Raw genomic sequence first — 55,509 nt, 5'->3', positions numbered from 1 at the left:
AGTTACGAAGGACTGTGACATTATTCTAGTTCATGATGGAGCCAGGCCGTTTATCAGGCATGAAGTTATTCATCAATTAGCAGAGGTTGCCCATGTAAAGGGAGCGGCGATTGCGGCAGTTCCAGTCAAGGATACCATTAAAAAAGTTCAGGATTTCCAAGTAGTGGAGACGATTGAGCGTACAAGCTTGTGGCAGGTTCAGACTCCACAAGCTTTTCGCTTTTCTCTTTTGTGGGAGGCCCATCATCAAGCAATGCAGGAAAATTTTCTTGGTACGGATGAAGCTTCGCTAGTAGAAAGGCTTCAGCACCCAGTACAAATTGTTACAGGAGATTATGATAATATTAAATTAACAACACCAGAAGATTTATATATTGCAGAGGCAATTTTAAAACAAAGAGCAAGTAATAATTAAAAGCGGAAGTCCTTGCTCATCGGCTAGCTGATGGCTGCTTGCGCTAGACCAAGACTAACTATTGAAATTACTTGTGTGATAAAAACCTTTACTTTCTGGTTATTAAAAAAGGCAAAAAGGAGCAAAATTATGTTTCGAATTGGACAAGGTTATGACGTTCATCAATTGACTGAGGATCGCCCCTTGATCATTGGCGGGATCCATATTCCCTATGAAAAAGGATTATTAGGACATTCTGATGCGGATGTGTTATTACATACGGTTGCAGATGCTTGTTTAGGAGCGATTGGAGAAGGAGATATTGGCAAGCATTTTCCAGATACAGATCCAGCTTTTAAAGATGCAGATTCAGCTAAGTTATTATCACATGTTTGGAATTTAGTTAAAGAAAAGGGTTATTGTTTGGGAAATATTGATTGTACTATCATTGCCCAAAAGCCTAAAATGGCTCCTTATATTGAACAAATACGTGGAAGGATTGCCGAGTTGTTAGAAGCTGATATTTCACAAGTAAATGTCAAAGCAACAACTACGGAAAAGCTTGGTTTTACTGGTCGAGGTGAAGGAATTGCCTCGCAAGCAGCAGTCCTTTTACAAGAAGTAAAGTAAGCACGCTTTTTTTCAAAGAATGACAGTGGTAAAATAGTACAGGACTTATAGATAAACCGAGGAGGACGTTTCAAAATGTCAAAGGATATAAGGGTACGGTATGCACCGAGTCCAACAGGACATTTACATATAGGAAATGCAAGAACCGCACTTTTCAATTATTTATTTGCTCGCAATAAAGGGGGTTCCTTTATTATTCGTATTGAAGATACGGATACAAAGCGAAATATTGAAGGCGGCGAACAAAGTCAGTTGAAGTATTTAAAATGGCTTGGTATCGATTGGGATGAAAGTGTTGATAAGGAAGGCGAGTATGGTCCATATCGCCAGTCGGAGAGAAATCACATCTACCAACAATACTATAATCAACTGCTTGAGAATGGACAGGCTTATAAATGTTATTGTACGGAAGGGGAGCTTGAGGCAGAGCGAGAGGAACAACTTGCTCGTGGTGAAACCCCACAATATTCAGGGAAATGCCGCCATCTTACAAAGGAAGATCAAGAACGTCTTGAAATGGAAGGCAGAAAGCCAAGCATTCGTTTCTTAGTACCAAAAGGTAAAGTATATACTTTTCATGATATGGTAAAAGAAGAAGTATCCTTCGAATCAGATGGAATTGGTGATTTTGTAATTGTAAAAAAAGATGGAATTCCAACTTATAATTTTGCAGTTACAGTGGATGATTACTTAATGAAAATTTCCCATGTATTACGAGGGGATGATCATATATCCAACACTCCAAAGCAATTAATGATTTACGAGGCATTCGGATGGGAACCACCGATATTCGGACATATGACTCTTATTGTCAATGAAAGTCGTAAGAAGCTAAGTAAACGAGATGAAAGTATTATACAATTTATTGAGCAATACGAAGAACTGGGATATTTGCCTGAAGCATTATTTAACTTTATAGCTTTATTAGGTTGGTCACCTAAAGGGGAAGAAGAAGTGTATTCGAAAGAGGCGTTTATCGAGAACTTCGACGCTGATCGTTTATCAAAATCACCAGCTTTATTTGATAAGCAAAAATTAGCTTGGATGAACAATCAATATATGAAAAAGGTGGACATTGATAAAGCGGTAGAACTATCATTACCACATCTCATCAAAGCAGGTTGTGTACCAAGTGAATTGTCAGAAGAGGAAAACAGCTGGGTTCGTAACCTAGTATCCTTATATCAAGAACAAATGAGTTATGGAGCGGAAATTGTAGAACTTTCTGAGCTATTCTTTAAAGATGAGATCGCTTATGACGAAGATGCAAAGGCTGTCTTAGCAGAAGAACAAGTACCAGAGGTTTTACGTGCTTTTTTAGCGGAAATTAATGCTCTTGAAGTATTTGAGGCAGAATATATTAATAAAGCAATCAAGTCAGTTCAAAAAGCAACAGGACATAAAGGGAAAAAACTGTTTATGCCGATTCGAGCTGCAGTCAGCGGACAAGTTCATGGACCAGACTTACCGAAAGCGATTCAATTGCTTGGTAAAGAAAAAATAATTAATCGAATTCAAAGTATTTTAGATTAACATTTTGTTCAAAATATTATATAGTAAGAATAAATATTAAATCATTATCCACCCGATATGCAGGGATAATATATCTTAAAGTGTTGATGAGGAGAAGTAAAAAAGCGATTGCTTACAAAAGCATTGTTCATCGTTCATGAACGAAGCTTTTAAGAGAGAACCATCACCGGCTGAAAGTGGTTTAGGCCTCTCGTTTTTTGAAATGCACCTCTGAGTCTTATTCCGAACGTTCGCAAGTAGGAGTAAGCGGAAACCCTACCGTTAAAAGGGAAAGTTGGGACATAGTGAATTTTCTATGTTCAAACAGAGTGGAACCGCGTGTGAAGCGTCTCTGTCTATTCAGAGGCGTTTTTTTGTTGTTTTGGAATAATAACCGAGGATAACTTGTTTGATTATCCTCATCTAGCAACAGCGCCTATCGACTAGCGGATTTGTTCATTCCATAAAGCCATGCTCTCCGAATTAAATTATGAAGGAGTGAAAACCATGTTTAAAAGAATAAAGGAAGATATCGAGGTAGTCTTTGAACAAGACCCTGCAGCTCGAAGTTATATAGAAGTGATATTAACCTACTCGGGGTTACATGCCGTCTGGGCACATCGGTTTGCCCACTGGATGTTTAAGCGGAAATTTTTCTTTATTGCACGTGTCATTTCACAAGTTAGCCGTTTTTTTACCGGTATTGAAATTCATCCCGGTGCTAAGATAGGTAGGCGTTTTTTTATCGATCATGGAATGGGAGTTGTGATTGGAGAGACTTGTGAGATCGGTGATAACGTCACGGTATTTCAAGGTGTAACATTAGGAGGAACGGGAAAAGAAAAAGGAAAAAGACATCCAACAATTGAAGATAACGCTCTAATTGCTACAGGAGCGAAAGTACTTGGTTCCATAACTGTGGGGGAAAATGCCAAAATAGGCGCTGGATCTGTTGTATTAAAGAATGTTCCTCCCAATTCAACGGTTGTTGGTATTCCGGGACGAGTAGTTATTCGGGACGGAGTCAGAATAAATAAAGACTTAAATCATTGTGATTTACCTGATCCGGTAGCTGACCGATGTATGGCTATTGAAAAAGAATTGAGACATTTACAGGAAGAATTAGAGGTATTACAAACGAAAGGGGTTAAGAAAGAACATGCCGATTCAAATTTATAATACGCTATCAAGAAAAAAAGAAGAGTTTATCCCATTGGAAGAAGGAAAGGTCAAAATGTATGTGTGCGGTCCCACCGTATACAACTATATTCATATAGGAAATGCTCGCCCTGCCATCGTTTTTGATACGGTACGCCGATATTTAGAATTTCGTGGATTTGATGTGAATTTTGTTTCAAACTTCACGGATGTCGATGATAAATTAATCAAGGCAGCGAATCAACTTGGTGAGGATGTTCCAACTATTGCAGACCGTTTTATTAAAGCATATTTTGACGATGTATCAGCTTTAGGATGCAACAGAGCTGACGTTCATCCAAGAGTAACCGAAAATATGGATATCATCATTCAATTTATTGAATCACTAATTGAAAAAGGATATGCATATGAATCCGCAGGTGATGTGTACTATAGAACGCGAAGCTTTTCTGAGTATGGAAAGCTCTCCCACCAATCCATTGATGATTTAAAATCAGGTGCACGTATTGAAGTAGGGGAGAAAAAAGAGGATGCCTTGGATTTTGCCCTTTGGAAAGCTGCAAAAGAAGGGGAGATTTACTGGGAGAGCCCATGGGGAAATGGTAGACCTGGCTGGCATATTGAATGCTCGGCAATGGTCCGCAAGTATTTAGGAGATACCATTGATATTCATGCCGGCGGTCAAGATTTAACGTTTCCTCACCATGAAAATGAAATCGCCCAGTCGGAAGCTTTCACAGGAAAGACCTTTTCTAGATACTGGATGCACAACGGCTATATTAATATCGATAATGAAAAAATGTCAAAATCATTGGGGAATTTTGTCCTTGTTCACGATATTATCCAACATCATGATCCGCAAGTATTAAGATTTTTCATGTTATCTGTTCACTATCGTAACCCAATAAACTATAGTGAGGAATTATTAGAGAATGCAGGTGCAGGTTTAGATAGAATTAAAACAACTTATCAAAACCTGAAGCATCGTAAGACAGTAAGTGCAAACCTTACTCATGATGATCGTGAATGGTTGCAAAAAATAGAAGGGTTTCATCAAGCATTTGTTCATGAAATGGATGATGACTTTAATACGGCAAACGGAATTGCTGTTCTTTTTGATCTTTCTAAGCAGGCAAATTATTATTTGCGGGAAAAGAATACATCTAATGATGTAATAGAAGCATTTATGAAACAGTTTGAAAATCTCTTCTCTGTATTGGGATTAAAATTGGAAAACGAAGATCTACTGGACGAAGAAATTGAGGAATTAATTGAAAAACGTAATGCTGCCAGAAAAGAGCGGAATTTTGCTTTAGCAGATGAAATTCGTGATCGCTTAAAAGAGATGAATATTATCCTAGAAGATACTCCACAAGGTATCAGATGGAGAAGAGGCTAAGATATGTCCGAAATAAATACTTCTTCTTTTGATGTTAGAGGACTAAATAGTCTTGCACTTGCATACATGGGTGATGCCATATACGAAGTACATGTGCGTCACCATCTACTCCTTTTAGGAAAAACAAAACCGAATCAGCTTCATCGTGAGGCAACTAAATTTGTTTCCGCTAAAGCACAAGCTGCTATTTTAAAAGAACTTTTTCAAAAGGAGCTTATAACAGAGGAAGAACAAATGATTGTAAGAAGAGGTAGAAACGCCAAGTCCGGAACAGTTCCTAAAAATACAGATGTACAAACATATCGACATAGTACTGCTTTCGAAGCTTTAATCGGATATTTATATTTAACAGATAATAAAGTGCGGCTAGAGAAGATCATAAATTTGGCAATTGATATTGCAGAAAATGATATATAGGAGGAGGTAAATACAATGGATCAGGATTATATTGGTGGGAAAAACCCTGTTATAGAAGCGTTAAAGTCGAAAAGAGAAATCAATAAAATTTGGATTGCTGAAGGATCCCAAAGAGGGCAGATGCAGCAAATTATCCAATTAGCGAAAGATGCGAGAGTTTTAGTTCAGTTTGTTCCAAAACAAAAAATAGACCAGATGGTGAGCGAAAATCACCAAGGTGTCGTCGCGCAAGTTGCTGCTTATAAATATGCTGAAATAGATGATTTATTTGCTAGAGCGGAAAAAAGACAGGAAACACCTTTCTTTTTAATATTGGATGAATTAGAGGATCCGCATAATCTAGGATCCATTTTAAGAACAGCGGATGCTGCAGGTGTTCACGGAATAATTATTCCAAAACGTAGAGCGGTGGGCTTAACTGGAGCTGTAGCAAAGGCATCTACTGGCGCGATTGAGCATGTTCCCGTTGTAAGGGTGACAAACTTAGCAAGAACGATTGCGGAATTGAAAGAACGTGGTATATGGGTTTTTGGTACCGATGCAAAAGGAAGTCAGGACTATCGCACAATGGATGGATCTCTTCCGCTAGCAATAGTTATAGGCAGTGAGGGTAAAGGTATTAGCCGAATAATTAGAGAAAACTGTGATTTTCTTGTTCATTTACCAATGGTTGGACATGTAACATCCTTAAATGCTTCTGTAGCAGCCAGTTTATTAATCTATGAGGTTTACCGATATCGCTCTCCCATTGGTGAATAATAATGGATATACTGCTTGTGGATGGATATAACATCATTGGTGCTTGGCCAGAGCTTAGAATACTGAAAAAGACAAATCTTAGTGCTGCAAGAGATCGCTTGATTGAAAAAATGGCAGAGTATCAAGGGTATACTGGTTATAAAGTTATCATTGTTTTTGATGCCCATTTTGTGAAAGGAATCCAGAAAAAATATCGCCATTACAATATTGAAGTTATTTACACAAAAGAGAATGAATCTGCAGATGAAAGAATAGAAAAAATGGCGATCGAGCTTAACAATAAAAAAACTCAAATACATGTTGCAACTTCGGATTATACTGAGCAATGGGCGATTTTTGGCCAAGGTGCTTTGCGTATTTCTGCAAGAGAGTTGTTGACAGAAGTAGAAATGAATAATCAAAATATCACGAAAAACGTAAAAGAAATCCAAGAGGAAAAGCCTGTATCGAGGATACCATTAAGTAAGGAGGTAGCTGAAATTTTCGAAAAACTTCGGAGAGGTAAGCAATGAGTGTTGACGCTTGAATTTTCAGTAATGTATAATATTTCTATCTATTGCTTTCGCGTTCGGGGGGATTTGTGTGAACCTAAATATGGAGGTAGCGCATAACGATAAGTTTGAAATCATGGAAGACGAGCAATTGATCGAATCTGTTCATAATGGAGACAGTGAAGCGTTAGATTATCTTATCCATAAGTATCGAAATTTTGTCAGAGCTAAAGCGCGATCATATTTTTTAATAGGTGCGGATAAAGAAGACATAATTCAAGAAGGTATGATAGGCCTATATAAGGCGATTCGCGACTATAAAGAGGACAAGCTTACCTCCTTTAAAGCATTTGCTGAGCTCTGTATTACCCGCCAAATTATCACTGCTATTAAAACCGCCACCCGGCAGAAGCATATTCCGCTTAACTCATATGTTTCTCTTGATAAACCTATTTATGACGAAGAGTCGGATCGTACCTTAATGGATGTGATTACCGGCGCTAAAATTATGAATCCGGAAGAGCTCATTATTAACCGGGAAAAATACGATAATATTGAAGGGAAAATCACGGAACTTCTTAGTGATTTAGAAAGAAAAGTACTAGCATTGTATCTTGATGGACAATCATATCAGGAAATATCAGAGGAATTAAATCGACATGTTAAATCTATTGACAATGCACTCCAGCGAGTAAAGAGAAAACTAGAACGTTATTTGGAAGTACGTGAATTTAGTTTGTGAATACAGCCTTATATTGACAAGTATAGATTTGACATGTTAATTTCTTAAAAAGAATGGTATATTTAAAATGTACTTTTCGTAATTCTTTTAATTTTGGTAGAAATTATTTATTAGTACTCATTAATAGATTGCAGGTGTTATGATGCAAGGTAAAGTTGCATTGGCATGTGAGAAATGCGGTTCACGTAATTATACCGCTGATAATAAACAATCCCATACAGATAGACTAGAACTCAAGAAATTTTGTAAACATTGTAATGCACACACGATTCATCGCGAAACGAAGTAATCATTTATCCTATTTTATTATGTTTTTTGTTGGAGGTACAAAGGATGTCAATAGCGAAATTTTTTAGTAATGTTTCTTCTGAGATGAGAAAGGTTAGCTGGCCGAAGCGAAAAGAGTTGATCAGCTACACTACGACTGTTATTTGGACAGTAGTTTTTCTAACAGTGTTTTTTGTTGTAGTGGATTACGGTGTTTCTAAACTTGTAGAATGGATTCTAAGCTTAAATCAATAGAAATAAAAACTTTAGCTTGAATAACTTATCATCTTACATGGTATAATGGAAAATAATCATCTCTTACACTTAGCCCGTTTAACGGGTTTTTTCGTTTGTTTAAAAGAAAAGCGGAGCAGCCTGTTTATCGACGTACTTCCTTTTGGGCTTCGACTAAGATAAAGGAAACACAGTGAGGTAGTTCACGAGCTATTGAAATTAGGATTACAAATTTCACCTGATGTTGACTTATCGTAGGGAGGAGACCTGAAGTTTGCTAGTCGAAAGGCTGCGTAGCTAGACATGGAAAACGACACTTGGTTATAGAGCTATTTGGATAATTATAAGTTAGGGAGGGACGGACACAGGTCCTAAAAAATGGAAAAAAATTGGTATGTCGTTCATACGTATTCAGGTTATGAAAATAAAGTAAAAGCAAATTTAGAAAAACGTGTTGAGTCAATGGGAATGCAAGATAAAATATTCCGAGTAGTAGTACCGGAAGAAGAAGAAACAGATATCAAAAATGGCAAAAAGAAAGTAGTAAAGAGAAAAGTCTTTCCTGGCTATGTATTAGTTGAAATTATTATGACAGATGATTCCTGGTATGTTGTGAGAAATACACCGGGAGTAACAGGGTTTGTAGGTTCAGCTGGTTCTGGTTCAAAACCAACTCCACTTTTACCTGAAGAAGTAATTGTTATTTTAAAACATATGGGCATGGAAGAAAAACGAGTGGATGTTAATTTTGAAATTGGCGAAACCGTTACAGTAAAAGAAGGACCATTTGCTAACTTTACTGGTAAAATTGAGGAAATCGACATTGATAAAGGTCGCGCTAAAGTAAGTGTTAATATGTTTGGTCGTGAAACACCAGTCGATCTTGTTTTTGCACAAATTGATAAAATATAAACCTAAACAACTTGAAATATTTCTTGATAAATGGTAATATTCTTTAGGTCAGTATAAATTCTCGGAGAGAAAACTGAACAATTAAGAATATCTTTAATAAAATAAAGATTTTATATGATGAGTGGGAGGGGAAACCCCTATTACCACATCACGGACTTAAGGAGGTGTGTCTCGTGGCTAAAAAAGTTATCAAAATTGTAAAATTACAAATCCCTGCTGGAAAAGCGAATCCTGCTCCACCAGTCGGTCCTGCACTAGGTCAAGCCGGTGTTAATATCATGGGATTCTGTAAGGAGTTTAATGCTCGTACAGCAGATCAAGCTGGTTTAATTATCCCTGTTGAGATTACGGTATTTGAAGACCGTTCATTTACATTCATTACAAAAACCCCACCTGCTGCGGTTTTACTTAAAAAAGCAGCTGGTATCGAGTCAGGTTCAGGTGAACCTAACCGTAAAAAGGTAGCAACTGTTAAGCGTGACAAGGTGCGTGAAATCGCTGAAACAAAAATGCCTGACTTAAACGCAGCTAGCGTTGAAGCGGCTATGCGTATGGTTGAAGGTACTGCACGCAGCATGGGTATCACAATCGAAGATTAATCCATGCAAACAATTGGTTTCTGTCCGACGGGGTTGCGATGATGAGTATTCACTCGCAACCTTTATTCGTGGGAGGTTATTCCGTTAAAACCACATTCGAGGAGGAAAAATAGAATGGCTAAAAAAGGTAAAAAGTATGTAGAAGCTTTTAATTTAGTTGATCGTTCAAAGTTTTATTCAGCTAATGAAGCGATTGAACTTGTGAAGAAGACAAGTTATGCAAAATTTGACGCAACAGTAGAAGTTGCTTTCCGTCTTGGGGTAGATCCTAAGAAAGCAGACCAACAAATTCGTGGTGCTGTTGTACTTCCAAATGGTACAGGTAAAACTCAACGCGTATTAGTATTCGCAAAAAGCGAAAAAGCTAAGGAAGCAGAAGCTGCTGGCGCTGATTATGTTGGAGATGCTGACTATATCAATAAAATCAACCAAGGTTGGTTTGAATTCGATGTAATCGTAGCTACTCCAGATATGATGGGTGAAGTTGGTAAATTAGGACGTGTGCTTGGACCTAAAGGTTTAATGCCGAACCCTAAAACTGGTACTGTTACATTCGATGTAACGAAAGCAATCAACGAAATTAAAGCAGGTAAAGTTGAATACCGTTTGGATAGAGCTGGTATCATCCATGTTCCAGTAGGAAAGGTTTCTTTCGATACTGACAAATTGGCTGAAAACTTTACAACTATATTCGAAACTTTAGCAAAAGCTAAACCAGCTGCAGCAAAAGGTACTTATATGAAGAGCGTTTCTGTTACTTCAACTATGGGACCTGGCGTGAAAGTTGATCCATCATCATTTAACGTAAAATAATATTGACTTTCATAGTATTGTCTGATATCATTTTAAACGTTGTTAAATAGAATAACATTTGTACCATAGACAGCAGGTGCTCGTTTGTAGCTTAATTTCCTGCCGAGGTAATGCGATATATATGTATAGTCCTTTCGTGACTATATGCATAAAACCTCCATGTCTATTTTGAGATGGAGGTTTTGTTTTGCGGTATGAATGTGTTCATCTAGAAAATCTATAGGAGGTGTAAAGATGAGCAACGCAATTGAACAAAAGAAAGTTGTCGTACAAGAAATTGCTGAAAAATTCAAGGCAAGCGTATCTACAGTAGTTGTTGATTACCGTGGTTTGAATGTTGCTGAAGTAACAGAACTTCGTAAACAACTTCGTGAAGCAGGCATTGAATTTAAAGTTTACAAAAACTCATTATCTCGTCGTGCTGCAGAAGCTGCAGAAATCGCAGGTCTTAATGAGGCATTAGTAGGTCCGAATGCGATCGCATTCAGCTCTGAAGATGTTGTAGCACCAGCTAAAATTTTGAATGACTTCGCTAAAAAACACGAAGCTCTTGAAATTAAAGCAGGTGTGATTGAAGGAAATACTGCATCAGTTGAAGAAATTAAAGCTCTTGCTGAACTTCCATCTCGCGAAGGTTTACTTTCTATGTTGCTTAGCGTACTTCAAGCTCCAATCCGCAACCTTGCTCTTGCTACTAAGGCAGTTGCAGATCAAAAAGAAGAACAAGGCGCTTAATAAAGTAAAAGCTATTTACAATCAATTAACTAAAAAACTACAATTAAACTTTTAGGAGGATATTATAATGACTAAAGAACAAATCATTGAAGCTGTCAAAGGTATGACAGTTCTTGAATTAAATGATCTTGTAAAAGCAATCGAAGAAGAATTTGGTGTAACAGCTGCTGCTCCTGTTGCAGTTGTAGGTGGAGCTGTTGCTGGCGCTGCTGAAGAAAAAACAGAATTTGATGTAGTACTTGCTAGTGCTGGAGATCAAAAAATCAAAGTTATCAAAGTTGTTCGTGAACTTACAGGTCTTGGACTTAAAGAAGCGAAAGAAGTTGTTGATAACGCTCCGAAAGCTCTTAAAGAAGGCGTATCTAAAGAAGAAGCTGAAGAAATCAAAGCGAAACTTGAAGAAGTTGGAGCTGGCGTTGAAGTTAAGTAATCATCAAGACCTGAAAAAGCTCGCTGTTTAAAGCGGGCTTTTTTTGTCTATTCTTAAAGAAAAGCGAAACCGCCTGTGCATCGACGAACTAACTGTTGAAATTGAAGTGCAAATTTCACTCCGAGGGACGAGTCGATGTTGACTTATCGTAGGGAAGAGACCGGAAGTTTGCTGGTCGATAGGTGGTGTAGCTGGATAAAGATAGGGGTGAGGCAATGACAGAACATTACTATTCTAGAAACCCGGATGTGGAAAGCAAGCCGGTATTTTGGAACTATACTCTCCGTGGGAATTCCTTTAAGTTCAAGACGGATCAAGGGGTGTTTTCAAAGAACGAAGTAGATTTCGGCTCAAGGCTTTTGATTGAAAATTTCGTAATGCCCGAAATGAAAGGCGCTGTCCTAGATGTCGGATGTGGATATGGACCAATAGGGTTATCAATTGCAAAATCGGAGCCTGATTGTGCGGTACATATGGTTGATGTGAATCAAAGGGCAATTGAGCTCGCGAAGGAAAATGCATCCTCCAATCAAATTGCAAATGTGAAAATATACGAAAGCGATCGTTTTGAGAATGTATCGGATAATCATTTTTCTGCCATTGTTACGAACCCACCTATACGTGCTGGAAAAAAGGTAGTACACGATATTTTAAGTATAAGCTATGAGCATTTGGTGTCGAACGGTGAGCTTTGGGTAGTTATCCAAAAAAAGCAAGGTGCACCTTCCGCAAAGGATAAAATGAAAGAAATATTTGATGAAGTTGAGGTTGTCTATAAGGATAAAGGATATTATATTTTAAAAGCAAAAAAATATTGACTCATCAATATGGCTATGATAATATTATAAAATGCCAATATCATATTTTCTGTAAACTAACTTAAATTCAAAATGTCAAGTATAATTTTTGGTAGTTGTGGAAAATACTTATAAAATAATAGTTAGTCATGTGAAAATTGCGGTTTTTAATGGAAAACCCTTTTTCTTTTTGTCTTATGATGGGGTGGTTGACCTATGATAAGACTTTAATAGATGCCAACCAAAACGCATGATTTGAGGGGTGAATCAGTTGACAGGTCAACTTGTTCAGTATGGACGTCACCGAAAGCGTAGAAGTTTCGCGCGCATTAGTGAAGTTCTAGAATTACCAAATCTTATCGAAATTCAAACCGCATCATATCAATGGTTTCTTGATGAAGGTTTGAGAGAAATGTTTCAAGACATTTCACCAATTGAAGATTTCGCCGGGAATCTTTCTTTGGAATTTATTGATTACAGTCTCGGTGATCCAAAGTACTCTGTTGATGAATCAAAAGAGCGTGATGTTACATATTCCGCTTCTCTTCGAGTCAAAGTACGCCTTGTAAACAAGGAAACAGGTGAAGTAAAAGATCAAGACGTGTTTATGGGAGACTTCCCGCTAATGACAGAAACTGGGACGTTTATTATAAACGGAGCAGAACGTGTCATTGTATCACAGCTAGTCCGTTCACCAAGTGTGTATTTTAGTGGGAAAATGGATAAGAACGGTAAGCAAGGTTTTACTGCTACTGTCATTCCAAACCGTGGAGCTTGGCTTGAGTATGAAACAGATGCGAAGGATGTAGTATATGTTCGTATTGATCGTACAAGAAAATTGCCTGTAACAGTTCTGTTACGTTCACTTGGATTTGGTTCTGATCAGGAAATTATTGATTTATTAGGTGATAATGAGTATCTTCGAAATACACTGGAGAAGGACAATACTGAAAGTACAGAGAAAGCACTTTTAGAAATTTACGAGCGCCTTCGTCCTGGAGAACCACCAACGGTAGAAAATGCTAAGAGTCTCCTTGTATCTCGTTTCTTTGATCCAAAACGCTATGATTTGGCGAATGTGGGTCGCTATAAAATTAATAAAAAGCTTCATTTGAAAAACCGTTTATTTGGTCAACGATTAGCGCAAACTCTTGCTGATCCTGAAACGGGAGAGATTATTGCAGAGGAAGGAACGCTTTTAGATCGTAGAACTTTAGATAAAATTCTACCTAATCTAGAAAGTGGCGCCGGTTTTAAAGTATATTCTCAATTCGGTGGAGTAGTAGAAGAAGATGTTGTTCTTCAATCTATTAAGATCTATGCTCCAATTGATGATGGGGAAAAAGTAATTAATGTACTTGGTAATGCTTATGTCGAAGAGGCAGTAAAGAATATTACTCCTGCAGATATCATTGCTTCTATCAGCTATTTCTTTAACCTTCTTCATGGGGTTGGAGATACGGATGATATCGATCATTTAGGTAACAGACGATTACGTTCAGTTGGAGAGTTATTGCAAAACCAATTCCGAATTGGTTTATCTCGTATGGAGCGTGTTGTTCGTGAAAGAATGTCCATTCAAGATATCAACACTATCACTCCGCAACAATTGATTAATATTCGTCCAGTTATTGCAGCGATTAAAGAGTTTTTCGGAAGTTCCCAGTTGTCTCAGTTTATGGATCAAACGAATCCGCTTGCGGAATTGACTCATAAGCGAAGACTTTCAGCATTAGGACCGGGTGGTTTAACTCGTGAACGTGCTGGAATGGAAGTTCGTGACGTTCACTATTCGCACTATGGTCGTATGTGTCCGATTGAAACACCTGAGGGTCCAAACATTGGTTTGATTAACTCTTTGTCTTCTTTTGCGAAAGTAAACCGATTTGGATTTATTGAAACTCCTTATCGTCGAGTTGATCCTGAAACAGGTAAATTAACCCAGCATATTGATTATTTAACAGCAGATGAAGAAGATAACTATGTTGTTGCACAGGCAAATTCAAGATTATCTGACGATGGATCATTTATCGATGAAGAAGTTATCGCCCGTTTTAGAGGGGAAAACACAGCTGTTAAACGTGATCGTATTGACTATATGGATGTTTCTCCAAAACAAGTAGTTTCCGCTGCGACAGCTTGTATTCCATTCTTGGAAAACGATGACTCTAACCGGGCTCTAATGGGAGCGAACATGCAGCGTCAAGCTGTTCCTCTTATGCAGCCTGAAGCGCCAATCGTTGGAACAGGTATGGAGTATGTATCAGCGAAAGACTCTGGTGCCGCTGTTATATGTAAACATGATGGTATCGTGGAACATGTTGAAGCGCGTTCTATTTGGGTTCGACGTGTAAAAGAAATTGATGGTCAAGAAGTAAAAGGTGACCTAGATAAATATAAGTTACAAAAATTTATTCGTTCAAACCAAGGTACTTGCTATAATCAACGACCAATTGTAAGTGTTGGAGATCGTGTAACAAAAGGTGAAGTACTTGGTGACGGACCTTCTATGGAAAAGGCAGAATTAGCATTAGGACGTAATGTTCTTGTTGCTTTCATGACTTGGGATGGTTATAACTACGAAGATGCGATCATTATGAGCGAAAGACTTGTAAAAGACGATGTATATACTTCTATTCATATAGAAGAGTATGAGTCAGAAGCTCGTGACACTAAACTTGGACCTGAAGAAATGACACGTGATATTCCGAATGTTGGGGAAGACGCCCTTCGTAATTTGGATGAGCGTGGAATTATTCGAATAGGTGCCGAAGTTAAAGATGGTGACTTGCTTGTTGGTAAAGTCACTCCTAAAGGTGTAACAGAGCTTACTGCAGAAGAACGTTTATTACATGCAATCTTCGGAGAAAAGGCTCGTGAAGTGCGCGATACATCTCTTCGCGTACCACATGGCGGTGGAGGAATTGTCCTTGATGTTAAAGTCTTCAATCGTGAAGATGGAGACGAGCTGCCTCCAGGTGTAAATCAATTAGTTCGTGTGTACATTGTACAAAAACGTAAAATTCACCAAGGGGATAAAATGGCAGGACGCCACGGTAATAAAGGGGTTATCTCTAGAATTCTTCCAGAAGAAGATATGCCTTTCTTACCAGATGGAACACCTGTTGATATCATGTTAAATCCACTTGGAGTTCCTTCCCGTATGAATATCGGGCAAGTCCTTGAGCTTCACCTTGGTATGGCTGCTAGAACATTAGGTATTCATGTTGCCACACCAGTATTTGATGGGGCGACTGAGGAAGATGTTTGGGGTACGATTGAAGAAGCTGGTATGGCAAAAGATGCAAAAACAGTTCTTTATGACGGTCGAACAGGAGAACCATTTGATAACCGAGTATCTGTTGGTATTATGTATATGATCAAATTGGCCCACATGGTTGATGATAAGCTTCATGCTCGTTCAACCGGACCGTACTCATTAGTAACGCAACAACCACTTGGTGGTAAAGCTCAATTCGGTGGACAACGTTTCGGTGAGATGGAGGTATGGGCACTCGAAGCATACGGTGCTGCTTACACACTTCAAGAAATCTTAACGGTTAAATCGGATGATGTTGTGGGACGTGTTAAGACTTACGAAGCAATCGTTAAAGGTGAAAACGTACCAGAACCAGGTGTTCCAGAATCCTTTAAAGTACTCATCAAAGAACTACAAAGTTTGGGCTTAGATGTGAAAATCCTATCAAGCGATGATGAGGAAATTGAAATGCGTGATTTGGAAGATGAAGATGATGCTAATCAAGCAGACACTTTGAACATCGCTCCAGAATCAAAAGAAGAAGTTGAAGTTGAAATCGTTGCATCAAAGGAATAGGCAATGTTGAGTTAAGCTAGAAACCAGAAATCAGTATCGAAAAGATGCGGGATTTCTGATTTCTGGCGTTTATTTAAGGGTAGAACCTATAGACTGAAAGGGAGGTAGACCCCTTGATAGATGTTAACAATTTTGAATATATGAAGATTGGTCTTGCTTCACCCGACAAAATCCGTTCATGGTCTTTCGGGGAAGTAAAAAAACCAGAAACAATTAATTACCGTACACTTAAACCAGAAAAAGATGGTTTATTTTGTGAACGGATTTTTGGCCCTCAAAAGGACTGGGAATGTCACTGCGGTAAGTATAAGCGTGTTAGATACAAAGGTGTAGTATGTGATCGATGTGGTGTTGAAGTAACAAGATCGAAAGTTCGTCGTGAACGGATGGGCCATATCGAGCTTGCAGCACCTGTTTCACATATTTGGTATTTCAAAGGTATCCCGAGTCGAATGGGGCTAGTATTGGATATGTCCCCCCGTGCATTAGAAGAAGTTATTTATTTTGCTTCCTATGTAGTTACAGAGACAGGAGATACTGCGTTAGAAAAGAAACAACTTCTTTCAGAGAAGGAATATCGTGCTTATCGTGAAAAATATGGCAATAAATTCCAAGCATCCATGGGTGCTGAAGCAATTAAAAAGCTTCTACAAGATATTGATGTAAGCAAAGAAGTAGAGGCTCTTAAAGAAGAATTAAAAACAGCACAAGGGCAACGCCGTACTCGTGCGATCAAACGTTTGGAAGTTTTAGAAGCGTTTCGCCACTCCGGTAATGCACCTGACTGGATGATTTTAGATGTACTACCTGTCATTCCTCCAGAATTACGACCGATGGTTCAATTAGAGGGTGGCCGATTTGCAACATCAGACCTGAATGATTTATATCGTCGTGTAATCAACCGTAATAATCGTTTAAAACGTTTATTGGATCTTGGCGCACCGAGTATCATTGTTCAAAATGAGAAACGTATGCTTCAAGAAGCGGTAGATGCACTTATTGATAATGGTCGTCGTGGACGTCCTGTTACGGGGCCAGGAAACCGACCTTTAAAATCGCTTTCTCATATGTTGAAAGGAAAACAAGGTCGTTTCCGTCAAAATCTACTTGGTAAACGTGTGGATTATTCTGGACGTTCGGTTATCGTAGTTGGTCCAAACTTAAAAATGTACCAATGTGGACTTCCGAAAGAAATGGCGATTGAATTATTTAAGCCATTCGTAATGAAAGAGCTTGTTGGAAAAGGACTTGCACATAATATTAAAAGTGCAAAGAGAAAAATTGAAAGACTTTCTCCAGAGGTATGGGATGTATTAGAAGAAGTAATTAAAGAACATCCAGTACTCTTGAACCGTGCACCTACATTGCACCGCTTGGGAATTCAAGCGTTTGAGCCTACATTAGTAGAAGGAAGGGCAATTCGCCTTCATCCACTAGTTTGTACAGCTTATAATGCAGACTTCGATGGAGACCAAATGGCCGTTCACGTTCCGTTGTCATCTGAGGCGCAAGCAGAAGCACGCTTATTAATGTTAGCTGCTCAAAACATCCTAAATCCTAAGGATGGTAAACCAGTAGTTACGCCATCTCAGGATATGGTTTTAGGTAATTATTATTTAACATTAGAACGTGAAGATGCGGTTGGAGAAGGTGCGATATTCAACGACATCAATGAGGCGCTTCTTGCCTATCAAAATGGTTATGTCCATTTGCATTCAAGAATTGCAGTGCATGCTGGAACAGTAAATAATCAAACATTTACAGAAGACCAACGTAAAAAGTTACTTATTACAACAGTTGGAAAATTGATTTTCAATGAGATTTTACCTGAATCATTCCCATATATGAACGAACCAACAAAAACGAATTTGGAGGAAAAAACTCCAGAAAAATATTTTGTTGATTCAAATGTGGATGTTAAAGAATTCATTAAAAATCAACCGACTATTAAACCGTTTATTAAGAAATTCTTGGGTAATATTATTGCTGAAGTATTTAAGAAATTCCAAATTACAGAAACATCCAAAATGCTTGACCGCATGAAGGACTTAGGATTTAAGTATTCTACTAAAGCTGGAATTACGGTTGGGGTTGCAGATATCGTTGTATTGGCTGAAAAAGAAAAAATTCTAACAGAGGCTCAATCAAAAGTAGATAACGTAATGAAACAATTCAGACGTGGTTTAATTACTGAAGATGAACGTTATGATCGAGTTATTTCAATTTGGTCTGCTGCAAAGGATACTATTCAAGGAAAGTTAATGGAATCCTTAGATCCACGCAACCCAATTTTCATGATGAGTGATTCAGGTGCCCGTGGTAACGCATCGAACTTTACGCAGCTTGCTGGTATGCGTGGTCTAATGGCCAACCCAGCTGGTCGAATTATCGAATTACCGATTAAGTCAAGTTTCCGTGAAGGATTAACGGTATTGGAATACTTCATCTCTACCCACGGTGCTCGTAAAGGTCTTGCGGATACAGCCTTGAAGACAGCCGATTCAGGTTACTTAACTCGTCGACTTGTTGACGTTGCACAAGATGTAATCGTACGTGAAGATGATTGTGGTACTGACCGTGGATTACTTGTCGGCGCTCTTAAAGAAGGTACAGAAGTAATCGAAAGCCTAGAAGAACGTCTAATTGGCAGATATGCTAGAAAAGCAATTAAGCATCCAGAAACAAGTGAAGTAATGGTCGCTGAAAATGGACTTATTACCGAAGACCTTGCGAAGGATATTGTTAATACTGGCATTGAACAAGTGTGGATTCGATCTGCGTTTACGTGTAATACACGTCATGGTATTTGTAAGAAATGTTACGGCCGAAACCTTGCAACTGGCCAGGAAGTGGAAGTTGGTGAAGCAGTTGGTATTATCGCTGCTCAATCAATCGGTGAACCGGGTACCCAGTTAACAATGCGTACATTCCATACCGGCGGGGTTGCTGGAGACGATATCACACAAGGTTTACCGCGTATTCAAGAGCTATTCGAAGCGCGTAATCCAAAAGGGGTATCAACTATTTCTGAAATTGATGGTGTTGTTGTTGCCATTAATGAAGGTAGAGATCGTCAACACGAAATCTCTGTTCAAGGAGACGTTGAAACAAGGACATACAGTGCTCCTTATACATCACGTTTAAAAGTTGCGGTTAATTCAAGGGTTGAACGTGGTCAGGAATTAACTGAGGGCTCTATAGATCCAAAAGAATTGTTAAAAGTACGCGATGTAAATTCTGTACAAGAATATTTACTTCGAGAAGTGCAAAAAGTTTACCGTATGCAAGGTGTGGAAATTGGTGATAAACACATTGAAGTTATGGTAAGACAAATGCTTCGCAAAATTCGAGTTGCTGATGCTGGTGAAACGGATGTATTACCTGGGTCATTGCTTGATATTCACCAATTTACTGATGCGAACGAACGAGCGTTAATAGAAGGAAGAATTCCTGCTACAGGTCGACCTGTATTATTGGGTATTACAAAAGCATCTCTTGAAACAGATTCCTTCCTATCTGCAGCATCGTTCCAAGAAACAACACGTGTGTTAACCGATGCAGCAATAAAAGGTAAACGTGATGAATTACTTGGATTGAAAGAAAATGTTATTATCGGTAAGCTAGTTCCTGCTGGAACAGGTATGCAACGCTACCGTAAGGCAACTTCGCAAATCGCGGAAGAAGAAGCAAGTGTTTTAATAGAGCAATAAAAACAGTTGCCGGCCATTCGGTCGGCAAATGTTTTTAATAAAAAATTCATTTTTTATTGACATTAAAATACGAAAATGATACTATATTCAAGGTGCTCCTATCAATCAACACCTGTTGCTTTGGAGGATATGAATATGTCTTATGAAAAAGTATTGCAGGCGAAAAGTATAATTATAGGAACAAAGCAAACAGTGAAAGCACTGAGAGCTGGAATAGCGAATGAACTTATAGTGGCCGTGGATGCTGATCCAATAGTTACGAAAAAGGTCATTCAAGTTGCAGAGGAAATGAATATACCTGTGGTCCAAGTCGATTCAATGAAGAAGCTCGGTAAAACATGTGGTATAGATGTTGGTGCGGCAGCTGTTGCCATAAGTTATTAAAAACTGTTTTTGCAGATAAGAGAAGCTGCAAAAACTTCGTTTTTGCTTTAAAATGAACCACCTGGATGTGTGGGCTTATAAAAAAAGTGAAGGGAGGAAACATAAAATGCCTACTATTAATCAATTAGTGCGCAAACCTCGTAAATCAAAAATTGAGAAATCAAAATCTCCAGCACTAAACAAAGGTTATAACAGCTTTAAGAAAGTAAATACAGATTTATCTTCACCTCAAAAACGTGGAGTATGTACTCGTGTTGGTACAATGACACCGAAAAAACCGAACTCTGCATTGCGTAAATATGCCCGTGTTCGTTTAACAAACGGTATCGAGGTAACTGCATATATTCCGGGTATTGGTCATAACTTACAAGAACACAGCGTTGTTTTAATCCGCGGTGGACGTGTTAAAGACTTACCAGGGGTGCGTTATCACATTGTTCGCGGTGCATTAGATACTGCTGGTGTTGATAAGCGTATGCAAGGCCGTTCTAAATACGGTACGAAACGCCCTAAAGAGAAAAAATAATTACTAAACAATAAAACCTTTTTCTGAAAGGAGGAAAACATAATGCCACGTAAAGGCCCAGTAGCAAAGAGAGATGTATTACCAGATCCGATTTATAATTCAAAATTAGTAACACGATTAATCAACAAGATGATGGTAGATGGTAAGAGAGGTAAATCTCAAACTATTCTATATAATGCGTTTGATCTAATCCGTGAACGCGCAGGTAAAGAGCCAATCGAAGTGTTCGATCAAGCAATTAAGAACATTATGCCAGTACTTGAAGTGCGAGCTCGCCGTGTAGGTGGTGCTAACTATCAAGTTCCTGTAGAAGTAAGACCTGATCGTCGTACTACTTTAGGTCTTCGTTGGTTAGTAAACTACGCTCGTCTTCGCGGTGAAAAAACCATGGAAGAGCGTCTTGCTAACGAAATTCTAGATGCCGCTAACAACACTGGTGCATCTGTTAAGAAGCGCGAAGATACTCATAAGATGGCTGAAGCGAACAAAGCGTTTGCTCACTATCGTTGGTAATAAAACCTTCAGTTATAAAAAATTATTCATACAAAGGAAGGTGAAAACCACATGGCAAGAGAGTTCTCTCTACAAAATACTCGTAATATCGGTATCATGGCACACATCGATGCTGGTAAAACAACAACAACTGAGCGTGTCCTTTATTACACTGGTAAGATTCATAAAATCGGTGAAACTCATGAAGGTGCATCTCAAATGGACTGGATGGAGCAAGAACAAGAACGTGGTATTACGATCACATCTGCTGCAACAACAGCATCATGGAAAGGTCACCGCGTTAACATCATCGATACTCCAGGACACGTGGATTTCACTGTTGAAGTTGAACGTTCTCTTCGTGTACTTGACGGTGCGGTAGCTGTACTTGATGCGCAATCAGGTGTAGAACCTCAAACGGAAACAGTTTGGCGTCAAGCGACAACTTACGGAGTACCACGTGTAGTATTCGTAAACAAAATGGATAAAATTGGTGCTGACTTCTTGTATTCTGTAAAAACATTACATGAGCGTCTACAAGCAAATGCTCATGCAATTCAATTACCTATCGGTGCTGAAGATCAATTTGAAGGTATTATTGACCTTGTTGAAATGAAGGCTATTATGTATGGTAATGATTTAGGAACTGAAATCACTGAGGTTGAAATTCCTGCTGAATACAAAGATCAAGCTGATGAATATCATGAAAAATTAGTAGAAGCAGTAGCTGAGCTTGATGAAGAATTAATGGAAAAATACCTTGGCGGTGAAGAAATCACTGTTGAAGAGTTAAAAGCTGCTATTCGTAAAGGTACCGTTAATGTAGAATTCTACCCAGTTATCTGTGGATCTGCTTTTAAAAACAAAGGTGTTCAATTAATGCTTGATGCTGTAATTGATTATCTTCCATCTCCTTTAGATGTACCAGCAATTAAAGGTACAGCTCCTGATTCTGATGAAGTAATCGAAAAGCATTCAAGTGATGAAGAACCATTTGCTGCACTAGCGTTTAAAGTTATGACTGACCCTTATGTTGGTAAATTAACATTCTTCCGTGTGTACTCTGGTACATTACAATCAGGCTCATATGTAACAAACTCTACAAAGGGTAAGCGTGAGCGTGTAGGACGTATCTTGCAAATGCACGCTAACCACCGTGCTGAGATTTCAGAAGTACATTCTGGAGATATCGCAGCAGCTGTAGGTTTGAAAGATACAACAACTGGTGATACTCTTTGTGACGAAAAGAACCTTGTAATTTTGGAATCCATGGAATTCCCAGAACCAGTTATTGAATTATCAGTAGAACCAAAATCAAAAGCTGACCAAGACAAAATGTCTACAGCTTTACAAAAATTACAAGAAGAAGATCCAACATTCCGTGCTCATACTGATCAAGAAACTGGACAAGTTATCATTGCAGGTATGGGTGAGCTTCACTTAGATATCATCGTTGACCGTATGAAACGTGAATTCAAAGTAGAAGCAAATGTTGGTGCTCCACAAGTTTCTTATCGCGAAACTTTCCGTTCTTCTGCACAAGTTGAAGGTAAGTTCGCGCGTCAATCTGGTGGACGTGGACAATACGGACATGTTTGGATTGAATTCTCACCAAACGAAGAAGGAAAAGGCTTCGAGTTCGAAAACGGAATTGTCGGTGGTGTGGTTCCTCGTGAATACATCCCAGCAGTTCAAGCAGGACTTGAAGATGCACTTGATCGAGGAGTTCTTGCCGGATATCCATTAGTGGATGTTAAAGCAAGACTGTATGATGGTTCTTACCATGATGTCGATTCAAGTGAAATGGCATTCAAAATTGCTGCATCTCTTGCACTTAAGAACGCTGCTTCAAAATGTAGCCCTGTTATCCTTGAGCCTGTAATGAAGGTTGAGGTTGTTATCCCTGAAGAATATTTAGGTGATATCATGGGGCAAATTACAGCACGTCGTGGACGTGTAGAAGGTATGGAAGCACGCGGAAACGCTCAAGTAGTTCGCTCAATGGTTCCACTTTCAGAAATGTTTGGTTATGCAACTGCACTTCGTTCAAGTACTCAAGGTCGTGGAGTATTCTCTATGCACTTTGATCATTACGAAGAAGTTCCGAAGTCCATTTCTGAAGAAATTATCAAAAAAAATAAAGGCGAATAATTGATTTATCGCCTTTAATAAAGTATAAATACATTATATGCTATGACTGCTTAAAAGGTGATGTACACATCTTTTAAGCGCCATATATACTTACCAATTTATATATTTAAAATTGAGGAGGATTTTCTAATGGGTAAAGCTAAATTCGACCGTTCCAAAACACATGCTAATATCGGTACAATTGGTCACGTTGACCATGGTAAAACTACTTTAACAGCTGCAATCACTTCTGTTCTTGCAAAGGAAGGTAAAGCAGAAGCACGTGCTTATGATCAAATCGACGGTGCTCCTGAAGAGCGTGAGCGTGGTATCACAATCAACACAGCACACGTAGAATATGAAACTGATAATCGTCACTATGCGCACGTTGACTGCCCAGGACATGCTGACTATGTTAAGAACATGATCACTGGTGCTGCACAAATGGATGGTGGTATCCTAGTAGTATCTGCTGCTGATGGTCCAATGCCACAAACTCGTGAGCACATCCTTTTATCTCGTAACGTTGGTGTACCATACCTAGTAGTATTCTTGAATAAATGTGATATGGTAGACGACGAAGAACTTCTTGAATTAGTAGAAATGGAAGTTCGTGACCTTCTATCTGAATATGACTTCCCTGGTGATGATGTACCAGTTATCAAAGGTTCTGCTCTTAAAGCTCTTGAAGGCGACGCAGCATGGGAAGCAAAAATCATTGAATTAATGGCTGCAGTTGATGAGTATATCCCAACTCCAGAACGTGATACTGACAAACCTTTCATGATGCCAGTAGAAGACGTATTCTCTATCACTGGTCGTGGTACTGTTGCTACAGGTCGTGTAGAACGTGGTCAAGTTAAAGTTGGAGATGTTATTGAAATCATCGGTCTTTCTGAAGAACCAAAATCAACTACTGTAACAGGTGTTGAAATGTTCCGTAAGCTTCTTGATTACGCAGAAGCTGGAGATAACATTGGTGCACTTCTTCGTGGGGTTGCTCGTGAAGATATCCAACGTGGTCAAGTTCTTGCTAAGCCAGGAACAATCACACCACATACTAACTTCAAAGCTGAAGTTTATGTATTATCTAAAGAAGAAGGTGGACGTCATACTCCATTCTTCACAAACTACCGTCCGCAATTCTATTTCCGTACAACTGACGTAACTGGTATTGTTCAACTTCCAGAAGGTACTGAAATGGTTATGCCTGGCGATAACACAGAAATGACTGTTGAATTGATTGCTCCAATCGCGATTGAAGAAGGAACTCGTTTCTCAATCCGTGAAGGTGGACGTACTGTTGGTTCAGGCGTTGTAACTACAATCAGCAAATAATGTTTAATTATAAAAAGCAGACGGTGACGATCGTCTGCTTTTTTGTTTGTAAAAATAAATTAAGATCGGCCAACAATTGCATACCGGATTATCTAGTAGATAGATTTTTTCTTCTATATAATAATTCTATCTACAAAACAAAATAAATTGAAAATTCTACGTTACCACGAAAGCCTTGAAGCTGGGCGGTGAAGTATGTATAATAAAAAAAGTGTAATAAACCTAACAAATATCCAGCTTATTGTTGCATATTATATGTGTTTTATGTATAATAGACAATGTTGGTCTTTGACTGCGATGAAGTGGAAGGTTGCCGACACACCCGGCCGCTTTGCCATGGCGAGTGTGGGGGAAATTTCCATGGAGAATGTCTATGTAAAATAGGCGAAAAAGGAGGGAAAGTAATGGCAAAACAAAAAATTCGTATTCGTTTAAAAGCATATGATCACAGAATTCTTGATCAATCTGCAGAGAAAATTGTTGAAACAGCAAAAAGATCTGGTGCAGCTGTATCCGGTCCGATTCCGTTACCAACAGAAAAATCTGTATACACAATTCTTCGTGCTGTGCACAAGTACAAAGATTCTCGTGAGCAATTTGAAATGCGTACGCATAAACGTCTAATCGATATTGTGAACCCTACTCCACAAACAGTAGATTCATTAATGCGTTTAGATTTACCGTCTGGTGTAGACATTGAAATTAAACTTTAATAAATATCTTACGAAAAACAGGAGGTGTGACTCATGACCAAAGGAATCTTAGGAAGAAAAATCGGTATGACGCAAGTATTTGCTGAGAATGGTGATCTTATTCCTGTAACGGTAATTCAAGCAACTCCAAACGTTGTTCTTCAAAAGAAAACTGTTGAAACAGACGGTTACGAAGCAATTCAGCTTGGCTTTGAAGATAAACGCGAAAAGCTTGCTAACAAGCCAGAAAAAGGTCATGTAACAAAAGCCAATACTGCTCCTAAGCGCTTCGTTCGCGAATTTAATGCGGAAAACTTAGATGGGTATGAAATTGGTCAAGAAGTCAAAGTTGATATTTTTGCAGAAGGTGACATCGTAGATGTAACTGGAATTTCTAAAGGGAAAGGTTTCCAAGGTGTTATCAAGCGCCACGGACAATCTCGTGGACCAATGGCTCACGGTTCTCGTTATCATCGTCGCCCTGGATCTATGGGTCCTGTTGCTCCAAACCGTGTATTCAAGCAAAAAGCATTACCTGGACGCATGGGTGGAGAACAAATTACTATTCAAAACTTACAAGTTGTAAAAGTTGATGTAGAACATAATCTTATCCTAGTTAAGGGTAATGTTCCTGGTCCTAAAAAAGCATTGCTTAAAGTCAAAACAGCGATTAAAGCAAAGTAATTAACATAAAGGAAAGGAGGAAACAGGAATGCCGAAAGTAGCTCTATACAACCAAACTGGATCTCAAGTTGGAGAAGTTGAACTAAAAGACTCTGTGTTTGGTATTGAACCAAATCAACATGTATTATTCGATGCAATTGTTATGCAAAGAGCATCTTTACGCCAAGGAACTCATAAAGTTAAAACTCGTTCTGAAGTTCGTGGTGGTGGTCGTAAGCCGTGGAAACAAAAAGGTACTGGACGTGCTCGTCAAGGATCTATTCGTTCACCACAATGGCGCGGAGGCGGTACAGTATTTGGTCCGGTTCCACGTAGCTATAGCTACAAATTACCAAAGAAAGTTCGCCGATTAGCTATTAAATCAGCACTTTCTACAAAAGTATTAGAAGCGAAGATTCTAGTATTAGAATCATTATCTTTTGATGCTCCAAAAACAAAAGACTTCGTAGCAGTTCTTAAAAACTTATCAGTGGCTAAAAAAGCATTAGTAGTAACAGATGGCTTAGATGCTAATGTTGCATTATCTGCTCGTAATATCCCTGGTATAACTGTTGTTGAAGCAAATGGTATTAATGTTTTAGATGTAGTTTCTCATGATCAATTAATCATGACAAAAGCTGCAGTTGAAAAAGTAGAGGAGGTGCTTGGTTAATGGATTCACGCGATATCATTAAGCGCCCCGTCATCACAGAACAATCTACTGATGTTATGGCTGACAAGAAATATACATTTGAAGTAGATGTACGTGCAAACAAAACACAGGTTAAAGATGCTGTAGAAGAAATCTTTGGTGTGAAAGTTGCTAAAGTAAATGTGATGAACTATAAAGGTAAGTTCAAACGTATGGGTAAACATGCAGGTTATACAAACAAGCGCCGTAAAGCAATTGTTTCATTAACTGCTGACAGCAAAGAAATTGAATTTTTCGAGGTTTAATAAACCGATCTTGAAAGAATAGAAGAGGAGGGAAAAACATGGCGATCAAAAAATACAAACCGACCTCTAATGGACGTCGCGGCATGACAGTTTCTGATTTTGCGGAAATCACTACTGATAGACCGGAAAAATCTTTACTTGCGCCTCTAAAAAGCAAAGGCGGCCGTAACAACCAAGGTAAGTTAACAGTTCGTCATCAAGGTGGCGGTCATAAGCGTCAATACCGTATTATCGACTTTAAACGTGATAAAGATGGTATACCAGGACGTGTTGCTACAATCGAGTATGATCCAAACCGTTCATCTAATATCGCACTAATTAATTATGTTGATGGAGAAAAGCGTTATATCTTAGCTCCAAAAAACTTAAAAGTGGGTATGGAAGTAGTATCTGGACCAGATGCAGATATTAAAGTGGGTAACGCACTTCCATTAGTAAATATCCCAGTTGGTACAGTTGTTCATAATATCGAGTTAAAACCTGGTAAAGGTGGACAATTAGTACGTTCAGCAGGTACTTCTGCGCAAGTACTTGGTAAAGAAGGTAAGTACGTACTTGTACGTTTAACTTCTGGTGAAGTTCGTATGATTCTTGCAACTTGCCGTGCTTCAATTGGTCAAGTTGGTAACGAACAACACGAATTAATCAATATTGGTAAAGCAGGTCGTTCTCGCTGGTTAGGTAAGCGCCCAACTGTACGTGGATCTGTAATGAACCCTAATGACCATCCACACGGTGGTGGTGAAGGACGTTCTCCTATCGGACGTAAATCTCCGATGACTCCATGGGGTAAACCAACGCTTGGTTACAAAACACGTAAGAAAAATAACAAGTCTGATAAATTTATTGTGCGTCGTCGCAAAAAATAACGCGGTTGAACTACGGTTCAGATTAAGGGCCGTAGCGCAATCACGAAGGGAGGTTCGAGCATGGGTCGAAGCTTAAAAAAAGGACCTTTTGTTGATGAACATTTAATGGTTAAAGTCGAAAAGCTTAATGAAACAGAGAAAAAACAAGTAATCAAAACTTGGTCTCGTCGTTCTACAATTTTCCCTACATTTATCGGTCATACAATCGCAGTTTATGACGGTCGTAAGCATGTACCGGTTTATGTAACAGAAGATATGGTAGGTCATAAGCTTGGTGAATTTGCACCAACTCGTACTTATAAAGGTCACGCTAGTGACGATAAGAAAACAAGACGCTAATGAGAGGAGGGCATCCCGATGCAAGCTAAAGCTGTTGCAAGAACAGTTCGTATTGCTCCTCGTAAGGCACGCCTAGTTGTTGATCTAATTCGAGGTAAGCAAGCAGGCGAAGCAGTTGCTATTTTGAATCACACACCAAAAGCTGCTTCACCAATCGTTGAAAAAGTTTTAAAATCTGCTATTGCTAACGCAGAGCATAACTATGATTTGGACGTTAATAGCCTTGTAGTTACAGAAGCATATGTAAACGAAGGACCGACACTAAAACGTTTCCGTCCACGCGCTATGGGCCGTGCAAGTCAAATCAATAAACGTACTAGCCACATTACAATCGTAGTATCAGAAAAAAAGGAGGGATAATTCGTGGGACAAAAAGTACATCCAATAGGTTTACGTATCGGAGTCATTCGTGACTGGGAATCTAAATGGTACGCGGAAAAGGACTACGCTGACCTTCTACATGAAGACATTAAAGTTCGTGAATACATTGCAAAACGTTTAAGCGATGCATCTGTTTCTGGTGTTGAAATTGAACGTGCTGCAAATCGTATTAATATCACAATCCGCACAGCGAAACCAGGTATGGTAATTGGAAAGGGCGGTACTGAAGTTGAAGCACTTCGTAAAGCACTTAACGAACTAACTGGCAAACGCGTACACATTAACATTGTTGAAATCAAAAAAGCAGATATCGATGCTAAATTAGTAGCTGAAAATATTGCTCGTCAATTAGAAAATCGTGTTTCTTTCCGTCGTGCACAAAAGCAAGCTATGCAACGTGCAATGCGTGCTGGTGCAAAAGGAATTAAAACACAAGTTTCAGGCCGTCTTGGTGGAGCTGACATGGCTCGTACAGAAGGCTATAGTGAAGGAACTGTTCCACTTCATACTCTACGTGCTGATATTGATTATGCACATGCTGAAGCAGATACAACTTACGGTAAACTTGGCGTAAAAGTATGGATTTATCGTGGAGAGGTTCTTCCTACGAAGAAAAAGACTGAGGAAGGAGGAAAATAATCATGTTATTACCTAAACGCGTTAAATATCGTCGCGAACACCGTGGAAAAATGCGTGGTCGTGCGAAAGGTGGTACTGAAGTAGCATTTGGTGAATTTGGTTTACAAGCTCTTGAAGCATCTTGGATCACTAACCGTCAAATTGAAGCTGCTCGTATCGCGATGACTCGTTATATGAAACGTGGAGGTAAAGTTTGGATTAAAATCTTCCCTCACAAACCATATACTGCAAAACCATTAGAAGTTCGTATGGGTTCCGGTAAAGGTGCTCCTGAAGGCTGGGTAGCAGTTGTTAAACCAGGTAAAATTATGTTTGAAATTGCAGGTGTATCTGAAGAAGTTGCTCGTGAAGCATTACGCCTTGCTATGCATAAATTACCGGTTAAATGTAAATTCGTAAAACGAGAAGAAATTGGTGGTGAATCAAATGAAAGCTAATGAAATTCGTGACCTTACCACTGCAGAAATAGAACAAAAAGTAAAATCTTTAAAAGAAGAGTTATTTAATCTTCGTTTCCAATTAGCTACAGGGCAACTTGAAAATACTGCTCGCATCCGTGAAGTACGCAAAGCGATTGCTCGCATGAAAACCGTGATCCGTGAAAGAGAGATCGGTGTTAACAATCGATAATGAGAGGAGGTTTGCACAATGAGTGAACGCAACCAACGAAAAGTTTATACAGGACGTGTTGTTTCTGATAAAATGGACAAAACAGTAACTGTTCTTGTAGAAACTTATAAAAAACACTCACTTTACGGCAAACGCGTGAAGTACTCTAAAAAATTTAAAGCTCATGATGAGCAAAACGAAGCGAAAATTGGCGATATCGTTCGCGTTATGGAAACACGTCCATTATCTGCGACAAAGCGTTTCCGTCTTTTAGAAGTCGTTGAAAAAGCTGTTATAATCTAATGGAAAGTATCGGATTTATGTTTATTCCGAAGGGAGGTAAACAATCATGATTCAACAAGAATCTCGTTTAAAAGTTGCTGACAACTCTGGTGCTAGAGAAGTTTTAACGATTAAAGTTCTAGGTGGTTCTGGCCGTAAAACAGCAAATATTGGTGATGTTATCGTTTGTACAGTCAAACAAGCAACACCAGGAGGCGTTGTTAAAAAAGGTGATGTCGTTAAAGCTGTTATTGTACGTACGAAAAGCGGTATGCGACGTCCTGATGGTTCATACATCCGTTTTGATGAAAACGCATGTGTAATTATCCGTGATGACAAGGGTCCACGTGGAACTCGTATCTTCGGACCTGTTGCTCGTGAACTACGTAACAATAATTTCATGAAAATCGTATCCTTAGCTCCAGAAGTTCTTTAATCTATATAGTTTATTAATCAAGGAGGTGCGATTAAGATGCATGTAAAAAAAGGCGACAAAGTAATGGTTATTACAGGTAAAGATAAAGGAAAAACAGGTGTCATCCTAGCTTCATTTCCTAAAAAAGACCGTGTGATTGTCGAAGGCGTGAACATCGTTAAAAAGCATTCCAAGCCTTCACAAATTAACCCACAAGGTGGAATCATTAGCCAAGAAGCACCTATTCACGTATCCAATGTAATGATATTAGATCCTAAATCAAACGAGCCTACTCGTGTTGGTTATCAAGAAGTAAATGGCAAAAAAGTACGTGTAGCGAAAAAATCTGGTGAAGTTTTAGATAAATAGTTCTTAGATGAAGGGAGGTACACTACATGAACCGCCTAAAGGAAAAATATGAAAAAGAATTAACACCTGCTTTAACAAGCAAATTTAACTATAAATCAGTAATGCAAGTACCTAAAATTGAAAAAATCGTAATCAACATGGGTGTTGGTGACGCAGTTCAAAACGCAAAAGTACTTGATAATGCTGTTGAAGAATTAACATTAATTACTGGACAAAAACCAGTTGTTACTAGAGCAAAAAACTCTATCGCGGGATTCCGTCTACGTGAAGGTATGCCTATTGGTTGTAAAGTTACACTTCGCGGAGAGCGTATGTATGAATTCCTTGATAAATTAATTTCAGTTTCACTTCCACGTGTTCGTGACTTCCGTGGTATTTCCAAGAAGTCATTCGATGGTCGTGGTAACTACACACTTGGTGTAAAAGAACAACTTATCTTCCCTGAGATTGATTACGATAAAGTAAGTAAAATCCGTGGTATGGATATCGTTATCGTAACAACTGCAAAAACAGACGAAGAAGGTCGCGAGTTATTAACTCAGTTCGGAATGCCATTCCAAAAGTAATCGTCAAAATAAGGGAGGCGTAAACGTGGCTAAAAAATCTATGATCGTGAAGCAAAAACGCACACCAAAGTTTGAAGTGCAAGCTTATACACGTTGCGAACGTTGTGGCCGTCCACATTCAGTTATTCGCAAATTCAAACTTTGCCGTATTTGTTTCCGTGAACTTGCATACAAGGGTCAAATTCCTGGTGTTAAAAAAGCTAGCTGGTAAAACCCGAATTTGGGAAGGAGGTAAAATCATATGGTAATGACAGATCCAATCGCAGATTTGCTTACTCGCATTCGAAACTCAAACATGGTGCGTCACGAAAAATTAGAAGTACCTGCTTCTAAAATCAAAAAAGAAGTTGCTGAAATTCTAAAACGTGAAGGTTTCGTTCGTGATGTTGAATATATCGAAGATAACAAGCAAGGAATCATCCGTATCTTTTTGAAATACGGTTCAAATAATGAGCGTGTAATTACTGGTATTAAGCGTATTAGTAAGCCAGGCTTACGTGTATACGCAAAGGCAGATGAGGTTCCAAAAGTACTTAATGGCCTTGGAATCGCAATTGTTTCTACTTCTCAAGGTGTCTTAACGGATAAAGAAGCTCGTAACAAACAAGTTGGTGGAGAAGTACTAGCTTACGTTTGGTAATACTGAAATGAACGGAGGTGCAGATAAATGTCCCGTGTAGGTAAAAAACCTATTGAAGTTCCATCTGGTGTAACGATTACAGTAGATGGAAATAACAATGTAACAGTGAAGGGTCCTAAAGGCGAGCTTTCTCGCAGCTTTAACCCAGATATCACAATTAGCGTTGAAGAAAATGTAATCAATGTTACTCGTCCTTCAGACGCAAAAGCACATCGTGCATTACATGGTACGACTCGTGCGTTACTTTCAAACATGGTTGAAGGTGTATCAAAAGGTTATGAAAAAACATTAGAATTAATCGGTGTTGGATACCGTGCTCAAAAACAAGGAACTAAACTTGTATTGAATGTTGGTTATTCTCATCCTGTTGAATTCGAAGCTGAAAGTGGTCTTGAGATCGAAGTACCATCTAATACAAAAGTTATTGTAAGAGGTACAAGTAAAGAACGCGTTGGTGCTTTAGCTGCTAATATTCGTGACGTTCGTCCGCCAGAGCCATATAAAGGTAAAGGTATTCGTTACGAAGGCGAATATGTACGTAGAAAAGAAGGTAAAACAGGTAAATAATACTGCTTAGATAGTAGAAAGGAGTGACCACAATGATTACTAAGCCAGATAAAAATCAGGTGCGTAAGAAAAGACATGCACGTGTTCGCGCTAAATTAAGTGGAACTACGACACGTCCTCGTTTAAACGTATATCGTTCTAATAAAAATATCTATGCACAATTGATTGATGATTTGAATGGCGTTACTTTAGCAAGTGCTTCAACACTTGATAAAGAAATTAGTTTAGAATCATCAAGCAATGTAGATGCTGCTGTAAAGGTTGGCGAATTAATCGCTAAACGTGCGGTAGAAAAAGGCTATAAGAGTATTGTATTTGATCGTGGTGGATACCTCTATCACGGACGTATTAAAGCTCTTGCTGATGCAGCTCGTGAAAACGGTCTAGAATTTTAATAGAAAAAGGAGGGACAAATAGATGCGTAACATTGATCCTAACAAACTTGAATTAGAAGAACGCGTTGTTACTGTAAACCGTGTTGCGAAAGTTGTTAAAGGTGGACGTCGCTTCCGTTTCTCTGCACTTGTTGTAGTTGGTGACAGAAATGGCCATGTTGGCTTCGGAACAGGTAAAGCACAAGAGGTACCTGATGCAATTCGCAAGGCTGTTGAAGATGCTAAGAAAAACTTAGTTGAAGTACCTATGGTAGGTACAACGATTCCGCATGAAGTGATTGGTCGCTTCGGTGCTGGTAATATTCTTATGAAACCAGGTTCTCCAGGTACTGGAGTAATCGCTGGTGGTCCAGTACGTGCGGTACTTGAATTAGGTGGGGTAGCGGATATCACATCTAAATCTTTAGGTTCAAATACACCTATTAACATGATTCGTGCGACAATTGAGGGTATTAAACAATTGAAACGTGCGGAAGATGTTGCAAAATTACGTAATAAATCAGTAGAAGAACTGTTAGGATAAGGAGGGAATTATAATGGCAAACAAATTAGCGATTACCCTCACTCGCAGCTTGATCGGTCGTCCTCAGGATCAACGTGATACAGTTAAGGCTCTTGGTTTGCGTAAAGTAAATCAAACAGTTGAACAACAAGATAATGCCGCTATCCGTGGTATGATTACTAAAGTTGCTCATCTTGTAACAGTGAAAGAACAATAATCTAATTTTGATTATACAAGGAGGTGCCGACAATGAAACTTCATGAATTACAACCTGCTGAAGGATCACGCAAAGAGCGTAATCGTGTTGGTCGTGGTATTGGTTCCGGAAATGGGAAGACTGCTGGTAAAGGCCATAAAGGTCAAAACGCTCGTTCAGGTGGCGGAGTACGCCCTGGTTTTGAGGGTGGTCAAACACCTTTATTCCGTCGTTTACCAAAACGCGGTTTCACTAATATCAACCGTAAAGATTATGCAATTGTAAATCTTGATGCTTTAAATCGCTTTGAAGACGGTACTGAAATTACACCGGCTCTTCTAATCGAAACAGGAGTTGTAAGCAAAGAGAAATCTGGAGTAAAAATTCTTGCAAATGGTAAGCTTGAAAAAAAACTGTCTGTAAAAGCTCACAAATTCTCCTCTGCTGCTAAAGAAGCAATTGAAGCTGCTGGTGGAACTACCGAGGTGGTTTAATGTTCTCAACAATCTCCAATTTTATGCGTGTTGGTGATATTAGACGTAAAATATTATTCACTCTTTTAATGTTGATCGTATTTCGAATCGGAGCATTTATTCCTGTACCGTTTGTAAATTCGGCAGCATTGGAAGCTAATGATCAAAGTGGTTTTTTCAGTATCCTGAATACATTTGGCGGTGGAGCGCTTTATAAATTCTCACTTTTTGCGATGGGGATTATGCCGTATATCACCGCTTCTATCATTATTCAGTTATTACAAATGGATGTTATTCCGAAATTTACGGAATGGTCTAAACAAGGTGAAGTAGGGCGTCGTAAATTAGCACAATTTACACGTTACTTCACAATTATTCTTGCTTTTATTGAAGGTATTGGTATGTCCTACGGATTTAATTCAATGACTCAAGGTCAATTGATTTTAAATCCAGGATGGGGTACCTACTTAATTATTGCAGTTGTTTTAACCGCCGGTACTGCATTTTTAATGTGGTTAGGTGAACAAATTACAGCACATGGTGTTGGTAATGGAATATCGATCCTTATTGCTGCAGGTATCCTTGCTAGGGTACCAACTATGATTAGTCAGATTTACGAACAACAATTTAAAAATGCTGGTCAACAGTTATTTTTAAAAATTGTGATCTTATTACTGATTATTTTAGTTATTATTGCTATTGTAGTTGGAGTTATTTTTGTGCAACAAGCATTAAGGAAAATTCCAATTCAATATGCACAACGTCTTGCGGGTCGTAATCCTGTTGGAGGACATTCAACACATTTACCTTTGAAAGTAAATGCTGCAGGAGTTATTCCTGTAATCTTTGCAGTATCTTTCATCGTTGCACCAAGAACGGTCGCATCCTTCTTTGGTTCCAACAATGTAACAGATACGATTCAATGGGTATTTGATTATACAAAACCAGTAGGCGCTGTAATCTACGTAGCGTTAATTATCGCTTTCACATATTTCTATGCATTTGTACAAGTGAATCCTGAACAAATGGCTGATAACCTGAAAAAACAAGGTGGATATATTCCGGGAATTCGTCCTGGTAAAAGTACACAAGAGTATCTTACTCGCGTACTTTATCGCTTAACTTTTGTAGGGTCTTTATTCCTTGCAGCTGTTGCAATCCTTCCGGTAATATTTACTGCTGTTGCAGAATTACCTACAACGGTTCAAATCGGTGGAACAAGTTTACTTGTTATGATCGGTGTTGCACTTGATACTATGAAGCAATTAGAATCACAGCTTGTGAAGCGTCATTATAAAGGATTTATCAAGTAAAACTATGTTTTAGGAACAATCACTTGTTCCTAAAGCATGGACCTAAGTCTTAAGGGGGAAGTACTAGTGAACTTAGTATTAATGGGTCTTCCCGGTGCCGGTAAAGGAACTCAGGCCGAAAGAATCGTAGATAAGTATGATATCCCTCATATTTCAACTGGAGACATGTTCCGAGCAGCTATGAAAGAAGGCACGGAACTAGGCTTGAAGGCTAAGTCTTTTATGGATAAAGGCGAACTTGTTCCTGATGAAGTAACAATCGGCATTGTTCGTGAACGTTTAAGTAAAAAGGATTGTGAAAATGGATTTCTACTTGATGGATTTCCTAGAACGGTTCCACAAGCTGAAAGCTTAGAAGCAATTCTTACTGGTTTAAACAAGCAAATTGACTTTTGCATAAACATTCAAGTAGATAAAGGTATTTTAATGGAACGTTTAACAGGCCGCCGAATTTGTAAAAATTGTGGTGCCACTTATCATCTCGTTTTCAATCCTCCTACAAGTCCAGGTGTCTGTGACCGATGCGGCGGTGAATTATATCAAAGACCAGATGATAATGAAGAAACTGTTCAAAACCGTTTAGAGGTTAACATTAAACAAACTCAACCTCTACTTAATTTTTATGAGCAAAAAGGATATTTGCAAACTATTAATGGTCAGCAAGATATTGATAAAGTTTTTGCTGATATTGTAGTGTTGCTTGAAGGATTATCAAAATAATTCAGTAATTGGATGTAATTGCTGAAAAATTTCTTTATAGGTTTGATGCATTTCCTTCTTATAAACGTTATAATGGAATGCGTGGGTGCATATGTGCTTAAATGAACAAAGCAATTTGTTCTTTACATTTTATAAGATCGTTCTTAAGATGGTGGCATCTAGCATCGTTATCGATGTTATTTATAATGGCTATCATGGTGATTCTTTATTGACCTATCCTTTAGGTACAATTGACATAGAAACCGGGAAGCTATTAGAGGTGACTTGAGAAATCACTAATCATGGCTTACAAGAATGAAAGCCTGGTGAGCGTCTTTCGAACATCTCTCATGCGATTCATTAATTGTCATAGCAAAAGGGCTTTTTCCGTGGTGGCAAGTATGCCGATCATAGGATTGGTCAAGAATTACATGAAGACACCCTAATACCTCATTACTAACTGTAAAAGAGGTATTAAATGTGGTCCCAAATGGTAGATAGAAGGGAGACTTGTTCGGTGGCGAAAGACGATGTTATCGAGGTTGAAGGTACTGTAAGTGAAACTTTGCCAAATGCAATGTTTAAGGTAGAATTAGAGAATGGCCATACCGTTTTAGCACATGTTTCCGGTAAAATCAGAATGCACTTTATTCGTATTTTACCTGGAGATAAGGTTACGGTTGAGCTTTCTCCATATGATTTGACACGCGGAAGAATTACGTATCGTTATAAATAATATGAATGCACTCCGTACTGTTAAGGAGGTAAAGACAAATGAAAGTCAGACCATCAGTAAAGCCAATCTGCGAGAAATGTAAGATCATACGCAGAAGAGGTAAAGTTATGGTTATTTGTGAAAACCCTAAACATAAACAAAAACAAGGATAATTTGAAGGAGGTGCGCTTTTTCAATGGCACGTATTGCAGGTGTTGACATTCCACGTGATAAACGTGTAGTGATCTCATTAACTTATGTCTATGGTATTGGTAAACCAACTGCTCAAAAGGTTCTAGCTGAAGCAGGTGTATCTGAAGATACTCGCGTTCGTGATTTAACAGAAGAAGAGTTAAATAAAATTCGCGATATTATTGATAAATTAAAAGTAGAAGGTGACCTTCGCCGTGAAATTTCTTTAAACATCAAACGTTTAATGGAAATTGGTTCTTTCCGTGGTTTACGCCATCGTCGTGGCTTACCAGTTCGCGGTCAAAATACGAAGAACAACGCTCGTACTCGTAAAGGTCCACGTAAAACGGTAGCAGGTAAAAAGAAATAATTAGCAAAGGAGGTTTCTTAATAGAATGGCACGCAAAACTAATACTCGTAAACGTCGTGTGAAAAAGAATATCGAATCAGGTGTTGCACACATTCGTTCTACATTTAACAATACAATCGTAACTATCACAGATCCACATGGTAATGCTCTTGCTTGGTCAAGTGCAGGTGCGCTTGGATTTAAAGGTTCTCGTAAATCTACTCCTTTCGCAGCGCAAATGGCAGCAGAAACTGCGGCTAAAGCTTCAATTGAGCATGGTATGAAAACTCTTGAAGTAACTGTTAAAGGTCCTGGTGCTGGTCGTGAAGCTGCTATTCGTGCACTTCAAGCTGCAGGATTAGAAGTAACAGCTATTAAAGATGTTACTCCAGTTCCACATAATGGATGTCGCCCACCAAAACGCCGTCGTGTTTAATTTTTCTGTATGAGATTTTGTATCCCTGTCAATAATGGGATATGATATGTTTTTTGAAACAGATAAGATTAATCCAGTTGTTGTGCACAAACGGGAATGTATACATGGGGAATTTCGGATTTATAGAATTAGATTCTTACCGGGGTTTCGACGTTTTGAAGGAGGGTAAATTTGAATGATTGAAATTGAAAAACCAAAAATTGAAACGGTTGAGGTCAACGATGATACGTCTTTTGGAAAGTTCGTCGTAGAACCGCTTGAGCGTGGATATGGTACAACTTTGGGTAACTCCTTACGTCGTATCCTATTATCCTCACTCCCAGGTGCCGCTGTCACGTCTATTCAAATAGATGGGGTAATGCATGAGTTCTCAACAATTGAAGGCGTCGTAGAAGATGTTACATCTATTATCCTAAATCTTAAAAAACTAGCTTTGAAAATTTACTCTGACGAAGAGAAGACGCTTGAAATTGATGTACAGGGAGAAGGAGTCGTAACGGCTGCAGATATTACACATGATAGTGATGTAGAAATCTTAAATCCAGATTTATATATTGCTACATTAGGGAAGAATGCTCATTTCCGTATGCGTATGTCTGCAACGAGAGGTCGTGGCTATACACCAGCTGATCTTAACAAACGTGAAGATCTTCCAATTGGTGTTATTCCTATTGACTCTATCTATACTCCGGTACAACGTGTTAATTACCAAGTGGAGAATACACGTGTCGGACAAATGTCCAACTATGACAAGCTCTCACTCGATGTTTGGACTGATGGTAGCATTGGACCAAAAGAAGCTATTTCTCTTGGTGCAAAAATATTAAATGAACATTTAAATATTTTTGTCGGATTAACGGATGAAGCTCAAAATGCTGAAATCATGGTTGAAAAAGAAGAGGATCAGAAAGAAAAGGTTCTTGAAATGACCATTGAAGAATTAGATCTTTCCGTTCGTTCTTATAATTGCTTAAAACGTGCTGGTATCAATACTGTTCAGGAATTAGCTAATAAGACTGAAGAGGATATGATGAAGGTACGAAATCTAGGTCGTAAGTCTTTAGAAGAAGTAAAAGCTAAGCTAGAAGAGCTTGGTTTAGGCTTAAGAAAAGACGATTGATCAAAAAGTAAAATTCAACAAGGGAGGGAAACTTCATGCCTTACAGAAAGTTAGGTCGTACAAGTGCCCAACGTAAAGCATTACTTCGCGATTTAGCAACTGACTTAATCATCAACGAACGCATCGAAACAACTGAAGCTCGTGCGAAAGAATTACGTTCAGTTGTTGAAAAGATGATTACTCTTGGTAAACGTGGTGATTTACACGCACGTCGTCAAGCAGCTGCATATATTCGTCACGAAGTAGCGAATGCTGAAACAAACGAAGATGCTGTACAAAAGCTTTTCGGTGACATCGCAACTCGTTACCAAGAACGCCAAGGTGGATACACTCGTATCATGAAACTTGGACCTCGTCGTGGTGACGGTGCACCTGTAGTAATTATCGAATTAGTTTAATATTCGTTTACATTAAGGGCAGGACAGTTATTCATAACTGCTTCAATGCCCTTTTTGTATAATTTTAAAGCTATTAGAGTGTTATGATGGGCACCGCCCTTTTTATTAGGTGTCCCGTCTAGCTCCTTGTATCCCTCTCCCATCTCTTATTGATGTTTATGATTAAAAGGGCGCGCACAACCTTGGAGAGGGGTGCGGGCTTTTTTATTTATTATGTGAATTCTCCTTTTTATAGAAGAGCAGAGAAAGAAAGTAAATATTAGAATAGACTAGCTTAGACCCGAGGAGGAAGAAGATGACAGAACCCGTAATCTCTATAAATAATATATTTTTTAAATATGAAGGCCAAGAGCATTATGCACTTGAAGATATTACTTTACAAGTGATAGAAGGAGAATGGCTTGCTATTGTTGGGCATAATGGTTCGGGGAAATCAACATTGGCTAGACTCATAAACGGACTTCACTTCCAGGAAAAAGGAGAAGTAACAGTAGAGGGTATTTCTTTAGCAGAAGAGACAGTGTGGGACGTAAGGAAACGGATCGGAATGGTCTTCCAAAATCCAGATAATCAATTTGTTGGGACAACAGTCCAAGATGATGTGGCTTTTGGTTTAGAAAATAATGGGATACCGCAAGAAATAATGGTGGAAAGAGTCCATGACGCTTTAGAAAAAGTTAATATGTCTGCCTTTCTGAATCAAGAGCCGCACCATTTATCCGGAGGACAAAAGCAAAGAGTAGCTATTGCAGGAATCATTGCATTACAGCCAAAGGTAATTATTTTGGATGAGGCTACTTCAATGTTAGATCCTAAAGGACGATTAGAAGTATTAAATACAATCCGTGAATTAAAGAAAAAAATAGGATTGACCGTTATATCGATTACACATGATTTAGAAGAGGCTGCTAGAGCTGACCGTATTATTATCATGAATGGCGGTAAGGTATATAAGGAAGGAATCCCAAGTGACATATTTGAGATGGATGAAGAATTAGTTAAGCTCGGATTGGATATTCCTTTTTCAATTAAAATGGCTAAATCATTAAAGGAAAACGGCTATCCTTTGACAACTTATTATCTAACAGAAGAAGAATTGGTGGATGCATTATGGACATTACACTTGAACAAGTAGAATATAGATACCAAGCTGGTACTCCATTTGAGAGGCTAGCACTTCATGATATAAATCTTCATATACCTAAAGGGATGTTTCTGGCTATCATCGGCCATACTGGTTCGGGTAAGTCTACCTTACTTCAGCATTTAAATGCGTTATTGCAACCTACAAATGGAAAGATTACGATTGGTGACCGTACGGTTATCTCAGGTAAAAAGGAAAAACAATTGCGTCCGATTCGCCAAAAGGTTGGAATCGTTTTTCAGTTTCCAGAGCATCAGCTTTTCGAAGAGACCGTGGAAAAGGACATTTGTTTTGGACCAATGAATTTTGGTGTGTCAAAGGAAGATGCTAGTAAGCGAGCGAAAGAATTAATTTCACAGGTAGGGCTCCCTGAAGAAGTATTAGAAAAGTCGCCGTTTGATTTATCTGGCGGTCAAATGAGAAGGGTTGCAATTGCAGGAGTATTAGCAATGGAACCAGAAGTTCTTGTTTTGGATGAGCCTACTGCCGGACTGGATCCACGCGGCCGCAGGGAGATTATGGACATGTTTTATCGTTTGCATAAGGAAAAAGGGCTTTCCACTATACTTGTTACACACAGTATGGAGGATGCCGCAAAGTATGCTGATGAAATTGCTATTTTGCAGCATGGTGAATTGAAACAAACAGGAGCACCTCGAGATATATTTTCTGCCCCGAAAGAATTAATGTCTCTAGGACTTAACGTTCCGGATGTTGTTCGTTTTCAATATTTATATGAGGAAAAGTTCCAACTAAAATTAGAAAAAACATGTCTTACCATTGAAGAATTAACGGATGCCATAAAGAATGTTGAAATGCGAGGTGTGCGATCATGATGGAGAAAATGATATTCGGGCGATATGTTCCGACTGATTCTGTCGTTCATCATCTAGATCCACGCTCAAAGCTTATATTTGTTTTCGCATTTATTTGTATTGTTTTTTTGGCTAACAATATTATTACGTATGCTTTTTTAGCTGTATTTACCATTGTACTTGTTTTTGTGTCGAAGATTCCATTTCGATTTTTTATTAATGGTTTAAAGCCCGTACTTTGGCTTGTCCTATTTACATTGGTACTTCATTTATTTTTTACAAAGGAAGGTCACCTTATCTTTCATTTTGGCTTTATTAAAATTTATGAAGAAGGGTTAAGGCAAGGGGTTTTTATTTCATTGAGATTCATGATTCTAATATTTGTAACTTCCTTATTAACCTTAACTACTTCGCCAATATCGTTAACAGACGGATTAGAGACATTGTTAAATCCTTTAAAAAAGGTGAGGTTCCCTGTTCACGAACTTGCATTAATGATGTCCATTTCTTTGCGGTTTATTCCTACGCTGATGGATGAGACGGATAAAATTATGAAAGCACAAATGGCAAGAGGTGTAGACTTTACAAGTGGTCCAATAAAGGATCGCATTAAAGCAATCGTTCCTTTATTGATTCCTCTTTTTGTGAGTTCTTTTAAGCGTGCTGAAGAGCTTGCAACCGCAATGGAAGCAAGAGGATATCGAGGCGGCGAAGGCAGGACAAAATATCGATTATTATTATGGTCATTTTCTGATACGGCAAGTCTTATTGTTTTAATCATCGTCACAGCACTTTTGACAATTCTAAGAGCATAATGAGGTTTAACATGTCACGATATAAATGTATTATTTCATATGATGGATCGGGCTTCTGTGGATATCAAATTCAGCCAAAAGATCGAACGGTTCAAGGTGAGCTTGAAAAAGCCTTGCGCCGGATTCATAAACAGCAGCATATTGTAGTGGAAGGATCAGGGAGGACGGATGCAGGTGTCCATGCACATGGTCAAGTAATCCATTTTGATTCCCCTCTAGATGTTCCAGTAGACAAATGGCCAACAGTTCTTAATACGACATTGCCGGATGATATTTTAGTGAAAAGTGCTGAGCTGGTAGAGGATGACTTTCATGCTAGGCATATTGCAGTAGGAAAGGAATATCACTATCGGGTGTACACAAGTAGTGAAAGAGATCCATTTAAACGCTTTTATTCTCATCATTATCCATATAAATTAGATTTGAATGCTATTGAAGAAGCAATGGGCTACTTCTTAGGGACTCATGATTTTACGAGTTTTTGCTCCGCCAAAACGAAGGTCTCGAGCAGAATAAGGACATTACACGAAATTAGTTTTACTCAGGAAAAGGATGAATTGATTTTTAAGTTTGTAGGCAATGGATTTTTATATAATATGGTACGAATTATTATGGGGACTTTATTAGAGGTCGGAAGAGGTAGAAAGAAGCCTGAGCAGATTCCGATGATTATAGAACAGCAAAACCGAAAACTTGCTGGGAAAACGGCGGGACCGGAAGGATTGTACTTGTGGAAAGTGTTTTATGATGAGTCTAGTTTTTTATGATTTCACTCTAATACTTCGTATGTAGATGTTGTTGGCCAACCTATTTTCACTGCGTTGTTATTCCTGCGTCATTAAGGCTTTTTTAATTAGGTGTTGACCAACAACTAAGTATTTTTATCGAATAAGAGACTGTTTTTAAAGTTTCTATCTAACACAACTAAACCAGGTGTAACATTTTCTTGACATTGTTGTCAGAAAAAGATATTATAACCTATGGTATTGTTTTTAATCCCACGATAAGCCCCGGAAACTTATTGTGATGAAATAAATACATTTAATGAAATTTTTGATTTTTTAGGAGGGTAAACGAATGCGTACTACGTATATGGCTAATGCAAATACAGTTGAACGTAAATGGTATGTTGTAGACGCTGCTGGCAAGACTTTAGGTCGCCTAGCTAGTGAAGTAGCATCTATTTTACGCGGTAAACATAAACCAACTTTCACACCACATGTTGACACTGGTGATCATGTTATTATCATCAATGCATCTCAAATTGAATTAACAGGTAAAAAACTATCTGATAAAATTTATTACCGTCATACACAATTTGCAGGCGGTTTAAAAACTCGTACAGCAAACGAAATGCGTACAAACTATCCTGAGAAAATGCTTGAGCTTGCTATTAAAGGCATGCTTCCAAAAGGATCTCTAGGACGCCAAATGATTAAAAAGCTAAATGTTTATGCTGGTGCAGAACATCCACATCAAGCACAAAAACCAGAAGTGTACGAACTTCGCGGATAATTTATAAGGGAGGGTATTATTTTGGCACAAGTTCAATATATTGGTACAGGACGTCGTAAAAGCTCTGTTGCTCGTGTTCGCCTAGTTCCAGGTAACGGCAGCATCGTTATTAACGGTCGTGATGTAGAAAACTATATTCCATTTGCAGCTTTAATCGAAGTAATCAAACAACCTCTAGTTGCTACTGAAACACTAGGCAGCTATGATGTATTAGTAAATGTTAACGGCGGTGGATTTACTGGTCAAGCTGGTGCAATCCGTCATGGTATTGCACGTGCTTTATTACAAGCAGATCCAGCTTACCGTGCAACATTAAAACCAGCTGGTTTATTAACACGTGACCCACGTATGAAAGAACGTAAAAAATACGGTCTTAAAGGTGCACGTCGCGCTCCTCAGTTCTCAAAACGTTAATTATGGGCGTTTCAAAGACTCTCAGTCATTTTGGCTGGGGGTTTTTTTCTGGCATAAATTCCAGATAATAATTTGGATTGCTTAAAACCTCCAAAGCTAAAAATATAACCATTCTCTCTAACAGAGATTTTACGAATAAGCTCATATACTTCTTAGTTGATAGATAGATAAAGCCTTGTTTCGCTTTGACGGGTTCTCTCCACGTGTTTTCACTAAACGAGCAAAATCATTTGCAATAAAGCCAGGAGCATATTCATCAATTTTCTTTTAAACGACAATATCATTAAATCTTTTAATCGGATATCCCGAAATAGGTTTCTAATAACCCCTAAAGTACGAACGTAGTTTTGAAATGTCGTTTCTTTAATATCGTTTACCTTTACAAGATAAATCCAATTCTCGAAGAAGTCCGCAGAGGTTGTTGTTCTGTGGGCGAGTTCTTTACCTTCTCCTTTCGCTAATTCCATTTCTAATGCCAGAGCTTTAGGGGCAAATATTATGACTATTATTCCTTTTCTTTGTTAAAAAGAGATTGGAACCAAAACTAAGGTATATTAAATATCAAACTAACCAACACAATTAGTATGTGATTGTAGGATAAACTTTTATTAGCAAAATGTATTCAACTAACATCTATCGTTTTGGTTCAAATTGGTTCAAGAAGTATCATCTTCAATCCTTTTTAAATACGTAGAATGTTGATATGAAAGGATTACAATAGATTTGATATACTTAAAATTCATAAGTATATTTCTCAAAACGTTAAACCACTTGATACTACTGGGTTTGATCCTGTTTGGAAGTTAATTCCAAGCAGGTTTTTTTATTGAAAAAAAGTACAAAAAATAGATAGTGACTGGAATTATTTTTTGAAAGAAATTCACTGTCTTGTTTTATAAGGCTCCCTATTTACATCTTATATATATTCTGTTAGTAAGTTACTTAAATACTGGTCAGACGTTTTGGTTAAATGGGTTTTGGATAAGCTAATCGCATTGGTTTTAAGTCGGTAATTTTCGGAAATAAATAGTGTTCAATTTCAGGATTCCTAGTATTGTTTCTTAACTTTTTATTCAATTCCTTTAATTTCAAAAGAACTTCAGATGTCTTTTCATCAAGATAAATAACTCTTCTAGAGTTTTTTCGTTTTTGACTAATATCGCATCGCTTACAGCCGATTATCTTTGTAATCTGTTTCTTTGGCATACTTTATCTCGAGCGCGAACTTAAAGTTTTCTTTAAGTTTCTTTAATGGGCTAATCTACCATGATAAAATACAAGGAGGAAAATCGATATAAATTATCATACTTCAGTCCGAAAGCTCCATGAAAAGGCGAATGGTAAGTTTGTTTTTAGCGTTGCTACTGAGCATGCCCCCCTGCATCCTACGCAGCAAGCGAGGGTACAAAGTCAGGCGCCATGGGCATTGGGAGGAGAAACAGCTGGAGGTTTGGATTGGCAAAGGGCTTATTAAGGGTTATGGGGAGGGCTCATTTAAGCTGGATGGCGCGATTACAAGAGCATAATTCATGCCTTTGGTGAACCGATAGTTTAGGTTGAATGACATTGAAAATTGAACGAATTATGATAATTCTCGTAAAAAATGTTCAAATCACATAAAGATTCTTCACGGTAAAGGAGTGAGTATGATGCTGGTCGTTGGAAGAAAACCCGGACAATACATAGTGATCAACGAAAAAATTATCATAAAGGTAGTTAAAAGTGAAGAGGGGCACTTACGCTTGGCTATTGAAGCGCCAAAAGATATCTCTATCGTTCGCGGAGAATTACTTAATCAAGAATAAACACAAGTATCTCGATTTTTAATGCAAGCTTTCGTTTCGGCAGCTTTGAACTAGTCCAATAGCTGCAGTTCCCTTACTTTGGAGATTGCCTATACCTTTCTATTTACTTGCAGCTTTCCATAGATGTTGAAGGTGTGAATTTCAGCAGTCCTTCCTTGGATTCCAATTATTCGAGAAACTCTCCGCCTTGAGACGAAGGATATCCATTTCTCGATTCGTAAGCGATTCGACCAAAGAAGCCATTATTTTTACTTCAGTAGTCTTAGCTTCTCCGTCAGCATTATCTTTGTAATTGCCAGAGCTTCAAATAGACTATTCGCGAGAATGTCATTTCCAATACTTCCATACGGTCTGAATTATAAGCACTCCAGGTACAAAACGCAGTCCCGGTTATCCGGATAACGGATGGGCAAGCACAAAATCGACTTGAATCGTCTCCGTTGGATATATGGATCGGATGCAAAAATAGTTAAGAGCAACCTCAGTAAAACGTAAAACAGCTCTATAACTTTTAAATTCGGTAGCCAGCAATGGCATAAGAACCTGCGCAATGGAAAACGCTTCGGAGTGGCCTTGCTTTAAAGACATTCGAACATATTTGGCAAACATAATCACTGGCAATTCCCTATTGACCTTAAATTAAATCAACGATAAAGCCATGACAATATCCGCTAATGCTTTATGCAACAGATCCCAGCTCATCGGCAAGTCATTCAGGTGGTTCATTTTCCCTGCAAGTGATAATTGCGTATAGGCCAAGCCATAATAGATAGATGCGAGGCTTTGGGCGGAATATTCAACCCAACCTCGGCCATTACCATTAAAGCAATTTCCCTCGCTTTTTCCTCTCTTTTTTGAAAGCGTACATCGTTATCTAGATGACATAGATTCTGGCTAGATCCACCAAATTGTTTACGTGCATCAGCAACTGCTCAAGAACCGCTTCTGCTTGATCAAAAGAAACGCAGAAATACTTCCACGAACTCAAACAGATGATCGTTGGTAGTATCTGATTGGTAAAAACGAAGAATCACTCGGCCGATTTTCAAATGGACTGGCTTCTTTTCCACATACGGCCTAAGACCATAAGCTGCTCTCTACACCTGATCATGCAAGGCGAAACGGCTATGCCGTCCTTTGGCGACATTTCTAATAAATTCTCCAAGGAAAACAGACTTTCTTGTTGAATACTCTACATCTGCAGTCATTCCTTTTTTTTCTCTGGTATGTAGTAAAGGTACTTAACACTTCGAGTTTTGGGGAGGTACTCCTTTTTTCACTCGTTAAAAACTCAAACCCAGTAAGGCCTTTTATTATGAAATTCTCTCAACTTCCAAAAAGATTTTTTCACAAAAAGATTAAACATTTCAAGAAAATTGCCGATATATAAATTAATCGCATATCAGATTACTCATGGACGAGTAAATACGCATGTAGTTTCAAGGAGGAACATTTGAAACATATGCCTATTTATTCGTCTTTTTGCTGTTTAAATGTAGTTTTTTCACAATTAAATAATTTATTTAATAATTACGAGACTTAGGATGAGCAAATAAGTCGCCGTCATTCTTCAGGAGGAAGAAGGGCAGCGACCTGTTTGCTCATTTTTTTATGTCAATTTAATAAGCGGGATAAGGGGATGAGCCAATGCTCGTGTTAGGTAGAAAACCAGGAGAATATGTGCTGATCGACAACAACATTATGGTAAAGGTCATTAAAAGCGATGACGGTCATTTACGCTTGGCGATTGAAGCACCGAGGCATATTTCTATTGTTCGTGGAGAGTTATGGGAAGAAAACAATATAGCCTTAGCAAAAAAGGTCGAGACCACTGCCACTTAAGGACGAGTGGTGAAATCAAGGAAGATAACAGTTTGACTTACAGTTCCTTGTTTTGGATTAGCGCGCAATCCATCAATGACTTGTGAGTACAGGCTATGCGATTCAAAGGGTGCAAATGGATAGGCATCCTAAAACACACCACATGGAGGTAATGAGAAATGATAATTAACCACAACATTGCGGCACTAAACACGCACCGCCAATTAAGTAGTGCTACAAATGCACAATCTAAATCAATGGAGAAACTAGCTTCAGGTCTTCGTATCAACCGTGCTGGGGATGATGCAGCAGGGCTAGCAATCTCAGAAAAAATGCGTGGACAAATTCGAGGATTGGATATGGCGGCTAAAAATGCACAAGATGGTGTTAGTTTGCTTCAAACAGCTGAAGGTGCATTAAACGAAACACATTCAATTCTTCAACGTATGCGTGAACTAGCTGTTCAAGCGTCAAACGATACAAATACAACAGATGACCGTAAAGAAATCCAAACAGAAATCAATCAATTAACTTCTGAAATCAACCGAATAGGTAACACTACTGAGTTCAATACAATGAAGCTTCTCAACGGAGAAAGAGCGATTACTTCTACTACTACTCCAGGTAAAACAATATCTGTGGATGTAGTAAAGGCAAAATCCCAAACAGTTACCGTTGGACTGCAACCAGCTACTTGGTCAAGCGATGACTCCAAAGTGAATTTTGATGTTGGATTTTCTGGTACAGCTGCAAACGGGTTTGATTGGTCAGACTTAGACATAACACAAACGAATAAATTATCTATTACAAGAGATGCAGACGGATTTAAATTAGATTTTAAAGGTGTAGATGGCGGAGCAAACACGCTTGAAATTAAGGCAGAAGCTCTTGCACACGACCTAGAAACGGACACATATACTTTTGATAATCATGGAATCAAATTTTCATTTACAGGCGAAGAGGTTAAAAACTGGGCAGAAAATGAGAAAGTTGACATAAATTTAAATATAGTTGGGGCTGACGTAACCGGGGGTGTTCAAACAGCAACTACTATACAAGATTTTACAACTAATACTGCTCCAGGAGCAACACCTGTTCCTGAAACGGCACCAGGACAAGTAACTGCTGGTGCACTATCTTTTGATTTTACAGGTGCAGGGGCAACTTTAAATGGCTATACAATTGAGTTTGGAATAATAGCGGATGACACTACTGCAAGTGCAACTATTGATACAACTAATAAAAAAATCATTATCGATGGGGACTTTGACGATACAGATACTAATGGAGGTTTTTCTAGCAATTCAGATATTAAGGATGCAATTGAAGCGGCTTTTAAAGCACAAGGTGGCAGCTTCATAGGTATTACAGTAACCGTTACTGGTACACCGGGTACTGAAACAACAGGGGAGTCTTCTTCAGCAATCGCTGATGGAGTGGATGCTTCTACTACTCTAGCTGGACAAGGGGCTCAATTAACTAACTTTAAAGTCGATGGTGATTCTCCTGAATTACTTGCTAATGTTGCACAAACTAAAATCGCATGGGACGGCACTGACCTTATTGTAGACCTTCAGGATGATAAAGGTGTTTCTGTTTCAAAATCTACACTTTCTTGGGATGGGACCTCATCAATTAGTTATGAGTCAAATGGTGTTTCATTCGATTTAGATGCACAGAATGCTACTGACTTCTCCGGTATTTTCAAATTTGAAACTGAGAAAGTAGCTGTTGAAACAAGTAAAACAGCAGATACGACAACTACTGTTGATAAATCATTAAGTTTCCAAATTGGTGCTAATGAAAATCAATCCATGTCAGTAGCTATTAATGATATGAGAGCATCAGCCCTAGGTATCGTGGGGACGGGTACAGGTTTCTCTGCTGATAAAAATGTTACAGACGGAACAAATAGTACAGATGTAGAATCTGCCTTAGATGTTACTACATTTGATAACGCTGCAAATGCAATTACTGTACTTGACAATGCTATCAAATCAGTATCTGCACAGCGTTCTAGCCTTGGTGCATTCCAAAACCGTCTGGAACACACAATCAACAACTTAGGAACATCTTCTGAAAACTTAACAGCTGCTGAGTCTCGTATCCGTGACGTAGACATGGCGAAAGAAATGATGGAACAAACGAAGAACTCAATTCTTTCCCAAGCTGCGCAAGCGATGCTGGCGCAAGCGAACCAACAGCCACAAGGCGTGCTGCAGTTGCTCCGTTAACTCCCAAAATTACGAGGGGGTTTTCACAAAGGCGCATTTATCGTTTTCAGTTTCCATTTATCACTAATTTCTTTTGCAAAAACAACCTCCATCTCCACTTTATCATAGGTGGAATTGGAGGTTGTTTTGCATGAAGTCTGGGATCCTCTTTCTCATGCGACCACTTTTGGGGACAATGTAGCAGACTTGTGACATCGGTTTCGCTAGATAAGTAACCCTTCTCGAAGTAGTAAGTTAGCGGCAGTCGTTGTCACACTACCAACTTTAACGCTATGTTCGCGTTTGCAACGCATTTCTGGCAACCAGCATATATCCTGCCCCCCGAATCGTAATGATTCTCTCAGGATTGGCAGGGTCAGCCTCGATTTTTTTGCGTAAATTACTGATGTGTACAGCGACCGTTCTCGTATCCTCCAGACTCTCCATTCCCCAGATGAGCTGAAACAACGTATCAACACTGACGACACGATTAACGTTTTGTGCCATATAGGACAGTAGGCTGAACTCTTTTTTCGATAAAAAGATAGTTTCACTACCCATGTTGACGGACTGTGCGTAGAAATCCAGCATCATACCCGGTAACTCCAGCAGTTGTTCCTTTCTGCCCGTCGACACTCTGCGAAGATGAGCCTTGATCTTGGCCATGAGTACTCCAGGACTGAACGGCTTGGTCACATAATCGTCGCCGCCATAGGATAATGCGCTAATTTTCACCTCGTCTTCCTTACGGCTACTCAGAAACACGATCGGCGCATTCGTGTAGCTACGTGCGTTCATGCACCAATCAATGCCGTTTTCATTAGCCAGCAGTACATCCAGTACAATCAAATCCGGCTTGAAAGACTCAAGCAGCTTCATGGCTTCTGTCCCGCTATAACTGTAGGAGGATATGAAACCCTCCCTCTCGCAATACACCTGAACCATCTCGCAGATATGTGGATCATCATCGACGATCATTATTTTGTGAGTGTCCACCACACCGTCACCCTCCTTCATTTACAATACAAGGAAGCGATACATAGAATATCGATCCTGTCTTGCCGTCGCTCTCCGCCCAAACCGTCCCTCCATGCGCTTGTACGATTTCCCTGCAAATCGCCAGCCCGAGCCCGCTGCCTTGTACTCCCTTCTCCACGCCCGGTCGATCATATTTGTAATTGCGAACGAAGATTTGCTCGAGCTGATCTGGAGGAATACCCGTGCCAGAATCTTGTACGCTAATTTTCGCATAGCGGGTATGATTCACCTCGTCCATAGCCAGCGCAATACGCACCAGCCGCCCTCTAGGGGTGAACTTCATCGCGTTCGACACTAGATTAAATAAAGCTTGGTCTAATCTTTGCGGATCCATCTCGACAACAAGCAAGTTGGATCGTTGATCTTCCGCATCTCCGATATCCAGGGTGAAATCCAACCCTGCGTCACGCACAACCAGCTCATATTGTTCAAAAAAACCACGCAAGAAGTGAATCACATGAACCGGTTCCATTCGGAACGAAACTTGTCCCGTCTCCAAATGCGACAAGAAGGACAACTCCTCGATCATGCGGTTAATCCTTATCGTGTTATCCCGGATATACTTCAGGTACTGTTTATTACGTTCCGGCTTGACCCTGTCCTGCACAGCTTCTACATAACCAAGCATGCTGGACAGCGGCATACGCAGATCATGCGTAATATAGGCAAGGAGCTTCTTTCTCCCTTGCTCGGAGTGAAGCAACCGGTCATACGAAATGCGAAGATCATCATGAGCTGCGGATAAGTCCTGTGTACGTTCCTTCACGGTCCGTTCCAAATTCATATTCATTTCGGTAAGCTTGTTGTTAGCGTCCTGCAGCTCACGCGCAATCCTCTCCTCGTTCGATGCCGCCCTCGTAAATCTCGTAGAAAGTAAAATCATCTGTGCAATCGTAAATACCAACAGACCAAGCGGAGATGTATTTCCGATCGGAGACCATTCGTTGTAATATAAAAAATCGTTGATGACAGTAACCAACGTAACTACCGACACCAGCAGGAAGATCAGCGCTCCCTCCATACGCCGCAAAGCCGCTCGGACCAGCCCAACCATCAGATAAACCATATGCAGAACAATAATCACACCGATCAATAGTAACATTTTTGTATATATTATTGCGGGGGTCACCACAATAACGATACATAATGCGCTAGTTACGATCCGAGTGCCAAGAAGAAACCAACGAGAAACATAATTTGGAAAGATGCAATCAGAGTACATCGTGATGATATAAGCACTGCTGCAAAGAATCAGGTACTCGATCTTGAACTGCAATTCCCATGGAATAGCTGGCCACAATTGTGTGATCAAGTGCTCGCCGACCAGCAATGATCGGATACCAAACAACGCTGTGAACAGACCAAAATACAATGTAGCCTTGTCTTTGCGCCGCAGTATGAACAACAGCAGGTGATACACGCCAATCACCAGCAGGCTTGTAGTGATGAACATTTCAGAGGCGATTCTAAGATTTGTCCTGACCGTTAACACATCACTGCCGCCCAACTCTATATACTTGGTGATGCCGCCTCGCTTATGATGAAAGTTGGCTACTTGCATAACCAGCTCCACCCTGTCATTCTTGGGCTGGAAGAATACCAGCTTCGTTGCCAGCTGCGGGGTCACGCTACTCTTGTCCTGACCAACTACACCAACTTCTGCCAGCAACTCTCCATTAACCCATAATTTATACGCATGAAAGATGGTAGGCAGCCGCAGAGCAAGCCGCTTATTCCTATCCTGCTCACTAAGTTGGATGACCAACCGAAAGGTCGCAAAGCCTGTACCGTTCAGCTGCTGACCATCTAACTGATAGCCTAGCCAGGAGCCCGGGATGCTGATCCAGCGGTCATGATTTCCGTCCCTTGTAGAACGAATCTGTATGTCCTCGGGTGACAGCAGCTCTTGCCAGTAGAACTCCCACTCCCCTTTTAACTTTATCGGATTCTCACTGACATGAACTTGCGTTAAATCCAGAATGCCTTTTTCACTTTGGAACTTTTGGGAGTCCGGTGCGGAGATGACGGCATAGCTTGCAACCAAACCAACAACAACGGCAGCAGCTATATGAAGCAAAATAGTACGAGAACCGAATCGGAGAATACCCCTCATTATGAACCTAACCCCAATCTACAAAATCGCAATAAATAAGTTAATTATCTAAATAATATCATCATTAAAGGAAAATGTACCCTACAAATATTTGCAAGGCGTTGAACACAAACATCACGATGAGGTTCTTTTTTGAACGTAAGGCGAAACGGCTATCCCCGTCCTTTGGCGGCACGGCGCGTTTCGTTCCAAGAAATATAAGTTCGGTATAGAGTAAAACTTATACTTTCTTATATTTAAGAAAACCAGGCAAAAACCGCCCGGCCATTTTTGGGGTAAGAGATTATCCGAAAGTCTGTACTTTATTTCATGTATTCCCTCATAATATTCTCGATACATTAGACCACTACATTTTTCGCGTGAAAACATTGATTGAGTAGTTGGATCTCCATCATCCATTAAATCAAAGTCCCTTACAAGACTTAAAATTATTTCTTCCTTTTCGTGACACACTAAACAAACAAAGCTGACGCACTGTTTCTTGGATTGGCTTAAACTATTGTTTTTCTTCCCCTTTTGGCGGGTTTTTGATACCGGTAAGATCGTTAATCACCATTTCTAAATAGGCTCTAGTGAGGGGGCACAATGCTACCTTTATTTCTAGTTTACCATCCTGAAGACAGACTTCTCCCTTGTATTCATAGTAGCATTCACACCTAACGGGGGAGTTAGTTTAGCAAGGTGATCATCAATAATTGCATTGTAATTTTTTGAAACTAATATTTTGGGAATATTATGTTGATAGCTAGTAAAGAAGGATTAGGTGTATCGCCTGCAATAGTTTCATTGAATGGTAAAGAAGTAGAAAGGATAATTCTTAGTAACAAGGAAGTGTTAACAGTTCTTTATGAATCTGCTCCTGGTAAACACTTACCACGAAATCAATGGAATGCCAATGTTTTAAAAGAGTTAGGTAGGCAAATAGGTAGATTGCATCGTCTCTCTAAGAAATTTGAGGAGATACATCCGATTAGATATATCAACGATTGGCATCAAAATGAGGAATATGCTTTCCTGAAATACATTCCTGAGGAAGAGATTACGATTAGAGATGTTGCACAAGAGGTTTTAACAATAATTAAAAACATGCCAAAAGATCATTCTAATTATGGATTATTACATGGTGACTTATGGTTAGAGAATATATTGGTAGATCATGATTTAATACTGTCAATGGTTGATTTTCAAGATTGTGAGAAAAATTTTTATATCTTTGATTTAGCAGTTCCAATATATAGTGCGATAGAGTATTCATTTGTCGGAAGTGGGAACATAGTTGAATATGGAAGGGGTATTACAAAAGCAATCATTGAAGGATACCAAGAGGAAAATGACCTTTCCAAGGAAATGTTAGATAAACTTCCCCTATTTATAAAGTTAAAAGAAGTATTTGAATATAGCTTAATGCATATGTACTGGAATAAAGAAAAGTTAACTGAAGAACAGATAAGAATAATGAACCATTTTAGAATGAGAATTGAACACAATCATTCATTTCTTAATCTTTAGAATCACGACTTGTGATCCTTAATGGAGGAAGTAATATGGATATAACAACAGATAGATTAATAATTCGTAAATTTACATATGATGATTGGCAAAATGTCCATGAATAGACATCTGATGCTACTGTTATGAAATATATGCCAGAATAAATGATTAGGGGTCGTCAAAATGATTGAACATAAAAAATTTCCGAATTTAGAAACAGATAGGTTGTTATTGCGAAATGTAAATAATGAAGATATTGATTTTATTTATAGGCTTTTTAGTGATGAAAGAGTTTGTGAATTTTTATATGATGAAGAATTATTTATAAGTAGAAATGATGCAATAGAGTTTGTTGAATGAAATAAAGATCCAGAAGAAAAGGGACACAATCGTTGGGTATTAGTCAAAAAAGGTGCTAACCAAGAACCAATTGGAACCTGTGGATATGATTATTGGGACAGAATGAACAATATTGCAGAAATAGGCTATGATTTATGGCACGAATATTGGGGACAAGGATATATGAAAGAGGCTTTAGCTAGTGCAATAGAAAGTGGGTTTAATCATATGAAATTGAATAGAATTAACGCTTATGTTGCTTTAGACAATGTGAACTCTATGAAGTTATTGGAGAAACTTGGATTTGTAAATGAAGGAGTATATAGAGATAAGCATTTATTTAGGGGCAAATATTATGACCATTATTCCTTTTCTTTGTTAAAAAGAGATTGGAACTAAAACTAAGGTATATTAAATATCAAACTAACGAACACAATTAGTATGTGATTGTAGGATAAACTTTTATTAGCAAAATGTATTCAACTAACATCTATCGTTTTGGTTCA

At 38.8% G+C, this 55,509-nt stretch carries 70 protein-coding genes, 3 pseudogenes and 1 other annotated feature (1 of these 74 running past the window's edge); of the genes and pseudogenes, 67 read left to right on the top strand and 6 right to left on the bottom strand.

Annotation, left to right across the window (positions count from 1 at the left end; all coding sequences use genetic code 11):
* The 60 genes from ispD to rpsI form a co-directional block, all read left to right on the top strand.
* Positions 1–415: the 3' portion of a 2-C-methyl-D-erythritol 4-phosphate cytidylyltransferase gene (ispD, locus tag AC3WJF_RS10345; protein WP_492451808.1), read on the top strand. Its footprint begins 275 nt before the window's first position; 415 of the gene's 690 nt are visible here — the last part of the coding sequence; its start codon lies off the left edge, out of view; its stop codon occupies positions 413–415.
* A gap of 129 nt (positions 416–544) precedes the next feature.
* Positions 545–1,024 carry a 2-C-methyl-D-erythritol 2,4-cyclodiphosphate synthase gene (gene ispF, locus AC3WJF_RS10340; RefSeq protein WP_492451806.1) on the top strand — a complete coding sequence of 160 codons (480 nt, stop codon included), beginning with the start codon at positions 545–547 and terminating at the stop codon, positions 1,022–1,024.
* Positions 1,025–1,099: 75 nt separating this feature from the next.
* Complete coding sequence (gene gltX, locus AC3WJF_RS10335) at positions 1,100–2,557, top strand: glutamate--tRNA ligase (RefSeq protein WP_492451804.1); 1,458 nt, start codon at positions 1,100–1,102, stop codon at positions 2,555–2,557.
* Between the two features lie 486 nt (positions 2,558–3,043).
* Positions 3,044–3,715 carry a serine O-acetyltransferase gene (gene cysE, locus AC3WJF_RS10330; protein WP_492451802.1) on the top strand — a complete coding sequence of 224 codons (672 nt, stop codon included), beginning with the start codon at positions 3,044–3,046 and terminating at the stop codon, positions 3,713–3,715.
* On the top strand, positions 3,696–5,093 hold the full coding sequence (gene cysS / locus AC3WJF_RS10325) for a cysteine--tRNA ligase (RefSeq protein WP_492451800.1): 1,398 nt from the start codon (positions 3,696–3,698) through the stop codon (positions 5,091–5,093). The genes cysE and cysS overlap by 20 nt, the downstream gene beginning before the upstream one ends.
* Before the next feature lie 3 nt (positions 5,094–5,096).
* Positions 5,097–5,510 (top strand): Mini-ribonuclease 3, encoded by a 414-nt coding sequence (locus tag AC3WJF_RS10320; RefSeq protein ID WP_492451798.1) that lies wholly within the window; start codon positions 5,097–5,099, stop codon positions 5,508–5,510.
* Positions 5,511–5,525: 15 nt separating this feature from the next.
* Positions 5,526–6,269, top strand: a complete 744-nt coding sequence (gene rlmB, locus AC3WJF_RS10315) for a 23S rRNA (guanosine(2251)-2'-O)-methyltransferase RlmB (protein ID WP_492451796.1) — start codon at positions 5,526–5,528, stop codon at positions 6,267–6,269.
* A 2-nt stretch (positions 6,270–6,271) separates the two neighbouring features.
* Positions 6,272–6,781, top strand: a complete 510-nt coding sequence (locus AC3WJF_RS10310; RefSeq protein WP_492451794.1) for an NYN domain-containing protein — start codon at positions 6,272–6,274, stop codon at positions 6,779–6,781.
* A gap of 82 nt (positions 6,782–6,863) precedes the next feature.
* The gene (gene sigH, locus AC3WJF_RS10305; protein ID WP_492451829.1) at positions 6,864–7,502 is read left to right on the top strand and encodes an RNA polymerase sporulation sigma factor SigH; all 639 of its coding nucleotides are present in this window, start codon (positions 6,864–6,866) and stop codon (positions 7,500–7,502) included.
* Between the two features lie 142 nt (positions 7,503–7,644).
* Positions 7,645–7,791 (top strand): 50S ribosomal protein L33, encoded by a 147-nt coding sequence (gene rpmG / locus AC3WJF_RS10300; RefSeq protein ID WP_492451827.1) that lies wholly within the window; start codon positions 7,645–7,647, stop codon positions 7,789–7,791.
* Positions 7,792–7,835: 44 nt separating this feature from the next.
* On the top strand, positions 7,836–8,024 hold the full coding sequence (gene secE, locus AC3WJF_RS10295) for a preprotein translocase subunit SecE (protein ID WP_492451792.1): 189 nt from the start codon (positions 7,836–7,838) through the stop codon (positions 8,022–8,024).
* A gap of 357 nt (positions 8,025–8,381) precedes the next feature.
* Positions 8,382–8,915 carry a transcription termination/antitermination protein NusG gene (nusG, locus tag AC3WJF_RS10290; protein ID WP_492451790.1) on the top strand — a complete coding sequence of 178 codons (534 nt, stop codon included), beginning with the start codon at positions 8,382–8,384 and terminating at the stop codon, positions 8,913–8,915.
* Between the two features lie 173 nt (positions 8,916–9,088).
* Positions 9,089–9,514 carry a 50S ribosomal protein L11 gene (gene rplK, locus AC3WJF_RS10285; protein WP_055737789.1) on the top strand — a complete coding sequence of 142 codons (426 nt, stop codon included), beginning with the start codon at positions 9,089–9,091 and terminating at the stop codon, positions 9,512–9,514.
* A 114-nt stretch (positions 9,515–9,628) separates the two neighbouring features.
* The gene (gene rplA, locus AC3WJF_RS10280) at positions 9,629–10,327 is read left to right on the top strand and encodes a 50S ribosomal protein L1 (RefSeq protein WP_492451788.1); all 699 of its coding nucleotides are present in this window, start codon (positions 9,629–9,631) and stop codon (positions 10,325–10,327) included.
* Positions 10,328–10,372: 45 nt separating this feature from the next.
* Positions 10,373–10,522, top strand: a sequence feature (ribosomal protein L10 leader region).
* 39 nt (positions 10,523–10,561) lie between these two features.
* A complete protein-coding gene (gene rplJ / locus AC3WJF_RS10275) occupies positions 10,562–11,062 on the top strand; it encodes a 50S ribosomal protein L10 (RefSeq protein ID WP_492451786.1) in 501 nt (166 codons plus the stop codon).
* Between the two features lie 67 nt (positions 11,063–11,129).
* Positions 11,130–11,492: a 50S ribosomal protein L7/L12 gene (gene rplL, locus AC3WJF_RS10270; RefSeq protein ID WP_492451784.1), complete on the top strand. Its 363-nt coding sequence runs from the start codon at positions 11,130–11,132 to the stop codon at positions 11,490–11,492.
* Between the two features lie 215 nt (positions 11,493–11,707).
* The gene (locus tag AC3WJF_RS10265; RefSeq protein ID WP_492451782.1) at positions 11,708–12,310 is read left to right on the top strand and encodes a class I SAM-dependent methyltransferase; all 603 of its coding nucleotides are present in this window, start codon (positions 11,708–11,710) and stop codon (positions 12,308–12,310) included.
* Positions 12,311–12,560: 250 nt separating this feature from the next.
* On the top strand, positions 12,561–16,124 hold the full coding sequence (gene rpoB / locus AC3WJF_RS10260) for a DNA-directed RNA polymerase subunit beta (RefSeq protein WP_492451780.1): 3,564 nt from the start codon (positions 12,561–12,563) through the stop codon (positions 16,122–16,124).
* Positions 16,125–16,237: 113 nt separating this feature from the next.
* Positions 16,238–19,834 carry a DNA-directed RNA polymerase subunit beta' gene (rpoC, locus tag AC3WJF_RS10255; protein WP_492451778.1) on the top strand — a complete coding sequence of 1,199 codons (3,597 nt, stop codon included), beginning with the start codon at positions 16,238–16,240 and terminating at the stop codon, positions 19,832–19,834.
* A 135-nt stretch (positions 19,835–19,969) separates the two neighbouring features.
* Positions 19,970–20,218 (top strand): 50S ribosomal protein L7ae-like protein, encoded by a 249-nt coding sequence (locus tag AC3WJF_RS10250; RefSeq protein ID WP_492451776.1) that lies wholly within the window; start codon positions 19,970–19,972, stop codon positions 20,216–20,218.
* 106 nt (positions 20,219–20,324) lie between these two features.
* Positions 20,325–20,744 (top strand): 30S ribosomal protein S12, encoded by a 420-nt coding sequence (gene rpsL / locus AC3WJF_RS10245; RefSeq protein WP_492451774.1) that lies wholly within the window; start codon positions 20,325–20,327, stop codon positions 20,742–20,744.
* A 42-nt stretch (positions 20,745–20,786) separates the two neighbouring features.
* A complete protein-coding gene (rpsG, locus tag AC3WJF_RS10240; RefSeq protein WP_492451772.1) occupies positions 20,787–21,257 on the top strand; it encodes a 30S ribosomal protein S7 in 471 nt (156 codons plus the stop codon).
* Between the two features lie 51 nt (positions 21,258–21,308).
* The gene (gene fusA, locus AC3WJF_RS10235) at positions 21,309–23,387 is read left to right on the top strand and encodes an elongation factor G (RefSeq protein ID WP_492451770.1); all 2,079 of its coding nucleotides are present in this window, start codon (positions 21,309–21,311) and stop codon (positions 23,385–23,387) included.
* Between the two features lie 129 nt (positions 23,388–23,516).
* Complete coding sequence (gene tuf / locus AC3WJF_RS10230) at positions 23,517–24,704, top strand: elongation factor Tu (RefSeq protein ID WP_492451768.1); 1,188 nt, start codon at positions 23,517–23,519, stop codon at positions 24,702–24,704.
* Between the two features lie 404 nt (positions 24,705–25,108).
* Complete coding sequence (rpsJ, locus tag AC3WJF_RS10225; protein WP_003354783.1) at positions 25,109–25,417, top strand: 30S ribosomal protein S10; 309 nt, start codon at positions 25,109–25,111, stop codon at positions 25,415–25,417.
* A 33-nt stretch (positions 25,418–25,450) separates the two neighbouring features.
* Complete coding sequence (rplC, locus tag AC3WJF_RS10220; RefSeq protein WP_492451765.1) at positions 25,451–26,080, top strand: 50S ribosomal protein L3; 630 nt, start codon at positions 25,451–25,453, stop codon at positions 26,078–26,080.
* 28 nt (positions 26,081–26,108) lie between these two features.
* Complete coding sequence (gene rplD / locus AC3WJF_RS10215; RefSeq protein ID WP_492451763.1) at positions 26,109–26,732, top strand: 50S ribosomal protein L4; 624 nt, start codon at positions 26,109–26,111, stop codon at positions 26,730–26,732.
* Positions 26,732–27,016 (top strand): 50S ribosomal protein L23, encoded by a 285-nt coding sequence (gene rplW / locus AC3WJF_RS10210; protein ID WP_492451761.1) that lies wholly within the window; start codon positions 26,732–26,734, stop codon positions 27,014–27,016. The genes rplD and rplW overlap by 1 nt, the downstream gene beginning before the upstream one ends.
* A gap of 38 nt (positions 27,017–27,054) precedes the next feature.
* On the top strand, positions 27,055–27,885 hold the full coding sequence (rplB, locus tag AC3WJF_RS10205; protein WP_492451759.1) for a 50S ribosomal protein L2: 831 nt from the start codon (positions 27,055–27,057) through the stop codon (positions 27,883–27,885).
* 60 nt (positions 27,886–27,945) lie between these two features.
* The gene (rpsS, locus tag AC3WJF_RS10200) at positions 27,946–28,224 is read left to right on the top strand and encodes a 30S ribosomal protein S19 (RefSeq protein ID WP_492451757.1); all 279 of its coding nucleotides are present in this window, start codon (positions 27,946–27,948) and stop codon (positions 28,222–28,224) included.
* Positions 28,225–28,242: 18 nt separating this feature from the next.
* Positions 28,243–28,584, top strand: a complete 342-nt coding sequence (rplV, locus tag AC3WJF_RS10195; protein WP_492451755.1) for a 50S ribosomal protein L22 — start codon at positions 28,243–28,245, stop codon at positions 28,582–28,584.
* A gap of 3 nt (positions 28,585–28,587) precedes the next feature.
* Entirely contained in the window at positions 28,588–29,244 is a 657-nt protein-coding gene (gene rpsC / locus AC3WJF_RS10190; RefSeq protein ID WP_492451753.1) for a 30S ribosomal protein S3, read from the top strand.
* A gap of 2 nt (positions 29,245–29,246) precedes the next feature.
* Positions 29,247–29,681 carry a 50S ribosomal protein L16 gene (rplP, locus tag AC3WJF_RS10185; RefSeq protein ID WP_492451751.1) on the top strand — a complete coding sequence of 145 codons (435 nt, stop codon included), beginning with the start codon at positions 29,247–29,249 and terminating at the stop codon, positions 29,679–29,681.
* Positions 29,671–29,874, top strand: coding sequence for a 50S ribosomal protein L29 (rpmC, locus tag AC3WJF_RS10180; protein ID WP_003351417.1), 204 nt, complete (start codon positions 29,671–29,673; stop codon positions 29,872–29,874). The genes rplP and rpmC overlap by 11 nt, the downstream gene beginning before the upstream one ends.
* A gap of 18 nt (positions 29,875–29,892) precedes the next feature.
* Positions 29,893–30,156, top strand: coding sequence for a 30S ribosomal protein S17 (gene rpsQ, locus AC3WJF_RS10175; protein WP_492451749.1), 264 nt, complete (start codon positions 29,893–29,895; stop codon positions 30,154–30,156).
* 46 nt (positions 30,157–30,202) lie between these two features.
* Entirely contained in the window at positions 30,203–30,571 is a 369-nt protein-coding gene (gene rplN / locus AC3WJF_RS10170; protein ID WP_492451747.1) for a 50S ribosomal protein L14, read from the top strand.
* A 36-nt stretch (positions 30,572–30,607) separates the two neighbouring features.
* Positions 30,608–30,919, top strand: a complete 312-nt coding sequence (rplX, locus tag AC3WJF_RS10165; protein WP_492451745.1) for a 50S ribosomal protein L24 — start codon at positions 30,608–30,610, stop codon at positions 30,917–30,919.
* A gap of 26 nt (positions 30,920–30,945) precedes the next feature.
* On the top strand, positions 30,946–31,485 hold the full coding sequence (rplE, locus tag AC3WJF_RS10160) for a 50S ribosomal protein L5 (protein ID WP_492451743.1): 540 nt from the start codon (positions 30,946–30,948) through the stop codon (positions 31,483–31,485).
* A 25-nt stretch (positions 31,486–31,510) separates the two neighbouring features.
* Positions 31,511–31,696 carry a type Z 30S ribosomal protein S14 gene (locus AC3WJF_RS10155; RefSeq protein WP_055737812.1) on the top strand — a complete coding sequence of 62 codons (186 nt, stop codon included), beginning with the start codon at positions 31,511–31,513 and terminating at the stop codon, positions 31,694–31,696.
* 30 nt (positions 31,697–31,726) lie between these two features.
* The gene (gene rpsH / locus AC3WJF_RS10150) at positions 31,727–32,125 is read left to right on the top strand and encodes a 30S ribosomal protein S8 (RefSeq protein WP_492451740.1); all 399 of its coding nucleotides are present in this window, start codon (positions 31,727–31,729) and stop codon (positions 32,123–32,125) included.
* A gap of 27 nt (positions 32,126–32,152) precedes the next feature.
* A complete protein-coding gene (gene rplF, locus AC3WJF_RS10145; protein ID WP_492451738.1) occupies positions 32,153–32,692 on the top strand; it encodes a 50S ribosomal protein L6 in 540 nt (179 codons plus the stop codon).
* 32 nt (positions 32,693–32,724) lie between these two features.
* On the top strand, positions 32,725–33,087 hold the full coding sequence (gene rplR, locus AC3WJF_RS10140; protein ID WP_492451735.1) for a 50S ribosomal protein L18: 363 nt from the start codon (positions 32,725–32,727) through the stop codon (positions 33,085–33,087).
* A 22-nt stretch (positions 33,088–33,109) separates the two neighbouring features.
* Positions 33,110–33,610 (top strand): 30S ribosomal protein S5, encoded by a 501-nt coding sequence (rpsE, locus tag AC3WJF_RS10135; RefSeq protein WP_492451733.1) that lies wholly within the window; start codon positions 33,110–33,112, stop codon positions 33,608–33,610.
* A gap of 13 nt (positions 33,611–33,623) precedes the next feature.
* Positions 33,624–33,806, top strand: coding sequence for a 50S ribosomal protein L30 (gene rpmD, locus AC3WJF_RS10130; RefSeq protein WP_492451731.1), 183 nt, complete (start codon positions 33,624–33,626; stop codon positions 33,804–33,806).
* A gap of 32 nt (positions 33,807–33,838) precedes the next feature.
* Positions 33,839–34,279, top strand: a complete 441-nt coding sequence (gene rplO / locus AC3WJF_RS10125; RefSeq protein WP_492451729.1) for a 50S ribosomal protein L15 — start codon at positions 33,839–33,841, stop codon at positions 34,277–34,279.
* A complete protein-coding gene (secY, locus tag AC3WJF_RS10120) occupies positions 34,279–35,571 on the top strand; it encodes a preprotein translocase subunit SecY (RefSeq protein WP_492451727.1) in 1,293 nt (430 codons plus the stop codon). Before rplO ends, secY begins: the two co-directional genes overlap by 1 nt.
* A gap of 66 nt (positions 35,572–35,637) precedes the next feature.
* Positions 35,638–36,291: an adenylate kinase gene (locus AC3WJF_RS10115; RefSeq protein ID WP_492451725.1), complete on the top strand. Its 654-nt coding sequence runs from the start codon at positions 35,638–35,640 to the stop codon at positions 36,289–36,291.
* A 91-nt stretch (positions 36,292–36,382) separates the two neighbouring features.
* Complete coding sequence (locus AC3WJF_RS10110; protein WP_492451723.1) at positions 36,383–36,559, top strand: hypothetical protein; 177 nt, start codon at positions 36,383–36,385, stop codon at positions 36,557–36,559.
* A gap of 228 nt (positions 36,560–36,787) precedes the next feature.
* The gene (gene infA / locus AC3WJF_RS10105) at positions 36,788–37,006 is read left to right on the top strand and encodes a translation initiation factor IF-1 (protein ID WP_055741079.1); all 219 of its coding nucleotides are present in this window, start codon (positions 36,788–36,790) and stop codon (positions 37,004–37,006) included.
* Positions 37,007–37,044: 38 nt separating this feature from the next.
* Positions 37,045–37,158 carry a 50S ribosomal protein L36 gene (rpmJ, locus tag AC3WJF_RS10100; RefSeq protein WP_152154137.1) on the top strand — a complete coding sequence of 38 codons (114 nt, stop codon included), beginning with the start codon at positions 37,045–37,047 and terminating at the stop codon, positions 37,156–37,158.
* Positions 37,159–37,181: 23 nt separating this feature from the next.
* Positions 37,182–37,547, top strand: coding sequence for a 30S ribosomal protein S13 (gene rpsM, locus AC3WJF_RS10095; RefSeq protein WP_213096051.1), 366 nt, complete (start codon positions 37,182–37,184; stop codon positions 37,545–37,547).
* Between the two features lie 25 nt (positions 37,548–37,572).
* Positions 37,573–37,962, top strand: coding sequence for a 30S ribosomal protein S11 (gene rpsK, locus AC3WJF_RS10090; RefSeq protein WP_492451720.1), 390 nt, complete (start codon positions 37,573–37,575; stop codon positions 37,960–37,962).
* A 175-nt stretch (positions 37,963–38,137) separates the two neighbouring features.
* The gene (locus AC3WJF_RS10085) at positions 38,138–39,082 is read left to right on the top strand and encodes a DNA-directed RNA polymerase subunit alpha (RefSeq protein WP_492451718.1); all 945 of its coding nucleotides are present in this window, start codon (positions 38,138–38,140) and stop codon (positions 39,080–39,082) included.
* A 35-nt stretch (positions 39,083–39,117) separates the two neighbouring features.
* Positions 39,118–39,480, top strand: a complete 363-nt coding sequence (gene rplQ / locus AC3WJF_RS10080; protein ID WP_055737824.1) for a 50S ribosomal protein L17 — start codon at positions 39,118–39,120, stop codon at positions 39,478–39,480.
* A gap of 295 nt (positions 39,481–39,775) precedes the next feature.
* Positions 39,776–40,615, top strand: a complete 840-nt coding sequence (locus AC3WJF_RS10075; RefSeq protein ID WP_492451715.1) for an energy-coupling factor ABC transporter ATP-binding protein — start codon at positions 39,776–39,778, stop codon at positions 40,613–40,615.
* Complete coding sequence (locus AC3WJF_RS10070; RefSeq protein ID WP_492451713.1) at positions 40,591–41,460, top strand: energy-coupling factor ABC transporter ATP-binding protein; 870 nt, start codon at positions 40,591–40,593, stop codon at positions 41,458–41,460. The genes AC3WJF_RS10075 and AC3WJF_RS10070 overlap by 25 nt, the downstream gene beginning before the upstream one ends.
* The gene (locus AC3WJF_RS10065) at positions 41,457–42,254 is read left to right on the top strand and encodes an energy-coupling factor transporter transmembrane component T family protein (protein WP_492451711.1); all 798 of its coding nucleotides are present in this window, start codon (positions 41,457–41,459) and stop codon (positions 42,252–42,254) included. The genes AC3WJF_RS10070 and AC3WJF_RS10065 overlap by 4 nt, the downstream gene beginning before the upstream one ends.
* 11 nt (positions 42,255–42,265) lie before the next feature.
* Positions 42,266–43,021: a tRNA pseudouridine(38-40) synthase TruA gene (gene truA / locus AC3WJF_RS10060; RefSeq protein WP_492451709.1), complete on the top strand. Its 756-nt coding sequence runs from the start codon at positions 42,266–42,268 to the stop codon at positions 43,019–43,021.
* Positions 43,022–43,331: 310 nt separating this feature from the next.
* On the top strand, positions 43,332–43,769 hold the full coding sequence (gene rplM / locus AC3WJF_RS10055; RefSeq protein ID WP_492451707.1) for a 50S ribosomal protein L13: 438 nt from the start codon (positions 43,332–43,334) through the stop codon (positions 43,767–43,769).
* Positions 43,770–43,790: 21 nt separating this feature from the next.
* A complete protein-coding gene (gene rpsI, locus AC3WJF_RS10050; protein ID WP_213096042.1) occupies positions 43,791–44,183 on the top strand; it encodes a 30S ribosomal protein S9 in 393 nt (130 codons plus the stop codon).
* A 212-nt stretch (positions 44,184–44,395) separates the two neighbouring features.
* Here the strand turns inward: rpsI and AC3WJF_RS10045 are convergent, their stop codons facing one another.
* Together AC3WJF_RS10045 and AC3WJF_RS10040 are read right to left on the bottom strand one after the other, a co-directional pair.
* Positions 44,396–44,650 carry a hypothetical protein gene (locus AC3WJF_RS10045; protein WP_492451705.1) on the bottom strand — a complete coding sequence of 85 codons (255 nt, stop codon included), beginning with the start codon at positions 44,648–44,650 and terminating at the stop codon, positions 44,396–44,398.
* 499 nt (positions 44,651–45,149) lie between these two features.
* Complete coding sequence (locus AC3WJF_RS10040; RefSeq protein WP_492451703.1) at positions 45,150–45,389, bottom strand: hypothetical protein; 240 nt, start codon at positions 45,387–45,389, stop codon at positions 45,150–45,152.
* Between the two features lie 119 nt (positions 45,390–45,508).
* Between AC3WJF_RS10040 and AC3WJF_RS10035 the strand changes: the two genes are divergently transcribed.
* Complete coding sequence (locus AC3WJF_RS10035) at positions 45,509–45,709, top strand: S-layer homology domain-containing protein (RefSeq protein ID WP_492451701.1); 201 nt, start codon at positions 45,509–45,511, stop codon at positions 45,707–45,709.
* A gap of 120 nt (positions 45,710–45,829) precedes the next feature.
* A complete protein-coding gene (locus AC3WJF_RS10030) occupies positions 45,830–45,988 on the top strand; it encodes a carbon storage regulator (protein ID WP_492451699.1) in 159 nt (52 codons plus the stop codon).
* Between the two features lie 390 nt (positions 45,989–46,378).
* On the opposite strand, the gene AC3WJF_RS10025 is transcribed toward AC3WJF_RS10030, so the two are convergent.
* Positions 46,379–46,603 (bottom strand): hypothetical protein, encoded by a 225-nt coding sequence (locus tag AC3WJF_RS10025; RefSeq protein WP_492451697.1) that lies wholly within the window; start codon positions 46,601–46,603, stop codon positions 46,379–46,381.
* Between the two features lie 1,032 nt (positions 46,604–47,635).
* Here AC3WJF_RS10025 and AC3WJF_RS10020 point away from each other — a divergent pair.
* Both AC3WJF_RS10020 and AC3WJF_RS10015 read left to right on the top strand, forming a co-directional pair.
* Positions 47,636–47,830 carry a carbon storage regulator gene (locus AC3WJF_RS10020; protein WP_492451695.1) on the top strand — a complete coding sequence of 65 codons (195 nt, stop codon included), beginning with the start codon at positions 47,636–47,638 and terminating at the stop codon, positions 47,828–47,830.
* 158 nt (positions 47,831–47,988) lie between these two features.
* Entirely contained in the window at positions 47,989–50,043 is a 2,055-nt protein-coding gene (locus AC3WJF_RS10015; RefSeq protein WP_492451693.1) for a flagellin N-terminal helical domain-containing protein, read from the top strand.
* 270 nt (positions 50,044–50,313) lie between these two features.
* On the opposite strand, the gene AC3WJF_RS10010 is transcribed toward AC3WJF_RS10015, so the two are convergent.
* From AC3WJF_RS10010 to AC3WJF_RS10000, 3 genes and pseudogenes are all read right to left on the bottom strand, one after another.
* Positions 50,314–51,021 carry a response regulator transcription factor gene (locus tag AC3WJF_RS10010; RefSeq protein ID WP_492451691.1) on the bottom strand — a complete coding sequence of 236 codons (708 nt, stop codon included), beginning with the start codon at positions 51,019–51,021 and terminating at the stop codon, positions 50,314–50,316.
* Between the two features lie 4 nt (positions 51,022–51,025).
* Positions 51,026–53,173 (bottom strand): sensor histidine kinase, encoded by a 2,148-nt coding sequence (locus AC3WJF_RS10005; RefSeq protein ID WP_492451689.1) that lies wholly within the window; start codon positions 53,171–53,173, stop codon positions 51,026–51,028.
* A gap of 496 nt (positions 53,174–53,669) precedes the next feature.
* Positions 53,670–53,831, bottom strand: a pseudogene (locus tag AC3WJF_RS10000) (IS91 family transposase); the annotation flags it as partial.
* Positions 53,832–53,923: 92 nt separating this feature from the next.
* On the opposite strand from AC3WJF_RS10000, the pseudogene AC3WJF_RS09995 reads away from it, so the two are divergent.
* The 3 genes and pseudogenes from AC3WJF_RS09995 to AC3WJF_RS09985 all read left to right on the top strand — a co-directional run.
* Positions 53,924–54,682 (top strand): annotated as a pseudogene (locus AC3WJF_RS09995) (phosphotransferase enzyme family protein); the annotation flags it as partial.
* A 165-nt stretch (positions 54,683–54,847) separates the two neighbouring features.
* A complete protein-coding gene (locus AC3WJF_RS09990) occupies positions 54,848–55,024 on the top strand; it encodes a GNAT family N-acetyltransferase (protein WP_492451687.1) in 177 nt (58 codons plus the stop codon).
* A 21-nt stretch (positions 55,025–55,045) separates the two neighbouring features.
* Positions 55,046–55,402 (top strand): annotated as a pseudogene (locus AC3WJF_RS09985) (GNAT family N-acetyltransferase); the annotation flags it as partial.
* Positions 55,403–55,509 lie beyond the last annotated feature (107 nt).

This window comes from Heyndrickxia sp. FW510-T9 (assembly GCF_058781025.1).
Note: the sequence above shows the minus strand (reverse complement) of the source record. Positions and strands in the feature narration are given on the sequence as shown.

Excerpts from the sequence above, each read along its gene's own strand:
- rplP (WP_492451751.1), top strand. The coding sequence starts at position 29,247 with ATGTTATTACCTAAACGCGTTAAATATCGTCGCGAACACCGTGGAAAA.
- rpsJ (WP_003354783.1), top strand. The coding sequence starts at position 25,109 with ATGGCAAAACAAAAAATTCGTATTCGTTTAAAAGCATATGATCACAGA.
- rplQ (WP_055737824.1), top strand. The coding sequence starts at position 39,118 with ATGCCTTACAGAAAGTTAGGTCGTACAAGTGCCCAACGTAAAGCATTA.
- rplW (WP_492451761.1), top strand. The coding sequence starts at position 26,732 with ATGGATTCACGCGATATCATTAAGCGCCCCGTCATCACAGAACAATCT.
- rlmB (WP_492451796.1), top strand. The coding sequence starts at position 5,526 with ATGGATCAGGATTATATTGGTGGGAAAAACCCTGTTATAGAAGCGTTA.
- rpmC (WP_003351417.1), top strand. The coding sequence starts at position 29,671 with ATGAAAGCTAATGAAATTCGTGACCTTACCACTGCAGAAATAGAACAA.
- gltX (WP_492451804.1), top strand. The coding sequence starts at position 1,100 with ATGTCAAAGGATATAAGGGTACGGTATGCACCGAGTCCAACAGGACAT.
- rplC (WP_492451765.1), top strand. The coding sequence starts at position 25,451 with ATGACCAAAGGAATCTTAGGAAGAAAAATCGGTATGACGCAAGTATTT.
- nusG (WP_492451790.1), top strand. The coding sequence starts at position 8,382 with ATGGAAAAAAATTGGTATGTCGTTCATACGTATTCAGGTTATGAAAAT.
- secE (WP_492451792.1), top strand. The coding sequence starts at position 7,836 with ATGTCAATAGCGAAATTTTTTAGTAATGTTTCTTCTGAGATGAGAAAG.
- rplF (WP_492451738.1), top strand. The coding sequence starts at position 32,153 with ATGTCCCGTGTAGGTAAAAAACCTATTGAAGTTCCATCTGGTGTAACG.
- rplA (WP_492451788.1), top strand. The coding sequence starts at position 9,629 with ATGGCTAAAAAAGGTAAAAAGTATGTAGAAGCTTTTAATTTAGTTGAT.
- rpsG (WP_492451772.1), top strand. The coding sequence starts at position 20,787 with ATGCCACGTAAAGGCCCAGTAGCAAAGAGAGATGTATTACCAGATCCG.
- AC3WJF_RS10110 (WP_492451723.1), top strand. The coding sequence starts at position 36,383 with ATGTGCTTAAATGAACAAAGCAATTTGTTCTTTACATTTTATAAGATC.
- AC3WJF_RS09990 (WP_492451687.1), top strand. The coding sequence starts at position 54,848 with ATGATTGAACATAAAAAATTTCCGAATTTAGAAACAGATAGGTTGTTA.
- AC3WJF_RS10020 (WP_492451695.1), top strand. The coding sequence starts at position 47,636 with ATGCTCGTGTTAGGTAGAAAACCAGGAGAATATGTGCTGATCGACAAC.
- truA (WP_492451709.1), top strand. The coding sequence starts at position 42,266 with ATGTCACGATATAAATGTATTATTTCATATGATGGATCGGGCTTCTGT.
- rpsL (WP_492451774.1), top strand. The coding sequence starts at position 20,325 with ATGCCTACTATTAATCAATTAGTGCGCAAACCTCGTAAATCAAAAATT.
- tuf (WP_492451768.1), top strand. The coding sequence starts at position 23,517 with ATGGGTAAAGCTAAATTCGACCGTTCCAAAACACATGCTAATATCGGT.
- AC3WJF_RS10040 (WP_492451703.1), bottom strand. The coding sequence starts at position 45,389 with ATGCCAAAGAAACAGATTACAAAGATAATCGGCTGTAAGCGATGCGAT.
- rpmJ (WP_152154137.1), top strand. The coding sequence starts at position 37,045 with ATGAAAGTCAGACCATCAGTAAAGCCAATCTGCGAGAAATGTAAGATC.
- cysE (WP_492451802.1), top strand. The coding sequence starts at position 3,044 with ATGTTTAAAAGAATAAAGGAAGATATCGAGGTAGTCTTTGAACAAGAC.
- rplR (WP_492451735.1), top strand. The coding sequence starts at position 32,725 with ATGATTACTAAGCCAGATAAAAATCAGGTGCGTAAGAAAAGACATGCA.
- AC3WJF_RS10030 (WP_492451699.1), top strand. The coding sequence starts at position 45,830 with ATGATGCTGGTCGTTGGAAGAAAACCCGGACAATACATAGTGATCAAC.
- rpsM (WP_213096051.1), top strand. The coding sequence starts at position 37,182 with ATGGCACGTATTGCAGGTGTTGACATTCCACGTGATAAACGTGTAGTG.
- AC3WJF_RS10265 (WP_492451782.1), top strand. The coding sequence starts at position 11,708 with ATGACAGAACATTACTATTCTAGAAACCCGGATGTGGAAAGCAAGCCG.
- sigH (WP_492451829.1), top strand. The coding sequence starts at position 6,864 with ATGGAGGTAGCGCATAACGATAAGTTTGAAATCATGGAAGACGAGCAA.
- AC3WJF_RS10070 (WP_492451713.1), top strand. The coding sequence starts at position 40,591 with ATGGACATTACACTTGAACAAGTAGAATATAGATACCAAGCTGGTACT.
- AC3WJF_RS10085 (WP_492451718.1), top strand. The coding sequence starts at position 38,138 with ATGATTGAAATTGAAAAACCAAAAATTGAAACGGTTGAGGTCAACGAT.
- rplL (WP_492451784.1), top strand. The coding sequence starts at position 11,130 with ATGACTAAAGAACAAATCATTGAAGCTGTCAAAGGTATGACAGTTCTT.
- rpmD (WP_492451731.1), top strand. The coding sequence starts at position 33,624 with ATGGCAAACAAATTAGCGATTACCCTCACTCGCAGCTTGATCGGTCGT.
- secY (WP_492451727.1), top strand. The coding sequence starts at position 34,279 with ATGTTCTCAACAATCTCCAATTTTATGCGTGTTGGTGATATTAGACGT.
- rplN (WP_492451747.1), top strand. The coding sequence starts at position 30,203 with ATGATTCAACAAGAATCTCGTTTAAAAGTTGCTGACAACTCTGGTGCT.
- rpsK (WP_492451720.1), top strand. The coding sequence starts at position 37,573 with ATGGCACGCAAAACTAATACTCGTAAACGTCGTGTGAAAAAGAATATC.
- rpsE (WP_492451733.1), top strand. The coding sequence starts at position 33,110 with ATGCGTAACATTGATCCTAACAAACTTGAATTAGAAGAACGCGTTGTT.
- fusA (WP_492451770.1), top strand. The coding sequence starts at position 21,309 with ATGGCAAGAGAGTTCTCTCTACAAAATACTCGTAATATCGGTATCATG.
- AC3WJF_RS10310 (WP_492451794.1), top strand. The coding sequence starts at position 6,272 with ATGGATATACTGCTTGTGGATGGATATAACATCATTGGTGCTTGGCCA.
- AC3WJF_RS10065 (WP_492451711.1), top strand. The coding sequence starts at position 41,457 with ATGATGGAGAAAATGATATTCGGGCGATATGTTCCGACTGATTCTGTC.
- rplJ (WP_492451786.1), top strand. The coding sequence starts at position 10,562 with ATGAGCAACGCAATTGAACAAAAGAAAGTTGTCGTACAAGAAATTGCT.
- AC3WJF_RS10250 (WP_492451776.1), top strand. The coding sequence starts at position 19,970 with ATGTCTTATGAAAAAGTATTGCAGGCGAAAAGTATAATTATAGGAACA.
- AC3WJF_RS10035 (WP_492451701.1), top strand. The coding sequence starts at position 45,509 with ATGAAAAGGCGAATGGTAAGTTTGTTTTTAGCGTTGCTACTGAGCATG.
- AC3WJF_RS10075 (WP_492451715.1), top strand. The coding sequence starts at position 39,776 with ATGACAGAACCCGTAATCTCTATAAATAATATATTTTTTAAATATGAA.
- AC3WJF_RS10015 (WP_492451693.1), top strand. The coding sequence starts at position 47,989 with ATGATAATTAACCACAACATTGCGGCACTAAACACGCACCGCCAATTA.
- cysS (WP_492451800.1), top strand. The coding sequence starts at position 3,696 with ATGCCGATTCAAATTTATAATACGCTATCAAGAAAAAAAGAAGAGTTT.
- AC3WJF_RS10005 (WP_492451689.1), bottom strand. The coding sequence starts at position 53,173 with ATGAGGGGTATTCTCCGATTCGGTTCTCGTACTATTTTGCTTCATATA.
- rplB (WP_492451759.1), top strand. The coding sequence starts at position 27,055 with ATGGCGATCAAAAAATACAAACCGACCTCTAATGGACGTCGCGGCATG.
- rpsH (WP_492451740.1), top strand. The coding sequence starts at position 31,727 with ATGGTAATGACAGATCCAATCGCAGATTTGCTTACTCGCATTCGAAAC.
- rplD (WP_492451763.1), top strand. The coding sequence starts at position 26,109 with ATGCCGAAAGTAGCTCTATACAACCAAACTGGATCTCAAGTTGGAGAA.
- rpmG (WP_492451827.1), top strand. The coding sequence starts at position 7,645 with ATGCAAGGTAAAGTTGCATTGGCATGTGAGAAATGCGGTTCACGTAAT.
- ispF (WP_492451806.1), top strand. The coding sequence starts at position 545 with ATGTTTCGAATTGGACAAGGTTATGACGTTCATCAATTGACTGAGGAT.
- rpsS (WP_492451757.1), top strand. The coding sequence starts at position 27,946 with ATGGGTCGAAGCTTAAAAAAAGGACCTTTTGTTGATGAACATTTAATG.
- AC3WJF_RS10045 (WP_492451705.1), bottom strand. The coding sequence starts at position 44,650 with ATGGAATTAGCGAAAGGAGAAGGTAAAGAACTCGCCCACAGAACAACA.
- rplX (WP_492451745.1), top strand. The coding sequence starts at position 30,608 with ATGCATGTAAAAAAAGGCGACAAAGTAATGGTTATTACAGGTAAAGAT.
- AC3WJF_RS10320 (WP_492451798.1), top strand. The coding sequence starts at position 5,097 with ATGTCCGAAATAAATACTTCTTCTTTTGATGTTAGAGGACTAAATAGT.
- rplM (WP_492451707.1), top strand. The coding sequence starts at position 43,332 with ATGCGTACTACGTATATGGCTAATGCAAATACAGTTGAACGTAAATGG.
- rpsQ (WP_492451749.1), top strand. The coding sequence starts at position 29,893 with ATGAGTGAACGCAACCAACGAAAAGTTTATACAGGACGTGTTGTTTCT.
- rplE (WP_492451743.1), top strand. The coding sequence starts at position 30,946 with ATGAACCGCCTAAAGGAAAAATATGAAAAAGAATTAACACCTGCTTTA.
- rplO (WP_492451729.1), top strand. The coding sequence starts at position 33,839 with ATGAAACTTCATGAATTACAACCTGCTGAAGGATCACGCAAAGAGCGT.
- rplV (WP_492451755.1), top strand. The coding sequence starts at position 28,243 with ATGCAAGCTAAAGCTGTTGCAAGAACAGTTCGTATTGCTCCTCGTAAG.